The sequence below is a fragment of the Pseudomonas sp. LLC-1 genome (assembly GCF_002992185.1).
Lineage (GTDB): Bacteria > Pseudomonadota > Gammaproteobacteria > Pseudomonadales > Pseudomonadaceae > Aquipseudomonas > Aquipseudomonas monteilii.
Window position 1 is genome coordinate 1 of sequence record NZ_LUVY01000024.1, and the last position, 56456, is coordinate 56456.

Sequence of the window (56456 nt, forward strand, 5' to 3'; positions counted from 1 at the left end):
CCCACAAAAGTCAAAAGCATATCGGGTAAGCCTTCATGCCACCGGTATCCGGGAAACTGCCTTCACTTCCCTTAACGCCAAACTCGACTGGATCGAGGCAATCCCCGGCTGCCTGCGCAACACCTCTTCCACAAACCGCCCATAACTCTCCAGATCAGTCGCCAAAACCGTCAGTACATAGTCAGCCTCGCCGGTCACCTTGTGGCACGACAACACCTGCGGCAGCTTCAGAATCACCTGCTCGAACTCATCCGGCGCTTCGGCCGAGTGGTTACCAAAACGCACCTGGGCAAACGCCATCACGTCGTAGCCCAGCTTCCGGCGGTCAAGGTTGGCCTGGTAGTCCTTGATGATGCCCAGCTCTTCCAGGCGTTTGCGTCGGCGCCAGCAAGGCGTCACGGTCATCGACAGGCGCTCGCCCAGCGCAGCACTCGACAGGGTGCCGTCTTCCTGTAAAAGACGCAGCAGCTCGCGGTCGGTGTCGTCCAGTTGTTCAATGGCAAAAGCTTTGCTCATAACAGGCTGACTCTGTGAATACTTTGCTCAATCATCGGGTGCGAATGAGCATAAAGCAAAGCATTTTCAGCGTGCTCTCGCGAAAATTGGTTATCCGGTAACCCCTTGAAAAAGGACATTCGCGTGCTGACAGTCTTTAGCAACAACCACCGCTTGCACCACGGCTCGGAACTCAAGGACGGCGCCATCACGCCCTCGTTCGAAAACCCCCGGCGCGCCGACACCGTGCTGGCCCGGGTGCACAGCACCGGCCTGGGCGATGTGATTGCCGAGCAATCCTTCGACCGCGCCTGCTATGTGGCGGCGCACAGCGAGCGCTACGTCACCTTCCTGGAAACCGCCTGGTCGGAATGGGCCGCCACCGGCAAGCGCCATGATGCACTGCCGCTGGTATGGCCGGTGCGTGACCTGGCCATCGACCGCGAACCCGGCTTCATCGACGGCAAGCTGGGTTTCTATGCCATGGACGCGGGTGCGCCGATCACGGCCGGCACCTGGGAGGCCGTGCGCAGCAGCGCCAACGTTGCCCTCACCGGCATGCAGCGCATCATCGACGGCGCCAACAGTGCCTTCGCCCTGTGCCGTCCACCGGGGCACCATGCGGCTCGCGAATACATGGGTGGCTATTGCTACCTGAACAACGCCGCCATCGCTGCAGAGCGCTGCCTCAGCCAGGGCGCCAGGCGTGTGGCGGTGCTGGACGTGGACTTCCACCATGGCAACGGCACACAGAACATCTTCTACGACCGCCCTGACGTGTTCTTCGCCTCCCTGCATGGCGACCCGCATGTGTCCTACCCGTACTTCTCCGGCTACGCCCATGAGCAGGGCGCAGGTGCGGGCGAGGGATTCAACGCCAACTACCCGATGGGTAAAGGCACGCGCTGGGCGCAGTACCAGCCAGCCCTGCAGGACGCGCTCAAGCGCATCGTCGCGCACAAGCCCGAATTCCTGGTGGTGTCGCTTGGTGTGGACACGTTCGAGGATGACCCGATCAGCCACTTCAAGCTCACCAGCGAAGACTTCCTGCGCATGGGCGCCGAGATCGCCAGTGCCGGCATCCCGACCCTGTTCGTGATGGAAGGCGGCTACATGGTCGACGAAATCGGCATCAATGCGGTGAACACCCTGCAAGGGTTCGAAAGCGCGCGCTGACCGGCACAACACCCCGTGGCCAGGCCCCGTGCAGGCCTGGCACGGCGTAGCACAACCTGCAGACCAACAATAACAAGAGGTCGCCATGCAAGACATGCCCGCAAGCCTTGAGCAAAGCAAACCGGTAACGCCCGACCGTGACGGGCACCTGCAACGCACACTGGAAAACCGCCACATCCAGCTGATTTCCATCGGCGGCGCCATCGGCACGGGCCTGTTCATGGGCTCGGGCAAGGTGATTGCGCTGTCCGGTACCTCGATCCTGCTGGTGTACGCCATTCTCGGGTTCTTCGTGTTCCTCGTCATGCGCGCCATGGGCGAGCTGCTGTTGTCCGACCTGCGCTTCAAGTCGTTTGCCGATATCGTCGCCCATTACCTGGGCCCGCGCGCCGGCTTCGTGCTGAGCTGGTCGTACTGGCTGAGCTGGAGTGTGGCGGTGGTGGGGGACGTGGTCGTAGTGGCCGGGTTCTTCCAGTACTGGTACCCGGACACGCCAGCCTGGGTGCCGGCGTTCTTCACCCTGTTCGTGCTGCTGGGGCTGAACATGCTGGCGGTCCGTATATTTGGTGAGGTGGAGTTCTGGTTCGGCATCATCAAGATCGTCGCCATCGTGCTACTCATCATCACGGCGGCGGTGATGATCGCCACGTCCTATACCTCGCCCAATGGTGTGGTGGCCTCGCTGTCCAATGTGGTCGCGCCGGGCGCCGTGTTGCCCCATGGCATCAGCGGTTTCTTCGCCGGGTTCCAGATTGCCGTGTTCTCGTTTGCCGGTACCGAGCTGATCGGCACCACGGCGGCAGAAGCGAAAAACCCGCAGCGCTCGCTGCCCAAGGCGATCAACACCATCCCGCTGCGCATCCTGCTGTTCTACATCCTGGCGCTGGTGTGCATCATCAGCGTGGTGTCGTGGGCAGAAGTGCCGGCCAACCGCAGCCCCTTCGTCGAACTGTTCCTGCTGGCGGGCTTCCCGGCGGCGGCAGGCATGATCAACTTCGTGGTGCTGACGTCGGCAGCGTCCTCGGCAAACAGTGGGGTCTATTCGGGGTGCCGGATGCTGTTCGGCCTGGCCGAGCGGCGTAACGCGCCGGCCGTGTTCGCCAGGCTTTCGGCACTCAGTGTGCCGGTATACAGCCTGGTGTTTTCCGGGGTGTGCATGGTGATCGGGCTGAGCCTGCTGTTCATCATTCCCGAGGTGATGACGGTGTTTACACTGATCTCGACGGTGTCGGCGATTCTGGTGATTTTCACCTGGTCGATGATCCTTGCGGCGTACCTTGCCTACCGCAAGCGCAACCCGGCCGCGCACCAGGCTTCGCAGTTCAAGCTGCCGGGCGGGGTGCCGATGGCGGTCACCAGCATGGTTTTTCTCGCCTTTGTGTTGGTGCTGTTGGCGTTGCAACCGGATACCCGGTTGGCGCTGTGCGTGATGCCGTTGTGGTTCGTGTTCCTGTTGGTGGCTTACCACCGTCGCACTCAACCACATATCTGAGCCGATCACATACCCTGTGGGAGCGGGCGAGCCCGCGAACACCGGCGTAGCCGGTGCCATGTACCGAGTCGCCTGCTTCGCGGGCATGCCCGCTCCCACAGGACCTGTGTCAGGCGAACAACTGCATATACCTCCCGGTATATGGACAGCCCATCACCTTGCCGCATAGCTTAACCCCTCGACGGGGCGCACCTTGCACACGCCATAACAACAACGATGCCCCGTGACCTTTCAGTCCTGCCAACCCGACAACTCTAAAAATGAGGCGGCAAATGGAAAGCATCGGCACCTATGTCATCTACGTCATCATGGTGTGCGCGGTATTGGGTGCGGTGGCATCCATTTATAATCCCGAGGGCGAGCTGGGCCAGGAGTTCATCGCCGGCCTGCACAGCATCGGCCCCATCTTCATCCCGGTAGCGGGCATCATGGCGGCGATCCCCTACATTTCGGCGGGCATCAGCCATGTGATCGCGCCGCTGTTCCTGGCCATCGGTGCCGACCCCGGCATTGCCGGCCCCATCTTCATCGCCTCGGACATGGGCGGCTATCAGCTGGCCAAGGCCTTGGCGCAAAGCCCCGAAGGCTGGATCCTGGGCCTGATTACCGGCTTTCAGTGCGGCGCCACGATCATCTTCGTCATCCCGGTGGGGCTGGCCATGTTGCGCAAGGTCGACCACAAGTACATGGCCCTGGGGATCATGGCCGGGCTGCTGACCATCCCGCTGAGCATCATGATCATCGCCATGGCCATGCAGGCCCTGGGCCTGAGCGTGCGCCCCGACATCGCCACCACTGGCGCCGCCACCCAGGCGCTGCACTTCACCTGGGCGATGCTGCTGCGCAACCTGATGCCGCTGATTTTGTTCTGTATCGCCCTGGCGGCGGCGTTGCGCTATTTCCCGACGCTGATGGTGTACCTGTTCCTCAAGCTCGGCCAGTTCATGTACATCGCCGTGGTGCTGGTGCTGGTGGCGTCCATCGTGCAGTACTTCACCGGCCTGTTCAGCCACCTGTTCGGCAGTTGGGGGTTCGCGCCAATCATTGCCGACGCCGACGACCAGTTCCGTGCCCTGGAAATAGCCGGCTACATCGGCCTGATGCTGTGCGGTGCGTTCCCCATGGTGCACCTGCTCAAGCGCTTCCTGGCGCGGCCGATCGAGCGGGTGGCCTCGCGCTTTTGCATGTCCGGTGTCGGTGCGGCCGGGGTGCTGGCGGCCTCGGCCAATATCCTGGCCATGTTCCGGCTGGTCAGCGAAATGCCGCCCAAGGACAAGGTGCTGGTGATCGCCTTTTCGGTGTGCGCCGCCTTTACCTTTGGCGACCACATGGCCTTCTCGGCCAACTTCCAGCCCTCGCTGATACTGCCGCTGATGATCGGCAAGCTCAGTGGTGGCTTGATCGCCATGCTGCTGGCCAGTTGGCTGGCGGTGCCCAAGGCGCAGGAGATGGGGCGCCAGGATGATGCCGCTGGTGCGTTCAAGGTAGCGGCCGAGCCGTCCTGAGCCAAAAACGTCATGCACATGATCCGGAGCGTCCAGGGCGCCCCGGATTTTGTGCTTTTTGCCAATCAAGCCGGTAAGGTCGCACAGGCCTTCCGTGCACGAGAGCGTGGTGAACAATGACAAAAGATGAGGCGAAGGGGCTGGCGGCGGTAATCGAGGCGATCGGCAGCGAGCGACTGGGGCCGGCGCTGGATGCCTGGCTGCGGAGCACGCTGGCGTTCGACATGAGTTGCGCTTACCTGTTCCAGTTCAACCAGCCTGCGCTGCTGGTGCATAACGGCTACAACCATTCGGTAACCGAGCGCACCCTGAATGCCTACGTGCGAGGCGGTTACCTGCTCGATCCTTTCTACGTTGCCTGCGTCAACGAGCATCCGGCCGGGGTGTGGCGCATGAGCGAGCTGGCGCCTGACTGCTTCTTCTCTTCGGGCTTTGCCATCTCCAAGGATATCCACCCTTGTGTGTCGTCCGACTACGGCACGGCGGTAGAAGAGGTGGGCTTCATCATGCCGTTGCGGCCCCAGGTGGCGATGGTCTATTCGCTGATGCGCAACCACGGCAGTGGCGATTTCAGTGCTGTTGAAATGGAGCTGCTGGCGGGCATGGCGCCACTGCTGGCGTCGGTGTTCGGTCAGCATTGCCGGTTGCGTTATGCCGATTGCCTGCGCGCTACGCCGGAGGGGGCGGTGTTGGAGGATGCCTTTGTCGAGATCCTGCAAGGGCAGTTGACCGAGACCCAGCGCCTGATCGCCAAGTTGCTGTTGCAGGGGCACAGCAATGCGTCGATTGCGCGGCAGCTGAGTATTTCCGATGGGACGGTGAAGGTGCACAAGCACAACATCTACCAGCGTCTGGAGATTTCCACCAACGCCGAGTTGTTCCGCCTGTTCATCGACTACCTGGCCAAGGCCTGATAAAGCAAAGGGCCGCTTTGCGGCCCATCGCCGGCAAGCCAGCTCCCACACCGACCGCACTGACCTCAAGCCAAGCGCCGTACCTGTGGGAGCTGGCTTGCCGGCGATGGGCTGCAACGCAGCCCCGGGATGTGAAAGCAGCAGGTTATTTGAACAGCGGGCTCAGGTGCTCGCTCAGGTAGATGCCCTGAGGGTCAAGCTGCCGGCGCAAATTACGGAAGTCCTCAGCCCGCGGGTAGATGGCACTCACATCCTCACCGGTCAGGAAGTGCAGCTTGCCCCAGTGCGGCCTGGCGCCATACGAGCGCAGAATCTGATCCACCGCCCGCAGGTAGTCCCAGTAATCGGTACCCGGTTGGCCAGACACCGAAATGGTCACGCTGTCCTGCTCGAAGAACGGGCTCATCCATGCGCCGTCACCGGCCGTGAAACGGTACTCGATGGGGTAGATGGCCTCGGGGAAGTCCTCCAGCATCAGCTTGCGCACTGCCCGCAGCGCTTCCTTGCTGTGTCGCAGTGGCACGGCGTATTCCAGTTCGTGGAAGTTGGGCAGGTACTCGATCGGGTACACATCCGAGCTGTATGCCACTTTCTCGAACTCGCTCTCCCAGGCCGGGCGGTCGGTAATGTCCATGACCTTCACTTCGCACACGTCGGTAGTGCGCCCGGTGGTGGAGGTGGCGGCAGTATCGGGCAGGCAATAGCAGTGGCGGCTTTGTTCGTAGGGGCACCAGAAGAAGCTGAAGTGGCGGTGCGTGCGCGCCAGCTCATCGTGCTTTTCCATCACGCTTTCGAAGTCTTCGCGCCAGATGCGCTCGTGCAGGTTGAAGCTGTCGGTTACCTGCAAGGTCAGTTCCGAAACGATGCCCAGCACGCCAAGAGAAACCCGGCCAGCCTGCAGCAGGTCGGGGGTGCTTTCGTCCACCACAAGGATTTCGCCATTAGGCTGCACCAGCTTCATGCCAACGATGGACGAAGCCAGGTTGCCCAAGGTAAGGCCGGTGCCGTGGGTGCCGGTGGTCAGGGCGCCGGCAATCGACTGGCTGTCGATGTCGCCCTGGTTGACCATCGACAAGCCCGCTGCACGCAGTGCCTTGCCAAAGGCATTGATGGTGGTGCCGGCGGCAGCGGTGACGCGCTTTTTCTCAGGGTCGATGTGGCGCACGCCACTCATGTTGGCCAGGCTCAGGTGCAGGCCATTGGTCAGCGCCACCGGGGTAAAGGAATGTCCGGAACCGGCCACGCGCACATTCATGCCATTGCTGCTGGCCTGGTTCACCATCGAACACAGTTCGTCTTCACTGGCTGGCGCCCCGCGTGCTGCACGGATGCAGGACTGGTTGCCGGCCCAGTTGCGCCAATGCGCGTGTTCCAGGCCAAATTCGTTGATGTGCATGTTGTTGGAAGAGGTGGTCACGTTGGTCTCTCCTGCTTGTTGTTCTTCTGCTCAGATGGCCGTGTAGCCGTTGTCGGCAAACAGGTGTGCGCCGTTGACGAAACTGGCGTCGTCACTGGCCAGGAACAAGGCTGCGCTGGCCACTTCCGAAGGCTCGCACAAGCGCCCCTGGGCGGCTGCAATGGCTTCTTCGCTCACATCCACGCCATGCCGGCGCAGCATGTCGATCTCGCGCAGGCCGTGGGCGGTGGCGATAAAGCCTGGGCAAATGGCGTTGGCGCGGATGCCCCGGTCACGGAACTCCACGGCGATGGCCCGGGCGAACATGTGCGTGGCGCCCTTGCTGGTGCAATACAGCACCTCCATGGGTGTGCCCACCACAGCCGAGATGGATGAGGTGCAGACGATGCTGCCGCCACCGGCGGCCAGCATGCCCGGCAGGACGGCGCGGGTGACCAGGAACATGCTTTTCACGTTCACTGCCATCACCCGGTCCCACTCTTCTTCGCTGGTGTCCAGAAAGGGCAGGGCGGCGAGGATGCCGGCGTGGTTCATCAGCACGGTAATGTGCCCGAAGGCTTGCTCTACAGCCGCCACTGCCGCCTTCACTTGCTGTGCGTCCGACACATCGGCCGCCGCGAAAATAACGTCGTGGCCTGCATCGCGCAGTGCCCGGGCTACCTCGGCGCCCTTGCTGCCTGGCAGGTCGACAATGCCCACCCGAGCCCCTTCAGCTGCAAACAGCTGCGATGCAGCCAGCCCGCAGCCCCCCGCGCCGCCAGTAATCAGCGCTACCTTGCCGTTGAGACGTCCCGCCATGTTCGACTCCCGTTGTTTGTTATTGATCTGTTCTTGCAGCCCGGGCGTTTCGCGATTCGCGTGGCGGAGCATGAAACAGAACAACGGGAACATCCATATACCGATGGGTATACGGGCGGCGGGCTAGTGGTTTTGCCGTTCGATCAACGTCAGGCACCGCTGCACGACCGGGCTCACATCACCCTTGCGGCGGCTGAGGATGATCGGGCTGACCGCGCCGCTATCCAGCAAACCGACATACTCGATATCGGTACGGTGCTGCTGTTGCACCGACGCCGGCACCAGGGTCACCCCCACGCCCACCGCCACCAGGCCGATGGCGGTTTGCAGTTCGTTGGCCCACTGGCTGACGCGGATGCTCATGCCGTGCTGGGCGAACAGCGCCAGTACGTGGTCGGCATAACTGGGTCGGGGGTTGGCCGGATAGAGGATGAAGGCCTCGCTCGCCAGCTGGGCAAGGCTAAGCGGGCTGCCCGCCAGCGGGTGGCCCTTGGGCAGCACGGCCACCAGCGGGTCCTCGCGCAATACCTGTTGCGCAATGGCCGCGTCATCGATGCGAATACGCCCGAAGGCGATGTCGATGCGCCCGCTCTTCAACGCTTCCACCTGCTGCAGCGTGGTCATCTCGCTCAGGCCCAGTTCCAGCTCGCTGTCCTGGCGCAGCTCGCGGATCAGCTCCGGCAGCACGTTGTACAGGGTCGAGGGGGCAAAGCCGATGCCCAGCCACTGGCGCTGGCCCTGGCCAATGCGCCGGGTGTTGTCGCTGATATTCTGCAATTGCTGCAACACGGTGCAGGTCTGCTCATAGAAGAAGCGACCCGCCTCGGTCAGCCGCAGCGGGCGTTCGCGCACCACCAGCAGGGTACCGAGCTGGTCCTCCAGTTGGCTGATCTGCCGGCTCAGTGGTGGCTGGGCAATGTGCAGCAGCTCGGCGGCGCGGGTGAAGTTGAGGGTTTCGGCCAGGACTTTGAAGTAACGCAGGTGGCGCAGCTCCACAAGACCTCCAGGGTATGGTGGGAGATTCATTTGATATTGGACGGTCATCAGGGTCTCGCGCAATCCTTGAACAAGCAAGTAAATGCACCATTCGGGATTGCCACTGGCAGCCCGACCTGACGGGACCTGGCTACAATGACAAGCGCGCTGATTGAACGCATAGAAGCAATTATCGTCGACCTGCCGACCATTCGCCCGCACAAGCTGGCAATGCACACCATGCAGCAACAGACCCTGGTGGTATTGCGCGTGCGCTGCAGCGATGGTGTGGAAGGTATCGGCGAGGCCACCACCATCGGCGGCCTGGCCTATGGCTACGAAAGCCCCGAGGGCATCAAGGCCAATATCGACGCGCACCTGGCCCCGGCGCTGATCGGCCTGGCGGCAGACAATATCAACGCCGCCATGCTCAAGCTGGACAAGCTGGCCAAGGGCAATACCTTTGCCAAATCGGGTATCGAAAGCGCGTTGCTCGACGCCCAGGGCAAGCGCCTGGGCCTGCCGGTCAGCGAACTGCTGGGCGGCCGTGTGCGTGACAGCCTGGAAGTGGCCTGGACCCTGGCCAGTGGCGACACCGCCCGCGACATCGCCGAAGCCCAGCACATGCTGGAAATTCGCCGTCACCGTGTGTTCAAGCTGAAGATCGGCGCCAACCCGGTGGAGCAGGACCTCAAGCACGTGGTGGCCATCAAGCGTGAGCTGGGCGACAGCGCCAGCGTGCGCGTCGACGTCAACCAGTACTGGGACGAATCCCAGGCCATTCGCGCCTGCCAGGTACTGGGCGACAACGGCATCGACCTGATCGAACAACCGATTTCACGCATCAACCGGGGTGGCCAGGTGCGCCTGAACCAGCGCAGCCCGGCACCGATCATGGCCGATGAATCGATTGAAAGCGTCGAGGACGCCTTCAGCCTGGCCGCCGATGGTGCGGCCAGCATCTTCGCGCTGAAGATCGCCAAGAACGGTGGCCCGCGTGCCGTGCTGCGTACTGCGCAAATCGCCGAGGCCGCCGGTATCGCCCTGTATGGCGGCACCATGCTCGAAGGTTCGATCGGCACGTTGGCGTCGGCCCACGCCTTCCTCACCCTGCGTCAACTCACCTGGGGCACCGAGCTGTTCGGCCCGCTGCTGCTGACCGAAGAAATCGTCAACGAGCCGCCGCAGTACCGCGACTTCCAGCTGCACATTCCCCGTACCCCAGGCCTGGGCCTGACCCTGGACGAACAGCGCCTGGCGCGTTTCGCCCGTCGCTGATCAGCAAACAAGGAGATAATCATGCTGTTCCACGTGAAGATGACCGTGAAACTGCCCGTCGACATGGACCCGGCCAAGGCCGCCCGGCTCAAGGCCGACGAAAAGGAACTGGCCCAGCGCCTGCAGCGCGAAGGTACCTGGCGCCACCTGTGGCGCATTGCCGGGCACTATGCCAACTACAGCGTGTTCGATGTGCCCAGCGTCGAGGCGCTGCACGATACCCTGATGCAACTGCCGCTGTTCCCGTACATGGACATCGAGGTGAACGGCCTGTGCCGGCACCCTTCGTCGATCCACAGCGACGACCGCTGATTCGCACCTGACTACCCGACAAGAACAATACGAGGTAAGCACGATGACCGTGAAAATTTCCCACACTGCCGATGTTCAAGCCTTCTTCAACAAGGTGGCTGGCCTGGACCATGCCGAGGGCAACCCACGCTTCAAGCAGATCATCCTGCGTGTCCTGCAGGACACCGCGCGCCTGGTCGAAGACCTGGAAATCACCGAAGACGAATTCTGGCACGCCATTGACTACCTCAACCGCCTGGGCGGCCGTAACGAGGCGGGCCTGCTGGCCGCAGGCCTGGGTATCGAGCACTTCCTCGACCTGCTGCAAGACGCCAAGGACGCCGAAGCCGGCCTGAGTGGCGGCACACCGCGCACCATCGAAGGCCCGCTGTACGTGGCCGGTGCCCCGCTGGCGCAAGGCGAAGCGCGCATGGACGACGGCACCGACCCGGGTGTTGTGATGTTCCTTCAGGGCCAGGTGTTCGATGCCGATGGCAAGCCGCTGGCCGGTGCCACCGTCGACCTCTGGCACGCCAACACCCAGGGCACTTATTCGTACTTCGATTCGACCCAGTCCGAATACAACCTGCGCCGCCGCATCATCACCGATGCCGAAGGCCGCTACCGTGCGCGCTCCATCGTGCCGTCGGGGTACGGCTGCGACCCGCAGGGCCCGACCCAGGAATGCCTGGACCTGCTCGGCCGCCACGGCCAGCGCCCGGCGCACGTGCACTTCTTCATCTCGGCGCCTGGGTACCGTCACCTGACCACGCAGATCAACTTCGAGGGCGACAAGTACCTGTGGGATGACTTCGCCTACGCCACCCGTGACGGGCTGATTGGCGAGCTGCGCTTTGTCGAAGATGCCGCTGCCGCGCGTGATCGCGGTGTTCAGGGCGAGCGCTTTGCCGAACTGGCGTTCGACTTCCACCTGCAGGCAGCTGCAGCGCCGGAGGCCGAAGCGCGCAGCCATCGGCCGCGTGCATTGCAGGAAGGCTGAGTTCTAGCCTGGATTCACAGTGTTTTGGCCTGGGCCTTTCCGTGCGGGGAGGGCCTGGGCTTTTTGCTGTCGGCCGCTTGTCATCTAGAATCGGCCTTTTACCCCGAGCCCGCACCATGCTCCCGATCGCATTGTTACCGACTACCGCCGACCAGGCCCCGCTGATCCGTAACCTCTACCAGTTCTATTCGTACGAGTCCTCCGACTGGGAGCAGGAAGACGTCGAAGTGGATGGCCGCTTCTACATCCACGACGAGCACCTGCAGCGCTACTGGCAGGACGACGGTTGGGGCGCCTACCTGGTGCTGGCGGACGGCTTCATCGCCGGTTTCGTACTGGTGGAACGCAGCGAGTTGCCGGGCATCGATGCCCTCGAACTGGCCGACCTGTTCATCCTGAAGAAATACCGCCGCCAGGGTATCGGCCAGGCGGTGGCGCTGCAGTTGCTGAGCGGCGAGGGCGACTGGTTGCTGCGCTGCTACGCACAGGATCCGCCAGCGGTGGCGTTCTGCAACGCTGTGCTGGCGAACCTGTCGCGCCCGGCACAGGCGATTGCCTTGGACGATGAGCCTGACTTGCTGAATTTCCTGGTGAGTGGCGCCCGCCATTGAGGCTTTATCCGTCTTCGTTCGTCCTTGAAGGGGAATAGCGAGATTTTTGTGAGCCACTTCACAAAATCGTCATGAGCGGCATAATGCCATCAACGCATTCCAAGACCCGGCCACAGCGTGTTGGGATCCCTTCTCATGCCCCTCGAGGGTTCAGGTAAAGTTCATGTCGCTAGCTGCAAACCCCGACATCATGTACCGGCTGTTGATCCAGAGCGTGGTGGACTACGCCATCTACCTGCTCACCCCCGAGGGTATTGTCGCCAACTGGAACCCCGGTGCCCAACGTGCCAAGGGCTACCATGCCGATGAAATTGTCGGCCAGCATTACTCGTTGTTTTACAGCGATGCCGAGCGTGCAGCCGGGCTGCCGGCGCTGAACCTGGAGCAAGCGCGCAGCACCGGGCGCTTTGAAGAAGTGGGTTCGCGCCTGCGTAAGGACGGCACTGCCTTTCACGCCCATGTGGTCATCGAAGCGGTGCACGACGATGCCGGGCAACTGGTGGGGTTCGCCAAGGTCACCCGTGACATTTCCGAGCGCCATCGCCAGGAGCAGGAGTTGTTGCAGGCCAAGGAACTGGCCGAGCAGTACAGCCAGGAAATGACCAAGCTGTCTCAGTTCCTGGATTCGGTGATTGCCAACATTCCTGCCAGCGTCATCGTCCAGGACCTGGAAAGCCAGCGCATCCTGTTGGCCAACCAGCAGGCCGAGCGCCTGTTCGGCGGGCCGGGGCGCAGCATGATCGGGCAGTTGCCTGGCGAGTGCCTGAGCCCGGCGGCGTCTGATTACCTTGAGCAGCAACTGGCCCGTGGTGCCCGTACTACCAAAGGCCACGCCGCCGAAACCCGGGTTGACACCGCCCGCGGCCCGCGCACCTTGCGCAGCCGTACCTTGCTCAGCCAGAACCGCGAGGGCCAGGCCGACTACGTGCTGTTCGTGGCCGAAGACGCCACTGAAGAGCTGGCCGCCCATGCGCAGATCCACCACATGGCACACCATGACGCGCTCACCGGGCTGCCCAACCGCACCCTGTTCCACGAGCGCCTGCGCCAGGCGCTTGTACGCGGAGACGAAAACGCCAAATTGACCGCCGCCCTGTGCCTGGATCTGGACAACTTCAAGAACATCAACGACTCGCTGGGCCATGCCTTTGGCGACAAGCTGCTGCGCGAGCTGGGCAAACGCCTGCGCCGCGAGTTGCGCGAGCACGACACCCTGGCCCGTCTGGGGGGTGACGAGTTTGCCGTGGTGCTGACCGGCCTGGATGGCCGGGATGCCGCGTGCAACACCGCGCAGCGGTTGATCAACGCCATCTGCCCGCCGTTCCAGATCGAGGGGCACCAGTTCACTGTGGGGGTGAGCATCGGCATTGCCATCGCCCCCGATGACCACGACCAGGCCGAGCAGCTGCTCGGTTATGCCGACATGGCGCTGTACGAGGCCAAGCGCAATGGCCGCAACCGCTACGAGTGTTTCGACGTAGAGCTGGACGTCGCGGCCCGCCAGCGCCGCCTGGTGGAAACCGACCTGCGTACCGCACTGCATCTGGGCCAGTTGCAGCTGCACTATCAGCCGGTGGTCGACCAGCAGACCAGCAGCGTTACCGGTTACGAGGCGTTGCTGCGCTGGGAGCACCCGACCCGTGGCATGGTCATGCCCATGGACTTCATCCCCATTGCCGAAGAAACCGGGCTGATCCACGAACTGGGCACGCGTGCACTGAACCTGGCTTGCCAGGAAGCGGCCAGTTGGGACAGCGAGCAGACCGTGTCGGTCAACCTGTCGGCGGTGCAGTTCAAAAATGGCAACCTTGTCCATATCGTCGCCCTGGCGCTGGCCGACTCCGGCCTGCCGCCGCAGCGGCTGGAGCTGGAAATTACCGAATCGGTACTGCTGGGCAACAGCGAGGAAAACGTGCGCACCTTGCGTGCGTTGAAAGACCTGGGTGTGTCCATTTCGCTGGATGACTTCGGGACCGGCTACTCATCGTTGGGGTACCTGCGGTCGTTCCCGTTCGACCGGATCAAGATCGACAAGTCGTTCGTGCACGACATGTGCGACAGCCGCGAAGCAATGTCGATCATTCGCGCCATCACCGACCTGTCCAACAGCCTGATGATCAAGACCACGGCCGAGGGGGTGGAGTCGGAAGAGCAGATGCGTCGGTTGGCGGCGGAAGGGTGTTCGCACTTTCAGGGTTACCTGTACGGGCGGCCGGCGCCGGCGAGCGAGCGGTTGAAGCAGGTCATTACGCCAGGCTGACGGCTTACGCGGTCGTACTCAAAATCTAAAAGCTTTTGCAGTCCTTGTGGGAGCGGGCGTGCCCGCGAACACCGGCGCAGCCGGTGCCAGCCACCGAGTTGATTTCTTCGCGGGCGCGCCCGCTCCCACAAGGCCCGTGTCGCGCTTATGAACTTCAGCTATTCCAATCCGGCGCAAACGGCGGGCTTACCACCCGCTGATCCTTCGGCAACCCGGCAATCGCCGCACGGTCTTCGTCATCCAGTTGCACGTCCAGCGCTGCCAGGTTGGCCAGTTGGTTTTCGCGGCTGCTGGCCTTGGGAATCGCTGCCACGCCATCCTGGTCCAGCAGCCACTTCAGCGCCACCTGGCTGGGCAGCACGCCGTGCTTGTGGGCAATCGCCTGGATCACCGGCTGCGCCGCCGCCTGGCCACGGGCCAGCGGGGTGTAGGCGGTGAGCAGCAGGTCATGGCGGCGCGCGTAATCAAGCAGCGGTTGCTGGTCGAGCAGCACGTGGTACTCCACCTGAATGGCCGACAACGGTGCGCCCAGGGTTTCCACCACCTGGCGCAGCAGCCCAAGCGGGAAGTTGGCCACGCCGATATGCCGCGCCTTGCCTTCGTCACGCAGTGCTACCAACGTTTCGATGCTGCGGGCCAGGTCCCAGTCCTGGCCGGGCCAGTGAATGTGGAACAGGTCGACGTGCTCGGTGCCCAGCGCGCGCAGGCTGTCTTCCAGTGACTGACGCATGGCCTTGGGTTCCAGGCGGTCCCACCACACCTTGGTGGTCAGGTGGATCTGCTCGCGTGGCACGTCGCTGTCGCGCAGGGCTTGGCCGACAGCCGCTTCGTTGTCGTAAGCGGTGGCGGTATCGATGTGCCGGTAACCCACGTCCAGCGCCTGGCGCACGGCCTGGGTGCACTCGATGCCGGTCATCGGCCAGGTGCCCAGGCCAATTGCGGGCAGGGCCAGGCCGTTACGGGTGGTGAGCCTTTGCATGTAAATTCCTTGTAGGGTGTGCAGGGGGCAGCGTCGATGGTCGACGATCAGCACGGCACGGACCATGCGCGCGGAGCACAAAGTGGTCGATCAGCGAACAGAAAATGCAGTGGGCCTGGACAAGCGGCAATTGAACTTCCTTATGCTGCGTCATCTCTTCTAGAATCCGAACTGTTGCACCCGCCAGGCCATGCCTGTGCGGCCTTCCCTGGGCGCTGCCTGCTGGCGCGCCGTCATCGAGAGAGCCATGAGTTCCAGCACACCGCTGTCCGGCGTCAACCAACCTCTGCGTGGCATCGCCCTCGTTGTGGTGGCGACGTTTCTGTTTGCCAGCCACGATGCCCTGTCCAAATTCCTCGGCGGCCTGTACCCGATCATCATGGTGGTGTGGGCACGCTATTTAGTGCATACGCTGCTGATGGCCGGCATCTTTCTGCCCAAGTCGGGTATGAACGTGCTACGCACCCGTCGGCCGCTGTTGCAGACGCTACGTGCCCTGAGCCTGCTCAGCACCAGCCTGTTGTTCACTACGGGCCTGCAATACCTGCCGCTGGCCGAGGCCACGGCAGTCAACTTCCTTGCCCCGGTGCTGGTCACCGCGTTGTCGGCACCGCTGCTGAAAGAGCGGGTGACGGTGGGGCAGTGGGTGGCGGTGGTGTTGGGCTTTATCGGCGTGCTGGTGGTGGTACACCCGGGGGGAGCAATGTTCACCCCTGCCATTCTGTACCCGTTCGGTTCGGCGCTGGGGTTCTGTTTCTACCAACTGCTGACGCGCATCCTGGCGGCGCACGACAGCCCGACCACCAGCAACTTCTATGCGGGGCTGTGCAACACCTTGGCGTTGAGTGCGCTGGTGCCATTCTTCTGGGAAATGCCGCGTTGGGACCATGCGTTGCTGATGCTGGCGTTGGGGGGCTTTGGCATGACGGCGCACCTGCTGCTGACCCAGGCCTTCCGCCATGCGGCGCCAGCGTTGCTGGCGCCGTTCAGCTACTGCCAGATCGTGTTTGCCGGGTTGCTCGGGTTCGTGATTTACAGCCAGGTGCCGGACACCTTGAGCCTGGTGGGCATTTCGGTGATTTGCCTCAGTGGGCTGGGGGCGGCGTGGATGCAGCGGCGTAAGTAAGAACCTGTACCGGCCCTATCGCCGGCAAGCCAGCTCCCACAGGTACTACACAGGCCTCGAAACCTGCGCAGTACTTGTGGGAGCTGGCTTGCCGGCGATGGGGCCCTTAAACGCGACCCTTCAATAACGCCAGCAACGAATCATCAAAGTCCCGCAGGGCATCTGTTTGCACCGCCCGCTCATCCTCGGCCACCCGCGCCACATCGCCCAGGCGCTTGCTCGCACGCCCTTCGGCACGGCCGATATAGGTCAGCTGATCATCGAAAAAACGCGCTAGCACGCGGCTCTCGATACCTGCACTGGCCAAACGGCTCTCAGTATCCAGCAGCACGATCACATCCGGGTGGTCGCCTAGCAGTGTGTCCAGATCGTCATAGAACGTCACTTCGGAGAACTGCTGTGCCAGTGAACGCGCCAGCCAGTCATAGGCCTGGCTTTCGCTGTTCAGGGTCGCCACCGGGACACGCTGGCCTGCTGCGGGTATGGCGCCCTGGGTACGGTGGCTGCTGAGATAGGCAAGGGTCGCCTCGGCATCCCGTCCCAGCAATACTGCCACTCGCTGGCCGGGGGCCAGGGCAACGTTGGAGATGGCCGTGGCCGAATAGAAGTGCCCGTAGGGCTGTGCGGTGTCCGTAGTGGCCGGGCTGGCACAACCGCCGAGGGCGGCCAGCAAGGCGAGCAGGGCAGCGATCATGCCGGATTTCATGGGGTGGTCCCTCAACGATTCAGTGAATGCCGCCATCTTCCGCCCGGGCTGGTCGCAACGGAACTTGATGGCATTCATGTTGGCTATCGATGAGGTCGATGTGTCACTGTGTGGCCATGAACTGCAGGATGCGCTCGCGCAGCCAGCGCTCGGCGGGGTCGTTGTCCTGGGCGCCGCTCCACACCATCGACAGCTCTGCCTCGGTGATATCGAACGGCGCCGGGTCGGCGCGCAAGCTGCCGTCGTCGGCCAGGGCGCAGGCGGCGTAGTCCGGCACCGTGGCGATCATCTCGGTATTGCGTAGCAGGGCACGCAGGCTGCCGAACTGCGGCACCGCCAGCACCACCTTGCGGCAACGGCCGATGCGCGCCAGGTCCAGGTCGATATTGCCGCTCATGTCGCCGGAGAACGACACCATCACATGCGGGCGGGCGCAGTATTCGTCGAGGGTCAGCGGGCCGGGGCGGTCGTCGGCGCGCAGCACCCGTACGCCGATGTTACGCAGCTTGCGGCGCTTGGCGGTGGCCGGCAGGTCGGTGGTGTAGCTCACACCGACCGAAATTTCACCGCTGGCCAGCAAGCCGGGCATCAGCAGGAAGTTGGCACGCCGTACCACCACGCTGATGTCCGGGGCCTCTTCGCGCAAGGCCTGCAGCAGGGCCGGGAACAGGCCGAATTCGGCATCGTCCGACAGGCCCAGGCGGAACACGTTGCAACTGCTGGCCGGGTCGAACTCGCGGGCGCGGCTGATGGCGGCGGAAATCACGTCCATGGCCGGGCCCAGCTCCCTGAAGATCTGCATGGCCCTTGGCGTGGGCTCCATGGCCCGGCCGCTACGGATCAGCAGCGGGTCGTCGAACAGCTCGCGCAGGCGGGCGAGGGCGGCGCTGACGGTGGACTGGGTGATGAACAGCTTTTCACCCACGCGGGTCAGGTTGCGTTCGATCATCAGGGCTTCGAACAGCACGAGCAGGTTCATGTCGACGCGGCGCAGGTCGTTGCGGTTCATTGGGCTCGGGTTCCGGGGGTAGAGGGCTTGGCGGTGTATTGAAGCATGGGGGCGGCCTGCTTGCCTTGTATGGATGTGCCGGCCAACGCCTGACAGAGCCAGCCTATCACCCCCTAACAGCCACTCTATTAGAAGTCTGCCCAAGCTCGGCTAGTCTTTCCCCTGGCCCCGCGAATTCCGCGAGGGGGCGGTGTGTCAGCACCTGCGTGCAAGACCGCACCGGCCCGCCGTGACAGCTTCGCAAGCCCCGTGTAGACCTGATGAGGGGTAGCACGAGCCCACACGCTCGGCTGAAAGAACACCTGGCATAGACCGGAAATCTGGATAACCGACCCAAAGGTACCCGCAGATGTCGAACGAATCGAAATGCCCGTTCCATCAAACCGCAGGTGGCGGCACCACCAACCGTGACTGGTGGCCTGACCAGCTCAACCTGAGAATTCTTCACCAACATTCGTCCAAGTCCAGCCCTGACCCGGACTTCGATTACGCCAAGGCGTTCAAGAGCCTGGACTTCCAGGCCCTGAAAAAAGACCTGACCGCCTTGATGACCGACTCGCAGGACTGGTGGCCCGCTGACTTCGGCCACTACGGCCCGCTGTTCATCCGCATGGCCTGGCACAGCGCCGGTACCTACCGCATTGGCGATGGCCGGGGTGGCGCCGGCTCGGGCCAGCAGCGTTTCGCCCCGCTCAACAGCTGGCCGGACAACGTCAGCCTGGACAAGGCCCGGCGCCTGCTGTGGCCGATCAAGCAAAAGTATGGCAACAAGATTTCCTGGGCCGACCTGATCGTGCTTACCGGCAACGTCGCTCTCGAATCCATGGGCTTCAAGACGTTCGGCTTCTCGGGCGGGCGCGCCGATGTGTGGGAGCCCGATGAAGACGTGTACTGGGGTTCGGAAAAGGTCTGGTTGGGGGGCGATACCCGCTACGGCAAGGACCAGGTCAAGGCCCAGCCGCCAGGCCAGGGCGACCTGGTGGCCGAGCCGGCCAAACATGGCGAAGAGCAGAACCGCGACCTGTCGGCCGAGCGCAACCTGGAAAACCCGCTGGCCGCCGTGCAGATGGGCCTGATCTACGTGAACCCGGAAGGGCCGGAAGGTAACCCCGACCCGGTGGCTTCGGGCAAGGACATCCGCGAGACCTTCGGCCGCATGGCCATGAACGACGAAGAAACCGTGGCGCTGATTGCAGGTGGCCACGCCTTCGGCAAAACCCACGGTGCCGGCCCCGCCGACAACGTCGGCCCCGAGCCTGAAGCCGCAGGCCTTGAACTGCAGGGCCTGGGCTGGGCGAACACGTTCGGCAGCGGCAAGGGCGGTGATGCCATCACCAGCGGGCTGGAGGTGATCTGGACGTCGACCCCGACGAAGTGGAGCAACGAGTACCTCAACAACCTGTTCAACTTCGAGTGGGAGCTGACCAAAAGCCCCGCGGGCGCTCATCAGTGGCGGCCAAAAGAAGGCAAGGGCGCAGGCACCGTACCGGATGCGCACGACCCGGGGAAAAAGCACGCACCGTCCATGCTGACCTCCGACCTGGCGCTGCGCTTCGACCCGATCTACGAACCGATCGCCCGCCGCTTCAAGGACAACCCCGAGCAGTTGGCGGATGCGTTCGCCCGCGCCTGGTACAAGCTGATCCACCGCGACATGGGCCCGCTGGCGCGTTACCTGGGCCCGGAAATGCCCAATGAAGAGCTGCTGTGGCAGGACCCGTTGCCCAAAGCTGAGGCATCCACTGTCAGTGAACAAGACATTGCGGCCCTCAAGGCCAAGGTTTTAGCGTCGGGCTTGAGTGTGGGCGAGCTGGTTTCCACCGCTTGGGCATCGGCCTCGACCTTCCGTGGCTCCGACAAGCGCGGTGGTGCCAATGGCGCCCGCTTGCGCCTGGCGCCGCAGAAGGGCTGGGCTGCAAACCAGGGTGTAGACAAGGTGCTGGCGGCGCTGGAGAAGATTCAGGCCGACTTCAACAATGGCGGTAAAAAGGTCTCGATGGCCGACCTGATCGTGCTGGCAGGTACCGCCGCCGTTGAAAAGGCCGCCAAGGATGCCGGCTACAGTGGCAGCGTTGGGTTCCGCCCGGGCCGTGTCGATGCGTCCCAGGCGCAGACCGATGTCGAATCGTTTGCCGTGCTGGAACCGTTGGCCGATGGTTTCCGCAACTTCACCAAGGCTCGCTACAGCGTCAAGGCCGAGAAGCTGTTGCTGGACAAGGCCCAGTTGCTGACCCTGACCGCACCGGAGCTGACCGTGCTGATCGGTGGCCTGCGCGTGCTGGGCGCCAACCATGGCGGCAGCAAGCAGGGCGTGTTCACCGACAAGCCCGGCACCTTGAGCAATGACTTCTTCCGCAACCTGCTGGACATGGGCGTGGAATGGAAGGCGACTTCGGCAGACAACGAAAGCTTCGAAGGCCGCGATCGCAAGACGGGGCAGGTGAAGTGGACCGGTAGCCGGGTTGACCTGGTGTTTGGTTCGCATGCCCAGTTACGGGCGTTGAGTGAGGTGTATGGCAGCAGTGATGGGGGGGACAAGTTCGTCCGGGACTTTGTGGCCGCGTGGCAGAAGGTCATGGAGCTGGACCGCTTTGACCTGAAGTAGCAGTGTTTCCGGGGGCGCATCGCGCCCCCTTTGCAGTGGCCATCCCGCCAATTCCAGGTCGGATAGATACAAAAGCGTCCTCGTCGGTTCTGTTGCAATGCTTCTCAGGCGGCAAGCCTGAACAGCGTGCTCACAACGACAAGGAACCCCGACCATGCAAATGCCCAAGACCCTGAAAATCCGCAATGGCGACAAGGTGCAGCCAACCTTCTCGGCCCAGGAATATGCGGCCCGCCATGCCCGGCTGCGGGCCTACATGGACGAGCAGGACATCGAAGCGGCGATCTTCACGTCGTACCACAACGTCAACTACTACAGCGATTTTCTCTACTGCTCGTTCGGCCGCCCCTATGCACTGGTGATCACCCAGGACAAGGTGGTCTCGATCAGTGCCAATATCGACGGCGGGCAACCCTGGCGGCGCACGGTGGGCACTGACAACATCGTCTACACCGACTGGCAGCGCGACAACTTCTTCGTCGCCATCCAGCAGGCCCTGCCGCTGGCCTCGCGCATCGGCGTGGAACATGACCACCTCAACCTGCAGAACCACGGCAAGCTCGCCGCTTGCTACCCCAAGGCCGAGTTGGTAGACATCGGTGCACCCTGCATGCGCATGCGCATGATCAAATCGGCCGAGGAGCAGGCGCTGATTCGCCATGGCGCGCAGGTGGCCGATATCGGCGGTGCGGCGGTGGTAGAGGCGCTGCGCGATCAAGTGCCTGAATATGAAGTGGCATTGCATGCCACCCAGGCGATGGTACGGGAAATTGCCAGGCGCTTCCCCGATGCCGAGCTGATGGACACCTGGACCTGGTTCCAGTCCGGGCTCAACACCGACGGTGCGCACAACCCGGTAACCAGCCGCCGCGTGGGCAAGGGTGAAATCCTCAGCCTCAACTGCTTCCCGATGATCGCTGGCTACTACACCGCGCTGGAGCGCACACTGTTCCTCGACCACTGCCCGGACGAGCACCTGCGCCTGTGGCAGGCCAACGTCGAGGTACACGAGGCCGGCTTGAAGCTGGTACGTCCGGGCATGCGCTGCAGCGATATCGCCCGTGAACTGAACGAGATTTTCCTGCGCCACGACCTGCTGCAATACCGCACCTTCGGTTATGGCCACTCGTTCGGCACCTTGAGCCACTATTACGGCCGCGAAGCCGGGCTGGAGCTGCGCGAAGACATCGACACGGTGCTGGAGCCGGGCATGGTGGTGTCGATCGAACCGATGATCATGCTGCCTGAAGGGCGACCGGGGGCAGGTGGGTATCGCGAGCATGACATCCTGATCGTCAACGACAGCGGCGCCGAGAACATCACCAAGTTCCCGTATGGGCCGGAGCACAACATCATTCGCAAGTAAGCACCGTTGGTGCCTCGTCGCGGCTTCAGCCGCGACGAGGCCAGCCCAGACAACAAAAAAATCACTGTATGACCACCAGACCCTGCCTCCAATTAAAAGAACCAGAGGGTACCCGTCATGTCCAGCACCACACTTGACCCATCCACCGTCGACGGCCCCGCGCTCAGTGCCGAACGCCAGGCCCTGCGCAAGGCCGCCCGGGCCAGCTTCATGGGCAACTTCGTCGAGTGGTTCGACTACGCCGCCTACGGCTACCTGGCCACCATCATCGCCGCCACCTTCTTCCCGCAAACCGACAAGACCACCGGCTTGCTGGCCACCTTTGCAGTGTTTGCCCTGTCGTTCCTGGTGCGGCCACTGGGCGGCATTGTCTGGGGCCATTTCGGCGACCGTCATGGCCGGCGCAACGCACTGTCGTGGTCGATCCTGATCATGTCGGTATCCACCTTTTGCATTGGCCTGTTGCCCGGTTATGCGCAAATCGGCCTGTGGGCACCCTGCCTGCTGTTGCTGATCCGCCTGGTGCAGGGCTTTTCGGCTTCGGGCGAATACGCCGGTGCCGCCGCGTTTCTGGCTGAATACGCCCCGCCTGGCCGGCGTGGCTTGTACACCAGCATCGTGCCGGCCAGCACGGCAGCGGGGTTGCTGTTTGGTGCGGCATTCGTGGCGGTACTGCACGAGCTGCTCAGCAGCGAAGCCCTGCATGAATGGGGCTGGCGGCTGCCGTTCCTGCTGGCGGCGCCGTTTGGCCTGGTGGGGCGGTATATCCGCATGAGCCTGCAGGACACCCCCAAGTTTCTGGAGATGGAGCAGCGCCTGGAAAACAAAGCCTGCATGGCGCGGGCGCCAATACGCGAGCTGATGAGCCAGCACCGTCGCAGCCTGGGCATCGGCATTGGCGTTACCTGCCTGAACGCCGTGGCGTTCTACCTGCTGCTTAGCTACATGCCGACCTACCTGTCCACTGAAATGGGCATGAGCGAGCGGGATTCGTTCATTGCCTCGACGGTGTCGCTGGCCACCTATATCGGCTTGATCTTCCTGATGGGGCGTTTGTCCGACCAGTTTGGCCGCAAGACCATGCTGGTGGTGGCGTCGCTGTTGTTCCTGGGGCTGACCGTGCCGTTGTTCCGCCTGCTCGATGGGCAGCCGCTGGTGGTGATCCTGGCGATCCAGATTTGCTTCGGGGCGATACTGGCGATGAACGACGGGACCTTGCCGTGCCTGCTGGCGGAGATTTTCCCGACCCGAGTACGTTTCAGTGGCTTTGCCCTGAGCTTCAATCTGGCCAACGCGCTGTTTGGCGGGACTGCGCCGTTCATTGCCACCTGGCTGATACAGGTGACGGGCAGCAAGCTGGCACCGGCGGGGTATTTGCTGGCGGCGGCACTGGTGGCGCTGGTGGCTATGCTGATGTGTCGGGAGACGGCCCACTCGGCTCTGGAGGATTGATCAGCCTGTACTGGCCCTATCGCCGGCAAGCCAGCTCCCACAGGTACAACACAGGTCCTGAAACCGGTGGAGACCTTGTGGGAGCTGGCTTGCCGGCGATAGGGCCGGTGCGAAAAACACAGCTTTGAATCAATGCAAAGAGGCCTGCCGCCGCTCCCCCAGCGGCGACAACCCGAAGAATCGGCTATAGCTCTTGGAAAAATGCGCCGGCGAACTGAACCCGCAAGCCAGTGCCACTTCACGCACCTGTACATCGCTGCGCAGCAGCAACTCCCGCGCCCTCGACAGCCGTAACTCCAGGTAATACTGGCTGGGCGTACGCTGCAGGTACTTGTGAAACAGCCGCTCCAACTGGCGCACGGTCACTTCATTGAGGCTGGCCAGCTCTTCCAGCCCCAGCGGTTCTTCCAGGTTGGCTTCCATGATCGCCACCACCTGGCTCAGCTTGGGTTGGGCGCTGCCCAACAGGGTGCGCAGCGGCACCCGCTGGCGCTCGCGCTCGCCACGCATGCGGTCGCACAGCAACAGCTCGGCAGCCTTGGCCGCGATGTCCTGGCCGCCAACCTCGCGGGCCACCAGTTGCAGCATCATGTCCATGGCTGCCACACCGCCCGAGCAGGTATAGCGGTCGCGGTCCAGTTCGAACAGCTGGCTGGAGATCACGATGCCGGGGAAGTGTGCCTGCAATGTCGGCAAGTCTTCCCAGTGGATGGTGCAGCGGTAGCCCTTTAGCAGCTCGGCCTTGGCCAGCAGGTAGCTGCCGGTACAGATACCGCCCAAAGGCATGTGTTGGCGGGCCAGCTGGCGCAACCAGTCGATCAACGGGCGGTTACCACGACTACGGTCGATGGGGTTGGCACCCACCACCAGCAGGGCATCCAGTGCGGGCGCGTTGGCGATGCTGTAGTCGGGCAAGACGCGCATGCCGTTGCTGGCCGTCACTGGCGCATCGTCTGCTGCGATGAGCACACTGCGAAACAGTGGCTTGCGCGCGGCCAGGTTGGCCATGCGCAAGGTTTCTACCGCCGAGGCCAGGCCGATGGTGGTGAAATTGGGCAAAATCAGAAAGCCGAAGGTCTTCGCGGAACAACTCTTTACAATAGACGGCGATGGGGTTGCAGAAGCGGGGTGGACCATTGCGCTGTTCCTGTGCAAGCTGAGGCATAGTTCGTCAGGGGCAGTGAGAAAATACAGCCTCGCGTGGTTCTTGTTGTTATAGGTCGTTGCCGGGTCGATCTTACACCCCCGGCGCAGCGACCAGGAATGGCCCCGCCGGCTGGCAGGGCCGACAGTGATTGCACAGAGAAGGTGATCGTTCGTGAACCCCGAATCCATGCTGGCGGCATTGCCAGGCTACGCCATGTCGCCCGAGTCGATCCAGGTGCTGCCCGATGCCAAGGCCTACCGCGCCTGCCTGTTCGAGCGCATCCGCGCTGCAACCCGGCGCATCGTCATCGTTGCGTTGTACTTGCAGGAAGACGAGGCCGGCCAGGAAGTGCTGGATGCCTTGTACCAGGCCAAGGCCGAGCGGCCGGGCCTGGAAATTACCATCGTGGTCGACTGGTTCCGTGCCCGCCGTGGCCTGCTCGGGGCCGGTCGCCAGCCGGGTAACGCCGCCTGGTACCAGGCTCAGCGCCAGTTGCGCGGGCTGGATATCGTCATTCACGGGGTGCCGGTGCAGACCCGCGAGTTGTTTGGTGTGTTGCACCTGAAGGGCAGCATCATCGACGACTGTGTGATCTACACCGGCGCCAGCCTGAACAACGTGTACCTGCACCGCTTCGACCGTTATCGCCTGGACCGCTATCACCTGTTCCAGTCGCCGGCGCTGGCCGACGCCATGGTCGGCCTGGTCGGGCGCCTGCTGCACCACACCGCCACACCGCGCCTCGACTTGCCCGCACCACCCGCCACCCGTAGCCTGCGCGGCGACATCCGGCGCTTGCGTGCGCGGTTGCGCCGCATGGCGTACGAGGCACCGGCCGCCGTGCCTGGGGAGGGGTTGCGGGTGGTGCCACTGTTGGGCGTGGGCCGTGGCAACCCGTTGAACCGGGCGCTGTGTGCCCTGCTGGCGGCGGCGCGCACGCACATCATCATCAGCACGCCGTATTTCAACCCGCCACGGGTGGTGATGCGCGAGCTCGATCATGCGCTGGAGCGGGGCGTGCATGTTGAGCTGATCGTGGGTGACCGCACGGCCAACGACTTCTACATCGCCCCCGGTGAGCCGTTCAGTGCCAGTGGCGCTTTGCCTTATCTGTATGAAGACAACCTGCGAGCCTTCGCCCGGCGCCGCCACGCGGCCATTACCCGTGGCCAGCTGGAAGTGCGGATCTGGAACGATCCCGGGCATACCTTCCACGCCAAGGGCGTGTGGGTCGACCAGCGCTATTCGCTGCTGACCGGCAACAACCTGAACCCGCGCGGGTTCAACCTGGACCTTGAGAACGGCCTGCTCATCGATGACCCACAGGGGCAGTGGCTGGCGCCACGGGCAGCGGAGTTGAACGAACTGCGCCGGTACGCGCCAAAAATCGGCTCTGCAGCGGCGCTGGGGGTGAAGGCCGAACATCCCAAGGAAGTACGCAAGTTTCTGCGCCGGCTGCGCTTTAGCCGGCTGGAGCCGTTGATCAAGCGTGTGCTCTGAGGTTTGCCGGGGCGTCAGGCCGCAGCTTTGGCCTTCTCGGCCGAGGCTGCCTCGGCCTGCTTCTTGCTCCGAGGGTTGAGCTGCGACACCGCGAACAGCACCACCGCCAGCCCGACGACCTGATACAGCGAAATGTCTTCACTCAGAATCGCCCACGACGCCAGTACTGTCAGCACAGGCCCGAGGTTGCCCACCGCTGCCGTATGGGTAGGCCCCAGCCGCTGGATCGCCAGCGCCACCCAGTAGATTGGCAACACCGTGGAAAACACGGCCATCAATCCGGCATTGGCCCACACCGCGCCCGGCAGCTGCCACAACTGCCCCACCGGTGCCACCAGCAGGTAATGCGTCAGCACCATGAGTGAAGACGCAGTGCCGCACAGCCCGGCCAGGCGCATCGAGCCCATACGCTTGAGCATCATCCCGGTGCCCGAGTAATAGAGCGCGTAAGTTACCGCACTGGCGAACACCCACAGCGAGCCGAGCACCACCTGGCTGCCAGCCCCGGCGACGCTGACGTCGTGGACAAAGGCGATGCCAAGCCCCAGGTAGCAGAGGCCCATGGCAGACAAGGTGCGCAGGCTTGGTCGCTCACGCAGGGCGATGGCCTGGAACACCAGCACCAGGGTCGGGTAAGTGAACAGTATCAGCCGTTCCAGCCCGGCACTGATGTACTGCAAACCATAGAAATCGAAAAGGCTGGCCAGGTAGTAGCCGAGCAGCCCAAGCAAGGCGACCCGTAACCCGTCACCCAGGTTGAGTGGCGAGCTGCCCTGAGTGCGGCTGGCCCATACCAGCCAGGCAAACAGCGGCAGTGACAGCCCCATGCGCATTGCCAGCAAGCTGATGGCGTCCACGTGGCCCGCCGCATAGGCGAGTTTGACGAAGATGGCCTTGAAGCTGAAACCCAGTGCCGCCAGCACGGCGTAGAGGGCACCACTTTGCAACTGGCGCTGGATCAGGCTGCGTAATGCGTTCATGGGGGGCTCGCGGCAGAAAATGACAGGGTTATTCTGAACAGAAGGCGCACGCGCTAGAATCGCTTTTTTTCGAACAGGGTGTTCGTTTCTGGAGAAGGCTATGCCGTTCGACCTGACGGATCTGCGTCTGCTGCTTGCCATCGCTGCCACGGGCAGCCTGAGCAAGGCGGCTGCGACTTTCCCGGTGGCTGTGTCGGCCGCCAGCAATCGTTTACGGCTGCTGGAAGAGCGCTGCGGGCTGGCGCTGTTCGTCCGCAATGCCGGTGGCATGCAACTGACGCCTTCCGGGCGGTTGGTGCTTGAGGGGGCACGCGGTGTGCTTGCCGAAGCGCAGAAATTGCAAGGCACCTTGAAAGAACTTTCGGGTGAGCGCCGAATCACGTTGCGCCTGGCGGCGTCCACCGTTACCAACAGCACGTTGTTGCCCGCCGTGTTGGGGCCGTTTCTGGCGGACTACCCGGAAGTCGACCTGCAACTGGTGGAGCACAAGAGCGTGGACGTGCTGCGGGTGGTGATTGCCAACGAGTGCGAGATCGGTGTGTATGACGGCATCCTGAACAGTGAGGGGGTGGTGTCGTTGCCGTTTCGCACCGAGCGGCTGGTGACGCTGGTGCCCACCGGCCACCCACTGGCCGGGCGCGAGCAGTTACGCCTGGTCGATGCCTTGGGCTTTGCGTTCATCTGCCTGCCGGGTGAGCGGCCGATGCAGCGTTTTGTCGAGGAAATGGCGATGAAGCTGGCCATGCCCCTCAAGGTGCGGGTGCGTGCGCCGAGTTTCGAAGCAATTGCCCAGTTGGTCGCGCAGCGTGCAGGCGTCGCCATGCTGCCTGAAACCGCCGCCGTGCGCGCCGAGCAAGAGCTGCCTGTGCGCCGGGTAGCCTTGGCCGAAAGCTGGGCCACCCTTGAGCTTCGCTTGTGTTTCCGTGACTGGGAGCGCCTGAGTTCCCACGGGCGGCAACTGGTAAGTTTTCTCTCCGGGCTTGAAGCGGGCGAGCGTGCTGCGATTTGAGTGGTGCGCACGGTGGCTTGATGCCAATATGATATTACTTGGGCGCGGCCATCGACAGGGGCTGGGCTATCATTTGCAGGCAACCGTGCAAGGCCCCCTCTGAAAAGTCATCACGAGCGCATACAATCGGGCCTTTTCTTCGTTAACCAGATAGGCCAATGCGTATATGGCGCTAGATCCACCCACGATGCTGACCATCTCGGTCGCCCTGGCAGCAGCTGCTGCGTTGTACCTGGCGATTGAGTGGCGCAGCGTCCGCGAAACCTCTTTGCTGTTCTGGAGTGCAGGTTTTGCCACCATTACTGTCGGCTGTGTTCTGGCCTTGCTACGCGGGATCGGCTTGCTGTTCATCGGCATCTGGTTCGCCAATGGCTTGTTGGTGGTTGCGCACTGGTTTTTCCTGATGGGCGTGTTGCGTTTTACCCAGGACCGTTTGTCGCGGGCCTGGTTATTGGTCGTGGTCGTGTGGTTCGCCTTGCTTTTGCTGCCCGTGGGGCCGCAGTGGTCGAAGGTGATGTTGATGGTCAACTCGCTGTTGGTGGCTGCGCTGACGCTGAAGGCCAGCTTCCTGTTGCGGCCGCACGGCAAGTCGCTGAGCGTGGGGGCGGTGCAGCTGCGTTATGTGTTGCTGCTCCACGGGCTGTTCTACGTGGCCAAGGCGGTCATTGCGATCACGCCGGGCACCTTGATTGACCTGGCCACCTTTGGCGGGCTGATCATTCAGATTTCCCTGGTCGAGGGGGCGATGGCGATCATGCTGATTGCCTTGTCGATGACCGGCACCGTGCGTTATCGACGCGAGGAGCGGATTGCCCGGCTGGCCGCGCGCGACCCGTTGACTGCGCTCTACAACCGCCGCGCGCTGGAAGTGCGGGCCGGGCATTTCTTCAAGGAAGTGAGCCCGGCTCAACCCGGGGCCTTGCTGCTGATCGACATCGACAACTTCAAGCTGGTCAACGACCTTCACGGGCATATCGCGGGTGATCGCTTACTGATTGCCCTGAGCGAACTCATTCGCACGGTACTGCCCGAGCGCTCGCTGGCAGCGCGTTTGGGCGGTGATGAATTCGTCATCTTGCTGTGCGGGGCGAGCAGTGAGCGGGTCATGGAGTTGGGTGGGCTGTTGCGTGAACAGTTCCAGCAGTACGCCAGCAAGACCGTGCCTACACCGCAGGCGGTCACCTTGAGCATCGGTGCCAACCTGTTCGACCAGCCACCGGCCAGCCTGGCGGCATTGATCGAACAGGGGGATGTGGCGTTGTACCAGTCCAAACGCAGTGGGCGGGACAGTATCCGGTTTGTCGAACGGCCTATGGCCGACCTCAGTCAGTAGACTGCGCGTGGAAGCAGGAGCAGCAACAGCTATTTGTTGTTGATGCACTGTGACTGCGCGCTGTAGCGAATGGTCTGCAAGCGCCCCTGGCTGTCTTCAAAGGTCATCAGCTTTGGCGTAATGGCGCAATTTCTGGGGTCGCCGGACTGCCGCACGAAACTGGCAATGTCCAGTTTCATACCATAGCGATAGTCCTCGACAGTGGGCATCGGCTTGCCGGCCTTGGCCGCATAAACCGAAACCGCCTGTTGGTGTTCAGCCAGCAGTTGCTCGGTACGGTTATCGGAAAAGGCCTGCGCTTGGCCAGCCAGCAACAGCAGCAATACGCCGCCAGACAAGAAGCTTTTCATCGTCGAACCTCTGTAGGTCAGTCATCTCGCACTCAGGCTATCGATGGCCAACCCACAGGGGCATGACGGCAAACTTACATTTCAGAAAGGGTCGGTCAGGTCGCCACCTGGTAGCACGGCACATACGCTGCGCCGCCAGGCAGCTTCATCCGGTGCTGGTCGACGAAGGCCTGCAACAGCCGGCCCAGTGGGTCCAGTACGGCGCTATCGCCGTGGATCTGATACGGCCCGTGTTCCTCGATCAGGCGGATGCCCTTGTCCTTGACGTTGCCAGCGACAATGCCGGAAAACGCCCGGCGTAGGTTGGCTGCCAGTTCATGGGGCGGCAGCTCGCGGCGCAGGTCCAGCTCGGCCATGGCCTGGTGGGTCGGGTCGAACGGGCGCTGGAAGCTCTCCTCGATCTTCAGCAGCCAGTTGAAGTGGAAGGCGTCGTTGCGCTCGCGGCGGAACTGCTTGACCTCTTTGAGCCCTTCGACCATGTGCCGGGCAACTTCCGCCGGGTCGTCGATAATGATTTCGTACAAGCAGTGCGCTGCCTCGCCCAGAGTGGCGCCGACGAAGGCATGCAACTGCTGCAGGTAAGGCTCGGCACTGCGCGGGCCGGTGAGTACCACCGGGAACGGCAGGTCGTGGTTGTCCGGGTGCATGAGGATGCCCAGCAGGTACAGGAACTCCTCAGCCGTGCCGGCACCGCCTGGGAAGATGATGATGCCGTGGCCGACACGTACGAAGGCTTCCAGGCGCTTCTCGATGTCCGGCAGGATCACCAGTTCATTGACGATAGGGTTGGGCGCTTCGGCGGCGATGATGCCCGGTTCGGTCAGGCCCAGGTAACGGCTGCCGTGCATGCGCTGCTTGGCGTGGGCGATGGTGGCGCCCTTCATCGGCCCCTTCATCACGCCAGGGCCGCAGCCGGTGCACACGTCCAGTTTACGCAGGCCAAGCTCGTGGCCGACCTTCTTGGTGTACTGGTATTCCTCGGTGCTGATCGAGTGGCCGCCCCAGCACACCACCATTTTCGGCTCCACGCCCGGGCGCAGGGTGCGCGCGTTGCGCAGCAGGTGGAAAACGTAGTCGGTGATGCCCTGGGAGCTTTCCAGGTCGATGCGCTGGCTGGCCAGTTCGCTTTCGGTGTAGACGATATCGCGCAGGGCGCTGAACAGCATTTCACGGGTGCTGGCGATCATTTCGCCATCGACGAAGGCGTCGGCCGGGGCATTCAGGAGCTCCAGGCGGACACCGCGGTCCTGTTGGTGGATTTTTACCTCGAAGTCCTTGTAGGCCTCAAGGATGGTCTTGGCATTGTCGACATGGGCGCCGGTGTTGAGGATGGCCAGGGCGCACTGGCGGAACAGGGTGTAAAGGCTACCGGTACCGACTTCACTCAGTTGCTGCACTTCACGTTGTGACAGCGTTTCCAGGCTGCCTTTGGGGCTGACGGATGCATTGATGACATTGCGTTGAGGCATCTAAGTCTTTCCTGTGCGGGTAAAACATCCTTCTTTGACAACACCATACCGAGAAATGTGGGCGGCAACGAGAGGGCTGGTGAAAAAGCTTGAGACCGGGTTGGCTTCTTCGCGTGTTTACCCGCGAAGAAGCCAACCCGGTCTCAAGTCAGCCCAACAGCTTCTGCACGCCGAGTGTAATCGCCAAACCACCCCCGACCAGCCACAGGTTGAGAATTGCCCCGGTAGCCAGCGCCTTTGGCCCAGCCTGGCGGATCTGGCTGAAGCGGGTTTCCATCCCCAGCGCGGTCATGGCCATGGTCAGGGCAAAGGTGTCCAGGCTGTTCACCGCCTGGGTCACGCTACCAGGCAGCACCTGCAACGAGTTCACCAACACCAGGGCCAGGAAGCCGAAGGCGAACCAAGGCATGGCGATACGCCCATTGCCCTGCGCCTGGCCGGTTTTGCGCGAACGGCTGATCCATAGGCCTACCACCAGCAGTACCGGCACCAGCAACATTACCCGGGTCATCTTGACGATGGTTGCGATATGGGTGGCTTCAGGGCTTACGTTACTGGCGGCGCCAACTACCTGGGCCACTTCATGAATAGTGCCACCCAGAAACAACCCTGCACCCATCGTGTCGAGGTGCAGCCAGCCGGCGTTGATGGCCAGCGGGTACAGGAACATCGACAAGGTGCCGAACAGCACCACGCTACCGACTGCCATGGCGCTCTTGTGCGGGGCACTGCGCAGTGCCGATTCGAAGGCCAGCACTGCAGCGGCGCCGCAGATGGCGCTACCGGCGGCCGTCAGCAAGGCGGTATCGCGGTCCAGCTTGAACAGTTTCATGCCGCACCACAGGCCGATCAGCAGCGTGCTCGCTACCACCAGCAGCGACACGATCAGCCCCGACCAGCCGACTTCGGCGATCTCCTGCAGGCTGACGCGCAGGCCAAAGAAGGCCACGGCGATGCGCAACAGGCCGCGCGCAGAAAAGTTGATACCCGCCGCCCAGCTAGCCGGTACGCCGTCACGCAGTGCGTTGCCATACAGCGCACCGGCGACAATACCGACGATCAGCGGGCTGATGCCCAGATTGGCGATGGCGGGCATGGCGGCCAGCTGAGTGACCGCGAGCGCGAACAACGCGACGAACAGGATGCCATTGAGCCGCCCTCGGGTAGAGAGGGTAGGTGCAAAAGCAGGGTTGGACGGAACCGTGGCCATGTGAGTCCTCCGGAAAGGTGTTTCGACAAGGCCTACGTTAATCTGGTTATAAGCTTATAAAAAATCGTAATTTAGGATGGCAAATATCCGAATAGCTGATATTTTTCATTCATGACCCCAGAACAGCTGATAACGTTCGCCACCGTTGCCGAGCATGGCAACATCAGCCATGCGGCCCAGGCCCTGCATCTGTCGCAGCCGGCTGTGTCCGGCCAACTCAAGCTGTTGCAGGAGGCGTTTGGCGAGCCGCTCTATCAACGTGCCGGCCGTGGTGTGCGGCTGACGGCGGCTGGCGAGCAACTGCTGGCCCATGCCGAGCGCCTGCGTGAAACCTTTCGTCAGGCGCAGGCGCTGCGCGAAGCCATGCGCGGGCTGGAGCGCGGGACCTTGCGCATCGGTGCCAGCACCACGCCGGCCAGCTACCTGCTGCCTTACCTGATTGCCGATTTCCACGGGCGCTATCCAGACGTGCTGGTCACCACTTCACATGGCAACACGGCGGAAATTGTTGCCGCCCTGGACAGTGTCGATATTGCCCTGATCGAAGGCCCGCCAGGACAGGAGCTGCCGCTGGGCACGGAAGTGACGGCGTGGCGTGAGGACGAGATCGTGGCCATCGTGCCGCGTGGCCACCCCTTGGCTGACAGTGATCAGCAGACCCTGGCGTCACTGGGCGCCTGCCCATTGGTGCTGCGCGAAAGCGGCTCGGGTGTGCGGCAAATCGTCGAGCGGGCGTTTGCCCGTGAGGGGGTGGCGATGCGCGTGGCGCTGGAGATTGCCGGGGTGGAAGGGGTGAAGGAGGCGGTGCGGGCCGGGATGGGGGTTGGCTTTGTGTCGGCGATGTCCATTCGCCATGAAGATGGGGCGCTGCACCGGCTGCAGGTTACGCCGCAGGCGCTGGTGCGTCGGTTTTCCATTCTGGTGCCGCATGCGGCTACCCCGTCACGGGCGGCCGCGCGGTTTCTTGAGTTGTGTGTTGGCAGGCAACATCAACTCAACTGAAATACAGGCTTCATAGCGGCAACAACATTCTCATCCCGGCGTTAGAGGGCTGCCGACATTCGATCAAGCCACACTGGTGGGTACGTTGGTACCCATGCCTTGAGGTAGATAGGGGGCTATTTCTTGTATTTCAGCCTCGCTGAGATAAACCCTGGTGGCGTCTAACAAACCATCCACTTGGCTGGGGCGGCGTGCGCCTACGATAGCTCCGGATACCGCGGGGTTACGCAGAACCCAGGCGATCGCTACAGCCGCCGCACCGACCCCGTGCCTGGCACCGATATCTGCCATGACGTCTACCAAAGCGAGGTTCTTGCTCAGGCGAGGTTCCTGGAAGTCCGCGCTGCGCGTTTTTCGCCAGTCGTCATCGGGCAGTTGTGCAATTCGCTCGCGGCTCATGCTTCCCGTCAATAGGCCAGATTGCAACGTTGAGTAAGCAATGACACCTACCTGCGACGCTGCACAATAAGGCAGGATTTTCGTCTCTACATCGCGCATGAGTGCGGAGTAGGGCGGTTGAAGGGAGGCGATGTCAGTGACTGATCGCGCTCGCTCAAGCTGTATGACATCGAAGTTCGATACTCCAATTGCCCTGATTTTGCCCTGTGCCTTCGCCTTGGCCAACGCTGCGACAGCATCCTCGATGCCCCCGCTATCCCCATCTGCAGGAAAAGCTGGCCAGTGAATCTGATAGAGGTCGATTACCTCTACCTGTAAGCGACGCAGGCTGTCCTCGATTTCTGTCATCAATGACTGGGGGGAGAGTGAATGGGAGATCTCACGGGTCGTCGAATCCCACACCAGGCTGCCCTTGGTAAAGACAAGCGGGCGACGCGATGGGGGTATCTGGCGCAGCAATTTCCCAGTCAGCGTCTCGGCATGGCCAAGTCCGTATACTGCTGCTGTGTCGATCCAGTTCACGCCTCGCTCTACCGCGAACTCCAGGGCAGCGAGGCTATCGCCGTCATCCTGAGCCCCCCAGCTGTACTCCCACCCTTGCCCTGCAATGGCCCAAGTGCCCATTCCGATTGGTGAAATCAGCAAGTCGGATGTACCTAACCGATTCTTTTGCATGGAAACCTCACGTCGATGAATCAGCAAAGTATCCTTCCAGTGATTGGCAACGATAAGATGGGTAATTGTGTTTGAGCTGCTGAATTTTTTTCATGAAAAATCCTTGCGACTTATCCGATCTGGACGCGTTTGCCGCTGTGGCTCGCCACCAAAGTTTTCGAAAAGCAGCGGACGAGCGAGGGGTATCCGCTTCGGCGCTGAGCCATGCAATGCGTACATTGGAGGGCAAGCTGGGTGTAAGGCTCCTCAACCGCACCACGCGTAGCGTGACCCCTACCGAAGCAGGCCACCAACTGCTGGCCACGTTGATCCCCGCTTTGGCCGATGTCGCTGAAGCCTTGCATCAGCTGACCTCCAGGCAGGAAATCCCCACGGGCACATTGCGATTGAATGTATCGCGACCTGCTGCTCGCCTCGTTATCGCGCCATTACTTGCGCCATTTACGGCTGCCTACCCACGTGTCAACGTGGAGTTGGTGACTGACGATGGGTTGAGCGACATCGTGGATAAGGGCTTCGATGCGGGTGTGCGTTTCGGCGAAAGCCTCGCTGGGGACATGATTGCTGTCCCGGTCGGATCCCCCCAGGCATTCGTCACCGTCGCTTCTCCTCGCTATCTCTTGAGTCGCGGAACACCGGAAACACCCCAGATGCTGCTTGAGCACGCTTGCATTGGCAGGCGCTTTCCCAGCGGGAAACTATACAAGTGGGAGTACCTGGCTGAGGGGCAGCCGATTCGCCTGGCAGTCTCGGGGCCGTTGATACTTGAGGATGACACGTTGATGATCCAGGCCGCGAAGGACGGTGCTGGAATTGCCTACGTGTATGAGGAGATGGCAAGGGAATATATCGCTCAAGGGCATTTGGTAGAGCTTCTGAGTGGCTGGAAGGCCCTCCCTGAAAAGTTTTTCATCTACTACCCCAGTCGGCGTCACGTACCGCCACCGCTGCAGGCATTGATCGAGTTTGCACGCCTGCCGCAGTCCTGACGGCGAAGAGAAAGACACAGGCTTCATGCACCCGAACGCTCAAAGAGCCAATCGAGGCAGCAGATCGAGCCATCACAGTCGGGGATTTCGACAACCTGATGACGGTGTGAACGCTGAGATTTCTCGCAGGGTGACCAGGCGTTCATGCTTGACCGCAGCGTGTTGCCTGAGGGTGCTTAGCCGCCTGTGCCGACCCATCCCGGTCATGCCATGCGCTGGAGGTAACCGGGTACTTGTGGCTCGGGCAGCACGGAGAGCACCTTGAGGCGTTGAAGGGTTCGCTCGCGAGCTTTCAGAATGTGGTCGCGCAGGCAAGAACAGGCTGACTCTACCGTTCCGTAAAGCAAGGCTTCAAAGATCAAGCGGTGTTCAATCAGCATCGCTTCGTCATTGCTGGTGTGCAGTGCTTCGTGCAGTACTCGCCCGACGTTCATGGGGATCTGGCACTGGCGAATCACGGCTGCCATTCGGGTATTGCTCACCCCGGCAATGCAGGTTACATGCAGGTCCTGTTCAAGCTGCTCAATGTCGGCCCGCTGGACGTGTCGACCTGCCTCCTGGGCCGTGATGATGCGCTTCAACATGCTTTCAAGTTCGCTGCGAGGCACATGCTCGATGCCCTGTCGCAAGGCGTCGGGCTCCAGCAGTATGCGCAACTCGTAGTCCTGCTTTACCGCCTGGGCCGTCAATGGCCCGGCCAGCCATTGGGCGTACGGCTCTTTTTCCACCAGGCCCTTGTCACGCAGCCGCATCAATGCTTCCCGGACAACGTTTCTGCTGACGTTCAGTTCTTGCGCTGCAGTCTGCTCATCGATGCGGTAATGGCCGAACACCATGAAGCGGATAACCGTCTCGGCAAGGTGGTCGTAGATGCGCTCGCCCAGCGGGCGATAATCGATAAGGTCTTCCTGAGGTTCGAGGCCAAGCAGCTTGCGCGTCAGGGGCACCCGAAGCGGGGCCTCGCAGGTGCCCTCGGGGTCGATCAGAAAGCCCCGTCCATCAAAGCGGCGGATAAGGCCTTCGTCGTGAAGAAGGTTGAGTGCCTGGCGCACAGGTACACGGCTTGTGCCGAACAGCTCCGCCAAAGGCCCTTCTACCAGAACCAGCCCGGGAATCGCCTGCCCGCCGAGGATCGCTTCGCGCAGTGTATTGCGGATTGTCTCGTAGCGTGAGGCCGTACGCTCTTCCATTGGCTGTGTCGCTGACATCAAGGCTGTTCTCATCAAGCGTGACGGGTAAGTTTCTCATAAGTGAGGCGAGATGTGATCGCGCGCCGGTAACAGCTGCGTGGTCGTTTTTGGGGCAGGCTGTTACCAAAAATCCCAAAATGGATCATTTTAATAAACATACATTTTACGAGCCAGCCGAGCGTCTGATTGGTTGCTTGCGCCTGTCGCCCTAGTGCCAGAGCGCTCCGATGATTTTCCGCAATCTGCGTTTGAAGACTTGGCACGGTCGATGCTTTTACAAATGTATGTATTTATAAAATGTACATTTTAGAGGCCGATCATGTTTACCGATGCCCACGCCATGGCCCGGAAATTTGCCGATGGAACGTCCGACCCGCTCAGGGCCCTTGAGGACACACTGCAGGCGTCACAGGGGGTACCTGCTGCGTTCATTCGCATGAGTGAAGAGCGAGCGCGGCGTGAAGCGGCTGCTGCCCAGAAACGTTGGCAAGCAGGGCAACCCTTGTCCCTGTTCGATGGCGTTCCGCTAGCCTGGAAAGACCTCTACGACCTGGCTGGCTGCGTAACGACTGCCGGCGCGAAAGTACGCCTGTCCAACCCGCCTGCCATGTGCGATTGCGCGCTGGCAACGGCACTGAGCCGTGGCGGCCTGGTAAGCATCGGCAAAACCAACCTGAGCGAACTGGCCTACTCGGGCCTGGGGCTCAATCCTCATTTCGGCACCCCTGGGAACCTTGATTCGAACGGTCAGATGCGCGCTCCCGGGGGATCGTCATCGGGCTCCGCTATCGCTGTTGCGCAGGGTGTTGTGCCTATCGCGATGTCTACTGACACCGCAGGCTCGATACGTGTGCCGGCGGCTTTCAATGGCCTGGTGGGTTATCGAAGCAGTGGCAAGCGATATTCGTTCGTGGGTGTCACGCCACTTGCACGCTCACTGGACGCCCTAGGCCCAATTACCAACAGCGTTCGTGATGTCATCGCTGTCGACAACCTGTTGCTTGGCGATCCGTGTGGCCTGCCATTGGACGCGCCAGGACTGCCTGTCGCCGGGTTGAGACTGTGTGTCGATAGTGAGCTGCTCGACGATCCGCGCATTCAACCAGAGGTGAAGGCCAACCTGCTTGCGGCAGTTGCTCGCCTGGCATCGGCAGGTGCGGTGGTCGAGTACAAACAAGTGATGGCATTCACGCAAGCGCTGGATGCCATCGAGCACATCGGTTGGCTTGGCAGCGCAGAGGCCTTTGCCCTGCACCAGGGGCTTCTGGATAGCCCCGATGCCGAGCAGCTTGATCCTCGTGTGCGCCAGCGGCTGGAGGCTGCCCGAGCGTTCCCGGCGAGCCAGCAGGTTCGCCTGTATCAAGCCGCTGATGCATTGAAACAACAGATTGCACGTGAGTTGGACGGCGCATTCCTCATCACCCCAACCGTGGCGCACGTAGCGCCACTGCTCGCGCCCCTGGAACAGGACGCGAAGCTGTTTGCGCTCACCAACCTGGCAACGCTTCGGTTGACCATGCCGGGCAGCATGCTGGACATGCCAAGCGTTGCGATGCCAAGCGGGACGGGGGAGGCGGGGATGCCTACCAGCCTGCTTGTTTCCAGCTTCAGTGGCGATGACGTGCGGTTACTGCGTGCTGCCTTGGCCATCGAGCCTCATGTTCGAGGCGTTGAACGATAACTGCTCGAAGCGCGGGCGGTGCATGCCTGCAATTGATTGAACAACTACATGAATAGCAACGAGGTTTAGAGAATGGCGAAAGAAATTCTTGTATCCATTGGCGTTGATGTCGATGCGGTAGCGGGTTGGCTCGGTTCCTATGGCGGGGAGGATTCGCCAGACGATATTTCCCGTGGTCTTTTTGCCGGTGAAGTGGGCGCGCCACGCCTGCTCAAGCTTTTTGAAAAGTACGACCTGCGGACAACCTGGTTCATCCCGGGACACTCGGTAGAAACCTTCCCCGAACAAATGAAAGCGGTGGCGCAGGCCGGCCATGAAATTGGCATTCATGGTTATAGCCATGAAAACCCGATTGCAATGACCCCGGAGCAGGAAGAAGCCGTTCTGGACAAGTCGATCGAAATCATCACCCGGCTGGCTGGCAAGCGACCCACCGGTTATGTGGCGCCATGGTGGGAGTTCAGCAATGTCACCAACGAATTGCTGTTGAAGAAGGGCATCAAGTACGACCACAGTTTGATGCACAACGACTTCCATCCTTATTACGTTCGGGTCAAGGACAGCTGGACAAAGATTGACTACAGCCAGCACCCGGACACGTGGATGAAACCATTGGTGCGTGGTGAGGAGACCGACCTGGTTGAAATCCCGGCCAACTGGTACCTCGATGACCTGCCGCCGATGATGTTCATCAAGAAATCACCTAACAGCCACGGCTTCGTAAACCCTCGGCACCTGGAAGAGATGTGGCGCGATCAGTTTGACTGGGTGTACCGCGAAAATGACTACGCGGTTTTCCCGATCACCATCCACCCCGATGTTTCCGGCCGCCCTCAAGTGTTGCTGATGTTGGAGCGTTTGATTGAGCACATGCAAAGCCATGCCGGCGTGAAGTTCGTCACCATGGATGAAATCGCTGACGACTTCATCCGGCGTCACCCGCGCAAGCGTTAAGCCCTCAGTACGGTCCGCACGTTACATAAGTGCAACATAAAAAGAGACATGCCGATATGACCACTACGCAAGCCACAGCAGTGACGCCCGTCACTGAGTCCGGGGCATGGAAACCGGTGCAACTGGAATCCAGAGATGTCAGATATGCGACTTGGATTGCCTTCTTTGCTTGGGTTTTTGCTGTTTACGACTTCATCTTGTTTGGTACTTTGTTGCCGGTCATGGGGGGGCATTTCACCTGGAGTGAGGCCGAGCAGGCGGAGATCGCCACCTGGGTTGCGGTCGGCGGCGCGGTAATCGCGTTCGTGGTAGGCCCACTGGTTGATCGCATCGGCCGACGTGGCGGCATCATCCTCACCATTGGCGGTACGGCGTTGTGCTCGGCCCTGACCGCAGTGTGCGCCGGCATGGGCAAGGTACCCTTGATTGCGGTGCGCTCTGTCGCCGGCCTTGGCTATGCCGAGGAGGGCGTCAACGCGACCTACCTGACAGAGGTGTACGCGGCCTCGACCGACCCCAAGCTGATCAAGCGCCGGGGCTTCGTATACAGCCTGGTACAAAGTGGCTGGCCGGTGGGCGCGCTGATTGCGGCTGGCCTGACTGCGCTGCTGCTGCCACACATTGGCTGGCAGGGTTGCTTCATCTTTGCCGCCATACCTGCTCTGGTTGTCGCGGTGCTGGCTCGCAAGCTCAAGGAAAGCCCGCAGTTCCAGGTTCACCAGCGTATCAGCCAGTTGCGCAAGGCAGGTGATGACGATGCTGCGCGCAGCCTGGCGCGCGAATACCACGTGGATTACGACGAACATGCCAAGGCGGGTGTTGCTGCGGCGTTTCGCGGAGTTGCATTGCGCCCGACCGTAGTATTGAGCCTGGCAATCCTGCTCAACTGGTCGGCCATTCAGGTGTTCAGTGTTCTGGGTACGTCGGTCATCGTCAGTGTTCACCAACTGTCGTTCCAGAACTCTCTGTGGATCCTGGTGTTGTCGAACCTGGTTGGTTTTATCGGCTACCTGTTCCACGGCTGGCTCGGTGACCGGCTTGGGCGTCGTAACACCGTAGCCCTTGGCTGGATGTGCGGTGGCGTGGCGTTCTTCGCCATGCTGCAGGCGCCCAGCCAGCTCACTACCGTGGTCGCGCTGTACAGCCTGGGTTTGTTCTTCCTTACCGGCCCTTACTCGGCCATGTTGTTCTTCATGGGCGAAAGTTTCCCCACCAGTATTCGCGCCACGGGCGGCGCGATTGTGCATGCCATGGGGCCTATCGGCGCCATCGTTGCCGGGTTGGGGATTACCAGCGTGCTGACGACCGGTGGCGAATGGCACAGCGCTGCACTGTGGTTTGGTGCATTGCCTTGCTTCCTGTCGGGTGTGGTGATGTTTGCCGCCCGCCACGTAGAACCCCATTCCGTAAAGTAAACAGGAGCGTCAACCATGTCTCAACCTGTTGCGTTGATCACCGGGGCCGCCAGCGGCATTGGTGCAGCGGTTGCAGTTGCCTTTGCCAGGAAAGGTGTTCGTGTGGTGGGGGGCTATCTGGCAGGCGGCCCGCATGATCCTGCGTACACACAACGCAGGGTCGAGGAAGCCGGTGTCGAGTGTTTGATGATGCCGATGGATGTCACCGACAGTACTTCTGTCGATGCAATTGCTGGCGCCGCATTCGATCGCTTCGGCCGACTTGACTATGCCATTGCCAACGCCGGGCTTTTACGCAAGGCGCCGCTCATGGAGATGTCCGATGAGCAGTGGAATGAAATGCTCGATGTCGACCTGACCGGTGTTATGCGCACCTTCAGGAGTGCAAGCCGCTACATGGGCGAAGGTGGCGCGATGGTCGCGATCTCGTCGATTGCCGGTGGCGTGTATGGCTGGCAAGACCATAGCCATTATGCGGCTGCCAAGGCGGGTGTGCCGGGCCTTTGCCGCTCGCTTGCGGTGGAACTTGCGGCAAGGGGAATCCGCTGCAACGCCGTTATCCCAGGCCTCATTGAAACCCCGCAATCGCTCGACAGCAAGAACTCGCTGGGCGCGGATGGCTTGGCCAAGGCGGGTAAAGGTATCCCGCTGGGGCGCGTCGGCCGGGCCAGCGAAGTGGCTGATCTGGTTTGCTACCTGAGCGGCAGCGAGTCGAGCTACATCACCGGGCAGAGCATCATCATCGATGGCGGCCTGACGGTCCGCTGGCCTGAATAACGTTTCAAGCAGCCGCAAGCTTGCCTTGCGGCTTACAAGGACAACAAGAATGAAAGCATTACACGATCGTCGTGCAGTTATCACGGGTGCCGCAAGCGGTATTGGCGCAGCTATCGCCTATGCATACGCAGACGCTGGCGCCATGCTGGTGTTGTGTGATCGAAACGCCGAGCGCTTGGCCAACGTTGCTGCCCACTGCCGGGACCGCGGGGTTCTGGTCATCGAGTGCATCGCTGATGTCGGCGTCAGGGAAGGCGCGCAAGCCGGAGTGGATGCCTGTGTGGATGCCTTTGGCGGCATCGACATTCTGGTGAACAACGCAGGCATGCTGACCCAGGCTTCGTGCGTGGACCTCACCCAGGAAATGTGGGACGACATGCTGCGCGTCGACCTGACCAGCGTATTCGTGGCCAGTCAGCGTGCCTTGCCGCATATGCTGCAACAGCAATGGGGCCGCATCATCAATGTCTCCTCGCAGCTTGGCATCAAGGGCGGCGCCCAGCTTACCCATTACGCGGCGGCTAAAGCCGGGGTCATCGGCTTCACCAAGTCGCTGGCGCTTGAGGTCAGCAAACATAACGTTCTGGTCAACGCAATTGCACCAGGGCCCATCGAAACCCCGCTGGTTGATGGCATCAGCCAGGAATGGAAAGCAGCCAAGGCCAAGGAACTGCCACTGGGCCGCTTCGGCAGGGCAGAGGAGGTGGCGCCCGTTGCGGTCTTGCTGGCCAGCGAGCCTGGCGGCAATTTGTTTGTCGGCCAAACCCTCAACCCGAATTCGGGCGATGTGATGCCGTGAGGTGAGTCATGTGTGGACTGTGTGGCCTGATGGGTGAAGACGCTCACTGGAGCGACCCTCTTGATTCAAGCCTTCCAGCGCGGCGCGAGCGCTTGCGCCGCATCGCCTCGATCAACCAGGTTGTTGCTCCGTTCAGGCTCAAGGTCAGTGACGTTCAAGGCGCTACCTATCTGGTACAGGGGCCTACCGGGAAACAGGGCATTGCCTCAGGCCTGGAGCAACTCTGGCAGGTGGCCGAGGGCATCTTGAATCGTAAGCTCGACCCCCTCGACCCGAGAATTCTCGATCATCTGGAGGCGCTGTCATGAGCGTTCAGATCAATGTCCTGACCGGGTTTCTGGGCAGTGGCAAAACCACACTGCTGCAGCGGGTTCTGGCCAATGAAGAGATGGGCGAGACGGCGCTTCTGATCAACGAATTCGGCGAGGTAGGGATTGATGATCTGCTCGTACAGGAGATCGCTCCAGACACCGTTCTGTTGCCGAGCGGGTGCGTTTGCTGCTCGGTGCGAGGTGATCTGAAACAGGCGCTTATCGACCTGCATGACAAGCGCAGTCGAGGTGAAATTCCCGCTTTTCGTCGTGTGCTTCTTGAAACAACAGGCCTTGCAGACCCAGCCCCCATTCTCTCGACGTTGCAGCGTGACCCGCAATTGCGCGGTCGCTATCACCTGGGCCTGCTTGTAACGGTGGTGGACGCTCAGCATGCCTCGCTGCAGGAGCGCCTTCACCCCGAGTGGTTGGGGCAGGTCACAGCAGCTGATCGCCTGCTGGTAAGCAAGGCAGACCTGGTAAGTGCCGGGGTGCTCGAACACGTGTTTGCCAACCTTAGGGCACTCAATCCGTCTGCCTCGGTGGCCCTCGCCAGTTCCGTTGTTGCAGGTGACGAGCAGCTTTTGGGCGAGGGCTTGAGAAGCCTTGCGCCCGATGAAGAAGTTGCGAAGTGGCAGCTGTTCGCGCCCACCACACAACCTCGGCACGCCGGTGCGCGCGTCTGTGCGCTGGAGTATGAAAGGCCGCTGGACTGGCTGGCTTTCGGGGTTTGGCTGTCGATGCTGTTAAGATGCCACGGAGACCAAATTCTGCGGGTCAAAGGGATCCTGAATGTGAGCGACTCCGAACAACCCATCGTGATTCATGGTGTCCAGCACTGCCTTCATGCTCCCGTGCACCTTACCCGTTGGCCAGGCGGTGAGCGGCGCTCACGCCTGGTGATCATTGTGCGAGACCTGGACACCGAGCTGTTGCGCAGATCCTTCGGTGCATTCCTGCAGCACCTGGGGCGTGCGGCATGAGTGGTCCGGTTACATTGCGGGTGCTCGGCACCTCGGTGACGTTGCTCGAATCCATTCGCCTGCGCGCTGAGCAAGAGCTGGGCATTCGCATTGAATATCAGGTCCATGATGTGCAAACCGTGCAGCGCATTGCGCTGATGCATCCTGAACGCTATGACCTTTACGATCAGTGGTTTCATAGCATGGACTTTGTCTGGCCTGCGGGCGCGATCCAGCCCATCGATATTCGACGCATCGCTTTGTGGGACGAGATCAACGACCTGGCGAAGCGAGGCAGGTTGCACGCCGACGATCAGCTATCGGGGGGCAGCTTGCCTTGCGATCGCCTGTTCGTTCAGCACGATGGGAGTTTGGCGAATCGGCCAAGCCACTTGATCAGCATGTTGCCGTTGACCCATAACGTCGACAGCTTCGCCTACCGGCCTGATCTGCTGCCGCCAGGGTTTTCTGTCGACAATGAAAGCTGGTCCTGGCTTGTCGACCCGGCTTGGTGCGGCCACGTTGCACTGCAAAGCGATGCGGCGATAGGCGCGCTCGACGCGGCATTGGCCGTGCAGGCCAAGGGCCTTGCCACGTTCGATGTCATTGCGAACCTTCGTCTGGAGGAAATTGACGAGCTTGCCAGGATCCTGATCAAGCTCCAGCGACAAGGGCATTTTGCGGCATTCTGGTCGGACGATCGTGAGGCCGGCAAACTGATGCTTGGCCCGAACGTACACATCGAGAGTGTCTGGTCTCCGGCACTCATGCAACTGCACCGCGAAGGTGTTCAATACCGACAAGCTGTGCCCAAGGAAGGCTACCGGGGCTGGTTTGGCGGCTTATCGCTGTCGCGAGCCGTAGACGGTGAGGTCAAGGACGCCGCTTACGCGTATCTCAACTGGTGGTTGGCGGGTTGGCCTGGAGCAATGATGGCTCGGCAAGGGTTCTACATTTCCAATCCCCTCAGGGCCCGAGACCATCTGTCAGCCGCAGAATGGGACTACTGGTACGAAGGCAAGCCAGCTTCCGAGCAACTGCTGGGAAGCGATGGCGAGCCGCTCATCGAGAAGGGCGAGGTGCGAGAAGGCGGTTCCTATACCGAACGCGTCAGCCGCATCAGTGTCTGGAACTCGGTCATGGACGAGCACAACTACCTGGTGCGCAAATGGGCGGATTTTCTCCGCTCAGGGCGGCATTAACAGGCTTGCTCGGTCGCCGTCTTGCGCGCCGCAGCCAGGATGGTCGCCAGCACGATCAGAGCAGCCCCCGCTGCCATGCGCAGGCTTGGTTGGTCACCAAACAACCACCACGCCCCGATGATCGCGTACACCGGTTCCAGCGCGATGATCATGCCGGCTGTGCGGGCCTCCAGGCCTTCCAGGCTCTTGACGAACAAGAACTGCGAAAGCCCGGTGCAGAACACCCCCAACAGCACCAGGTTGACCCAGTCGCTGCCCCCAAGGCTGGTGTTGCCCAGTTGGGTAAATGCAAACGGCGCCACCAATGCGGCTACCACCACGTTCTGCCAGAAGGCCACCTGCATGGCGTTCATGCTCGAACCGTTGCGACGGTTGGCCACGGTCAGCAGGGCGAACGCCAGGCCCGAGCCCAAGCCCCAGAGCAGGCCGATGGTGCCTTTGTCCAGCAGGTCGAAAGTTGGCACCACCAACACCAGGCCGGCGGTAACCATCAGCAGAAGCAAACCTTGCACGGCGCCGATGCGCTGGCCGAACACACCGCGCTCGATCATGGCGATGAACGCCGGGAAGCTGGCAAAGCCCAAGGTGGCCACGGCCACGCCACCCACTTTTACAGCAATGAAGAAGGTCACCCAGTGCGTGGCCAGCAGGGCGCCGGTCAGCCCCAGCACTGGCAGGTTACGTAAGGTCAGCGCATCGAGCAGGCGCGTACCCTTTAGCCCGGCGACAAAGCCCAGGGCAATGAAGGCGAACGTGGCGCGGCCGAAGGTGATGATGCTGGCGTCGGCCTCGATCAGGTGACCGAGGATACCGGTCAGGCCGAACAGCACAGCGGCGATGTGGGCAACGAGCAGGGCATTACGGTGGCCGGTGGCAGCACCGGCTACGGGGATTGAAGTCGCGATCATGGCAGTCAAGTCTTCACAATGTGGCGCGCGCAAACACTCCCGGCTGGCGCGGCACGGGTCTCTAATACTGGGAGTTTTATCGTTATGAGCCCGGACGAACTGCCCGGTGCAAAAAGGCGCCACAGCGTTGGAATTGTGAAGCGAGGCTGCTTACTCGCGGATACCACGTCGGCCAGCCCACGGCGCGGGGCTGGTCGATGCGTGTATTATCTTTGTATACAGGCATGTCAGCCGATCGCGGGCGACGTGTGCTTGTCTGATCGCGACATCGGCAGTTGCCTTGCTGCGCCGCGTCACTCTTCGCCGTAGTTCATGATCGACAACAGGCGGATGGGCACCTGCACCAGCTGCTCGGGGCCATGCGGGGTTTCACCGTCGAAGGTCAGGCTGTCGCCGGCATGCATGTGATAGAGCTGGTTGCCATGGCGGTACACCAGCTCGCCCTCCAGCAAGTGGAGGAATTCGGTACCGGGGTGGGCGAAGGTCGGGAACTCTTCGCTGGCGTCATCCATGCTCACCATGTACGCCTCGAAGTTCTTTTTCGGCCCCCTGGCGTGATTGAGCAAGTGGTAGGTGTGGCCCTTCTCGGTGCCGCGGCGCACCACCTCCAGCCCTTCGCCGGCCTTCACCAGCAAGGCATTGCCGTCGGGTTGGTCATATTGGCTGAACAGCTTGGCCATCGGCATGCCCAGCACGTCGCACAGGCGGCTGAGGGTGTCGAGGCTGGTGGACACCTGGGCGTTCTCGATCTTGCTCAACATGCCCTGGCTGATGCCGGCGATGCGCGCCACGTCGGCGAGCTTGAGGGACTGGGCCTGGCGCTGGCGCTTGATCTGCAGGCCCAGGTATTGCTCCAGGCGAAGGCGCGGTTCGGTTTCGGTCGACATCGAATGTCCTGCACGGTTTCAGTTCAAGAATAAAGATTTCGCACTGGGAAAGTGCGAAAAGCAGCTGCGTTGGCTGCTTCTTTCCTCGGGTGAAAACAAGTTTCCCATAAATAGAACAGAAAAACCTGCTTGGGTTTTGTGTTGTGTGTACGGGCCTCTTCGTGGGCAAACCCGCTCCCACAAGGCTTTGCGTCGAATTCTGTGGGAGCGGGCTTGCCCGCGAAGAGGCCCGCACAGATCCGCAAAGGACACGCCCTGAACAAACTTGGCAAGCGCATTGCATTCCTGTGAGGAAAGTAAGTTTCTCATGCGGAATCATTGCCCCTTACCCAGGAGTGTTCAACCCATGTTGCCAGCAGAAACCCAGCGCACCCTCGACCAGCACGGCATCAAGTACGTGCTGGCGCAGTTCGTCGATATCCATGGCTCGGCGAAGACCAAATCGGTGCCGGTCTCGGGCCTGAAGATGGTGGCCGAGGAGGGCGCCGGCTTTGCCGGGTTCGCCATCTGCGGCATGGGCATGGAGCCGCACGGCCCGGACTTCATGGCCCGTGGCGACCTTTCCACCTTGATCCCGGTACCGTGGCAGCCGGGTTATGGCCGGGTGGTGTGCGTGGGGCATGTCAACGGCCAGCCCTGGCCTTACGACAGCCGCTATGTGTTGCAACAACAGGTGCAACGCCTGGCCGACAAGGGCTGGACCTTGAACACCGGCCTGGAGCCGGAGTTCAGCCTGTTCCGCCGTGACGAAGGCGGCAAGCTGCAACTGGTGGATGCCTCCGACAACCTCGACAAGCCGTGCTACGACTACAAGGGCCTGTCGCGCTCGCGGCTGTTTCTCGAGCGCCTGACCGAGGCACTGCAACCGGTAGGCTTCGACATCTACCAGATCGACCACGAAGACGCCAACGGCCAGTTCGAGATCAACTACACCTACAGCGACGCCATGGAGTCGGCCGACCGCTTTACCTTCTTCCGCATGGCCGCCGGTGAAATCGCCAACGACCTGGGGATGATCTGCTCGTTCATGCCCAAGCCCGACCCCAAGCGTGCCGGCAATGGCATGCACTTCCACCTGTCGCTGGCCAGCAGCACCAACAAGAACCTCTTCCACGACGCGTCCGACAGCAGCGGCATGGGCCTGTCGAAGCTGGCCTACCACTTTGCCGCAGGGCTCCTGGCCCACGGCCCGGCGTTGTGTGCCTTCGCGGCACCGACGGTCAACTCCTACAAGCGCCTGGTGGTCGGGCGTTCCTTGTCGGGTTCGACGTGGGCCCCGGCCTTTGTCGCATGGGGAGCCAACAACCGCTCGGCGATGGTGCGCATCCCCTATGGCCGCCTGGAGTTCCGCCTGCCGGATGCCGGTTGCAACCCGTACCTGGTTACCGCCGCGATCATCGCCGCCGGGCTCGATGGCATCGACCGCCAGTTGGAGCCGGGCGAGATGTGCAACGAGAACCTTTACAACCTCAGCCTTGAAGAAATTGCCGCACGCGGCATCAAGACCCTGCCGCAATCGCTGAAGGAAGCCGCCGACGCGCTCGAAGCCGACCCGTTGTTCCGCGAGGTGTTGGGCGCCGAGATCGTCGACGAGTTCATCAAGCTCAAGCGCATGGAGTGGGTGGAGTACTGCCGCCATGTCTCCGACTGGGAAATCCAGCGTTACACCGAGTTCTTCTGACCGCCCCAATCCCCTGGGCGGCCAATACGACAGCGACCGCCCACTGCCTAGTAAGGAGCATCACCATGTGTGGAATCGTAGGTCTGTACCTGAAAAAGCCCGAGCTGGAGGCCCAGCTTGGCAAACTCTTCGAACCCATGCTCGAAGCCATGACCGACCGTGGCCCGGACAGCGCAGGCTTTGCCATCTACGGCGACGAAGTGGCGGATGGCTGGGTCAAGCTGACCCTGCAAGCCACGGACATCAACTACCCCTGGACCACCCTGATGGGCCAGCTGGAGGGGCGCCTGGGCTGCTCGCTGGACTGGTTCCAGAACGCCAGCGCGGCGGTACTCAAAGTGCATACCAGCGAAGCGGCTGCCCGCCAGGCGCTGAGCGAACTGGCCCCGGACGTGCGCATCATGAGCGCCGGGCAGAGCATCGAAATCCTCAAGGGTATGGGCCTGCCGGCGGAAATCTCCAGCCGCTTCGGCCTGGCCGGCATGAAGGGCAGCCACATCATTGGCCATACCCGCATGGCCACCGAAAGCGCCGTGACCATGGAAGGCAGCCACCCGTTTTCCACCGGTGCCGACCTGTGCCTGGTGCACAACGGCTCGCTGTCCAACCACTTCCGCCTGCGCCAGGAACTGAAGCGCGAAGGTATCAGCTTCGAGACCGACAACGACACCGAAGTAGCCGCCGGCTACCTGACCTGGCGCCTGCAGCAGGGCGACACCCTGGCCCAGGCTTTGGATGGCGCGCTGGAAGACCTGGACGGCTTCTTCACCTTCGCCATCGGCACCCGCAACGGCTTTGCCGTGATCCGCGACCCGATTGCCTGCAAGCCGGCGGTGCTGGCCGAAACCGATGACTACGTGGCCATGGCTTCGGAGTACCAGGCCCTGGCCAGCCTGCCGGGCATCGAGCACGCCAAGGTCTGGGAACCGGCCCCCGCCACCCTGTACGTCTGGGAGCGCGAAAGCGCCTGACCTGCCACCGAGCCCCTGGAGAACCTTATGAAAACGATCGACCTTTCCAGCACTTCGGTGCGCGTGCTCAACCAGTCCCTGCACGGCGAGGTGCAGGACCATGAATGGCGGGTGACCCACCCCGATGGCAAGCACAACCTGGCCGTGGGCATCAACGCCGCCGTGGCGGTGGATATCGAAGGCCACGCCGGCTACTACTGCGCCGGCATGAACCAGCACGCCAGCGTAACTGTGCATGGCAACGTGGGTGTGGGCGTGGCCGAAAACATGATGTCTGGCTCGGTGCGGGTCAAGGGCAGTGCCTCCCAGGCCGCTGGCGCCACCGCCCATGGCGGGCTGCTGGTGATCGAGGGTGATGCCGGTGCCCGTTGCGGCATTTCCATGAAAGGCGTGGACATCGTGGTGGGCGGCAGCATCGGCCACATGAGCTGCTTCATGGGCCAGGCCGGGCGCCTGGTGGTGTGTGGTGATGCCGGCGATGCGTTGGGCGACTCGCTGTACGAGGTGCAGATTTACGTCAAAGGCTCGGTGCAGTCGCTGGGCTCGGACTGCATCGAAAAAGAAATGCGCGCCGAGCACCTTACAGAATTGCAGGAGCTGCTGAACAAGGCAGGACTGGACCACAAGGCCGCCGATTTCAAACGTTACGGCTCGGCCCGCCAGCTTTACAACTTCAAAGTCGACAACGCCAGCGCGTACTGATCCAGGAGCATTCCCATGAGCGAACAATTCCCCCCGGTACTGCGTGAGTCGGCCACCTTCGATCGCCTGACCATCCAGGAAATCCAGCGTGCCGCCGAAACCGGCATCTACGACATTCGCGGTGGTGGCACCAAACGCCGTGTGCCGCACTTCGACGACCTGCTGCTGCTGGGTGCCAGCGTGTCGCGCTACCCGCTGGAAGGCTACCGCGAGAAGTGCGGCACCGATGTGGTGCTGGGCAACCGGTTTGCGAAAAAGCCGATCCACCTGAAAATCCCGGTGACCATCGCCGGCATGAGCTTCGGCGCGCTGTCGGCCAATGCCAAGGAAGCGCTGGGCCGTGGTGCGACCATCGCCGGCACCAGCACCACCACCGGCGACGGCGGCATGACCCCGGAAGAACGCGGTCAGTCGCAGCATCTTGTGTACCAGTACCTGCCGTCGCGCTATGGCATGAACCCGGATGACCTGCGCAAGGCCGATGCTATCGAGATCGTCCTCGGCCAGGGCGCCAAGCCGGGCGGTGGCGGCATGCTGTTGGGCATGAAGGTAACCGAGCGCGTTGCCGGCATGCGTACCCTGCCGATCGGCGTGGACCAGCGCAGTGCCTGCCGCCACCCCGACTGGACCGGCCCGGACGACCTGGCGATCAAGATTGCCGAAATCCGCGAGATCACCGACTGGGAAAAGCCCATCTACGTGAAGATCGGCGCCAGCCGCCCGTACTACGACGTCAAGCTGGCAGTGAAGGCCGGTGCCGATGTGATCGTGCTCGACGGCATGCAGGGCGGTACTGCGGCGACCCAGGAAGTGTTCATTGAGCACGTCGGCATCCCGATTCTGCCGGCCATCCCGCAGGCCGTGCAGGCACTTCAGGAAATGGGCATGCACCGCAAGGTGCAGCTGATTGTATCGGGTGGCATTCGCAACGGTGCCGACGTGGCTAAAGCCATGGCACTGGGCGCCGATGCGGTGGCCATTGGTACGGCGGCGCTGATCGCCCTGGGTGACAACCACCCGCGACTGGACAGCGAACTGAAGAAGATTGGCTCGGCGGCCGGCTTCTACGACGACTGGCAGAACGGTCGTGACCCGGCCGGCATCACCACCCAGGACCCGGAACTGGCCAAGCGCCTGAACCCGGAAGAGGCCGGGCGCCGCCTGGCCAACTACCTGCGCGTACTGGTGCTGGAGGCGCAGACCATGGCACGGGCGTGTGGCAAGTCGCACCTGCACAACCTGGACCCGGAGGACCTGGTGGCGTTGACCGTGGAAGCGGCGGCGATGGCACGGGTGCCGCTGGCGGGGACTGCGTGGGTGCCGGGCCAGGCGCAGTACTGATCTACCCCGACACCGCCGGCTGCCAGCCGGCGGTTTTCATTGCACAGGAGTGACTCCATGAAGCTTGCCCTTGCTGTTGTGCTGTTCGCGCTGACACCGCTGGCCTACGCCGCTGAACCCACCCTGGACACCGGCAACACCGCCTGGATGATCTGCGCCGCGATGTTCGTGCTGATGATGTGCATACCCGGCCTGGCGCTGTTCTACGGCGGCATGGTACGGGCGAAGAACTTCCTTTCGGTGTTCACCCAACTGTTTGCCGTAGCGGGTGTGATTGGCATCCTTTGGGTGCTGTTTGGCTACAGCCTGGTGGTCGACACCACGGGTATGGTCGAGGGGCAGTTGACCTTCAACAGCTTCATCGGCGGCCTGGACAAGGCGCTGATGCTGAACATCGGCCACGACAGCCTGGTGGGCACAATCCCGGAAGGTGTGTTCGCGGTGTTTCAGCTGACGTTCGCCATCATCACTCCAGCGCTGATTGCCGGTGGTTTTGCCGAGCGCATGAAGTTCAGTGCGTCGTTGCTGTTCATGGGGGCCTGGTTCGTGCTGGTGTATGCGCCGATCGCCCATATGGTGTGGGGCGGGCCGGGGGCGCTGATGGTCAACTGGGGCGTGCTGGACTTTGCCGGCGGCACGGCGGTGCATATCAACTCCGGCGTCGCTGCCTTGGCGGCGGCGTTGATGCTGGGCAAGCGCAAGGGCTATCCGCAGGTGGCCATGCCGCCACACAACCTCGGTTTTACCCTGGTGGGTGCCGGGTTATTGTGGGTGGGCTGGTTTGGCTTCAACGTGGGGTCGGGGCTGGCGGCCAACGAAGGGGCAGGGGTGGTGATGCTGGCTACCATGGTGGCGGCCTGCGCCGGGATTGTCGGCTGGTTGCTGACCGAGAAGGTGATGCATGGTCGACCGACTGCCCTCGGTGCGGCTTCCGGCGCGCTGGCTGGTTTGGTGGGGATTACCCCGGCCTGTGCGTTTGTCGGGCCTTTGGGGGCTGTAGTGATTGGCCTGTTGACCGGGGCCATCTGTTTCTTTGCCGTGACCCGGTTGAAACAGGCATTGGGGTATGACGACAGCCTGGACGTGTTCGGGCTGCATGGCGTGGGCGGGATGGTCGGTGCGATTCTGACCGGGGTGTTTGCTGCACCGGCGTTGGGAGGTTATGTGGAGGGCGTATCGCCTATAGGGCAGGCGCTGGTGCAGTTGAAGGGGGTGGCGTTCACCTTCGTCTACTGCTTCGTGGTGAGCTGGGCGATTCTTGGGGCAATCAAGCTGACCGTAGGGCTGCGGGCCAGTCGGGAAGAGGAAGAGCAGGGGCTGGACCTGGCCGAACACAATGAGCGAGCGTACAACCTCTGATTGATGTGTTGCCTTCACCGGCCCTATCGCCGACAAGCCAGCTCCCAAAGAAACACCACAGGCCAGAGGGTAAGTGGGGAATCTGTGGGAGCTGGCTTGCCGGCGATAGGGCCGTAACAGGTTGAATCAGTGCCCCATGGCCAGCTTGGCACTTATCTGCCGACGACGGTAGGCGCTGTCACGCGAAGCCAGCCACCAGTACAGCGGCGAGGTAACCGCCAAGCCCACTAGCCACGACAGGTCCGCCCCGTTGATGTGCTCGGAAATCGGCCCGACGTACAGCGGCGTGTTCATGAACGGGATCTGCACCACGATGCCCACGGCATAGGCGATCAGCGCCTGCGGGTTGTAACGGCCGTAGATACCGCCATCGACCTGGAAGATCGACTGGATGTCATAGTCACCCTTGTGAATGACGTAGAAGTCGATCAGGTTGATCGCCGTCCATGGCACCAGTACCACCAGCAGCACCAGCACCATGTCGACGAAGTGGCCGATAAAGTCTGCCGAAGCGAACACCGCCACCACGCAGCAGGCCGACAGCACGATCAGCGACAGCACCGCACGGCTCTTGGCGGTAGGGATCCAGCGATAGGCGAAGGTTTGCACCAGGGTGATGATCGACAGCACGGCACCATACAGGTTGAGGGCGTTGTGGCTGATGACACTGAGCAGGAACAGCACCAGCATGATCGGGCCCAGGGTACCGGTGGCCAGCTTGACCGCGTCCATGGTGTCCATGCCGGCCGGGATCGCCAGCACCGCCACGGCGCCGAAGATGAACGACAGGCTCGAACCCAGGGCCGAGCCCAGGTAGGTGGTCCAGAAGGTCGAGCTGACTTTCACATCCGCCGGCAGGTAGCGCGAGTAGTCCGACACATAGGGCGCAAAGGCGATCTGCCACAGCGCCGCGAGTGACACGGTGGCCAGCCAGCCGGCCAGGTTGAAGCCGCCGCGGGTGAGGAAGTCGTCGCTTTGCACATGGGTGAAGATGTAGCCGAAACCGACCACGATGCCGATGCCCAGCACCCAGGTGCCGATACGGTTGAGCACATGGATGAAGCGGTAGCCGATGATGCCGATGATGCCCGAGCCCAGCGCACCGATGACGATGCCTACCGGTACCGGTACGGCGCCGACCACGCCATGCAGCGACTTGCCGGCAAGCACGATGTTGGAGGCGAAGAAACCGATGTACATGACGCCGGCGATCACCACCACCAGCAGCGCGCCAAGGGTACCGAACTGGGCGCGGCTCTGGATCATCTGCGGGATGCCCATTTGCGGGCCCTGGGCCGAGTGCAGTGCCATCAACACACCGCCAACCAGGTGGCCGACCAGGATGGCGATGATGCCCCACACCAGGTTCAGGTGGAACAACTGCACGCCCAGCGCGCCGGTAACGATGGGCAGCGGCGCGATGTTGCCGCCGAACCACAGTGTGAACAGATCCCTTACCTTTCCATGGCGGTCTTCCGGCGGTACGTAGCCGATCGTGTGTTTTTCTATGAGGGGTGCCGAATTGGCTGCACTGGTCATGACTGACTCCAAGGCAAGGTAGGGCATCGGGAACTGCCCGGGGGCGTGCCGGCGAAGGGCGACGCGTTCTTGTTGGAGCGATGATGCGGGGCGCGGGGATAACGAGAAATTAGTAAATATGTACCCATAAACCTTAAAAAACCTAAGGCTGACAAAAGCTTAAGCGGTGGGCGGTAGCAAGGAGGGTGCCAGTTGGCGGGAGGGCTTGTAGTAGAGGGGGTTGTGGTCTGGCGGGTTGGTTGCAGTGGGCTGTGCTGGTGCGCTGCGCCCGTTTTCAGGGCGCAGGCAAAACAGCTACATCGGCAACAACCGATCCTGAATCACCTCTTTCATCACCAGGGTCGAGCTCAAGCGCTTGACGTTGGGGATGCTGGTCAGCTTCTCGTCATACAGCTTCTGAAATGCCGGCAAATCCTTGGCAACCACATGCAGCAGGTAGTCCGGGTCACCGAACAGCCGCTGTGCTTCGACAATCTGCGGGATCTCGGCCAGTGCCGCTTCAAAGTCCGCCACCGGCTGGCGGGTGACCTCCCGCAGGGTCACGAACACCAGCGCGGCGAAGTTGAGCCCCAGTGCGCTCGGCGCCAAGCGGGCGTGATACCCCAGGATCGCCCCGGATTCCTCCAGTGCCTTCAGGCGCCGATGGCAGGGCGACAGGCTGAGCCCCACGCGATCGGCCAGTTCGGTCACCGAGAGGCGACCGTCTTTTTGTAGCTCGGCAAGAATCTTTCGATCAGTCCTGTCCATTGAGAAGGATCTTCCAGTAATTGAACCATGAAGGGGAATATACGAAAGAAAATCCCCGGACGGAATCCGTAATCTTTCGGCATCCCAAGGCAGTGGAAAAAGGAAGATTCAAGTGGCTATCAGTGTTCTGACGGCATTCTGGGCCGTGTCGATGCTGTTCGTAATTACCCCCGGGGCAGACTGGGCCTACGCTATTTCGGCGGGCATGCGCGGGCGCTGGGTGATACCGGCGGTGGCGGGCATGCTGTCGGGGCATTTCCTGGCCACTCTGGTGGTGGCGGCAGGTGTTGGAGGCCTGCTGGCCGGCCACCCGTTGGCGCTGACCTTGCTGACCCTGGCAGGGTGCAGCTACCTGCTGTGGCTGGGCGGCAACCTGTTGCTGAGCCCGGCATTACCCGAGGCCGGGCAGGGCGGTGTGGGGGAGTCGGGCTCGCGCTGGGCGTTGAAGGGTTTTTGCGTCAGCGGGTTGAACCCGAAAGTATTCCTGCTGTTCCTGGCCCTGTTGCCGCAGTTCACCGACCCACAGTCAAGCTGGCCGGTGCCGTTGCAGATCCTGTTGCTGGGCCTGGTGCACCTGTGCAGCTCGCTGGTGATCTATTCGTTGGTCGGCTATGGCGCCAAGGCGGTGCTGAGCACCCGGCCGGGGGCGGCCAGGCTGGTCGGGCGGGTGTCGGGGGTGGCGATGATCACGGTGGCCTTGGGCTTGATAGCGGGGCAGATCAACTGAGTTCACCGGTTTCAAAAGGCTTCAGATAAACTCGCAGCAACCCACAGCACAACCAGGATGTGCCCAATGCCCGAAACAACCCAACTGTTAACGTTTGCCCTGATCTGCCTCGGCATGGTGCTGACCCCGGGGCCGAACATGATCTACCTGATTTCCCGCTCGATCTGCCAGGGGCGCAAGGCCGGCTTGATTTCCCTTGGCGGCGTAGCGCTGGGTTTCGTCATCTACATGTTCTGCGCTGCACTGGGCATCACCGCCCTGGTGATGGCTGTGCCTTTTGCCTACGATGCACTGCGCATTGGTGGCGCGCTGTATCTGCTGTACCTGGCCTGGCAAGCGCTGCGCCCGGGTGGTCGCTCCCCGTTCCAGGTCAAGGACCTGCCGGCGGACAGCCCGCGCCGGCTGTTTACCATGGGTTTTGCCACCAGCCTGCTGAACCCCAAGATCGCCGTCATGTACCTGTCGCTGATGCCACAGTTCATCGAACCCGGCCACGGCAGTGTGCTGGTGCAGTCACTGGTGCTGGGCTCGACGCAGATCGCCATCAGCGTCTCGGTCAATGCATTGATCGCGATCATGGCCGGTTCCATTGCGGTGTTCCTGGCCGGTCGACCGTTGTGGCAGCAGGTTCAGCGCTGGTTGATGGGCACTGTGCTGGCGGGCCTGGCCGTGCGCATGCTGGCTGAAGGGCGTCGCTGAGCCGTCAGGCGAGCTGTCGGGTTCAGCTGCCCAGCACCTTCCCGAGTATCTGACACACCTGTTCTGCCGAATAGGGCTTTGCCAGA

Annotated in this window: 52 protein-coding genes (1 of these 52 running past the window's edge); 33 read left to right on the forward strand and 19 right to left on the reverse strand. The window is 62.1% G+C overall.

Features of this window, described 5'->3' with window-relative positions; all coding sequences use genetic code 11:
• Positions 1–33: 33 nt before the first annotated feature.
• Positions 34–516, reverse strand: a complete 483-nt coding sequence (locus tag A0O30_RS25535) for an Lrp/AsnC family transcriptional regulator (RefSeq protein ID WP_105948541.1) — start codon at positions 514–516, stop codon at positions 34–36.
• A 123-nt stretch (positions 517–639) separates the two neighbouring features.
• Between A0O30_RS25535 and A0O30_RS25540 the strand changes: the two genes are divergently transcribed.
• From A0O30_RS25540 to A0O30_RS25555, 4 genes are all read left to right on the forward strand, one after another.
• Positions 640–1671, forward strand: coding sequence for a histone deacetylase family protein (locus A0O30_RS25540; RefSeq protein WP_105948542.1), 1032 nt, complete (start codon positions 640–642; stop codon positions 1669–1671).
• Positions 1672–1756: 85 nt separating this feature from the next.
• Positions 1757–3163 (forward strand): amino acid permease, encoded by a 1407-nt coding sequence (locus A0O30_RS25545; protein WP_105948543.1) that lies wholly within the window; start codon positions 1757–1759, stop codon positions 3161–3163.
• 272 nt (positions 3164–3435) lie between these two features.
• Complete coding sequence (gene eutH, locus A0O30_RS25550; protein ID WP_105948544.1) at positions 3436–4668, forward strand: ethanolamine utilization protein EutH; 1233 nt, start codon at positions 3436–3438, stop codon at positions 4666–4668.
• 116 nt (positions 4669–4784) lie between these two features.
• Positions 4785–5582, forward strand: coding sequence for a helix-turn-helix transcriptional regulator (locus A0O30_RS25555; RefSeq protein WP_105948545.1), 798 nt, complete (start codon positions 4785–4787; stop codon positions 5580–5582).
• A gap of 145 nt (positions 5583–5727) precedes the next feature.
• On the opposite strand, the gene A0O30_RS25560 is transcribed toward A0O30_RS25555, so the two are convergent.
• From A0O30_RS25560 to catR, 3 genes are all read right to left on the reverse strand, one after another.
• The gene (locus tag A0O30_RS25560; RefSeq protein WP_104834566.1) at positions 5728–6999 is read right to left on the reverse strand and encodes a D-arabinono-1,4-lactone oxidase; all 1272 of its coding nucleotides are present in this window, start codon (positions 6997–6999) and stop codon (positions 5728–5730) included.
• Positions 7000–7029: 30 nt separating this feature from the next.
• Positions 7030–7797 (reverse strand): SDR family NAD(P)-dependent oxidoreductase, encoded by a 768-nt coding sequence (locus A0O30_RS25565; RefSeq protein ID WP_105948586.1) that lies wholly within the window; start codon positions 7795–7797, stop codon positions 7030–7032.
• Between the two features lie 123 nt (positions 7798–7920).
• Positions 7921–8793: an HTH-type transcriptional regulator CatR gene (gene catR / locus A0O30_RS25570; RefSeq protein ID WP_060497111.1), complete on the reverse strand. Its 873-nt coding sequence runs from the start codon at positions 8791–8793 to the stop codon at positions 7921–7923.
• Positions 8794–8928: 135 nt separating this feature from the next.
• On the opposite strand from catR, the gene A0O30_RS25575 reads away from it, so the two are divergent.
• From A0O30_RS25575 to A0O30_RS25595, 5 genes are all read left to right on the forward strand, one after another.
• The gene (locus A0O30_RS25575; protein ID WP_060497110.1) at positions 8929–10050 is read left to right on the forward strand and encodes a muconate cycloisomerase family protein; all 1122 of its coding nucleotides are present in this window, start codon (positions 8929–8931) and stop codon (positions 10048–10050) included.
• 21 nt (positions 10051–10071) lie between these two features.
• The gene (catC, locus tag A0O30_RS25580; RefSeq protein ID WP_060497109.1) at positions 10072–10362 is read left to right on the forward strand and encodes a muconolactone Delta-isomerase; all 291 of its coding nucleotides are present in this window, start codon (positions 10072–10074) and stop codon (positions 10360–10362) included.
• A gap of 43 nt (positions 10363–10405) precedes the next feature.
• Complete coding sequence (gene catA / locus A0O30_RS25585; RefSeq protein WP_105948546.1) at positions 10406–11341, forward strand: catechol 1,2-dioxygenase; 936 nt, start codon at positions 10406–10408, stop codon at positions 11339–11341.
• 116 nt (positions 11342–11457) lie between these two features.
• Positions 11458–11952 carry a GNAT family N-acetyltransferase gene (locus tag A0O30_RS25590; protein WP_105948547.1) on the forward strand — a complete coding sequence of 165 codons (495 nt, stop codon included), beginning with the start codon at positions 11458–11460 and terminating at the stop codon, positions 11950–11952.
• 163 nt (positions 11953–12115) lie between these two features.
• Positions 12116–14212: a bifunctional diguanylate cyclase/phosphodiesterase gene (locus A0O30_RS25595; protein WP_105948548.1), complete on the forward strand. Its 2097-nt coding sequence runs from the start codon at positions 12116–12118 to the stop codon at positions 14210–14212.
• Between the two features lie 154 nt (positions 14213–14366).
• Here the strand turns inward: A0O30_RS25595 and A0O30_RS25605 are convergent, their stop codons facing one another.
• Positions 14367–15191: an aldo/keto reductase gene (locus A0O30_RS25605; RefSeq protein WP_105948550.1), complete on the reverse strand. Its 825-nt coding sequence runs from the start codon at positions 15189–15191 to the stop codon at positions 14367–14369.
• Between the two features lie 247 nt (positions 15192–15438).
• Here A0O30_RS25605 and A0O30_RS25610 point away from each other — a divergent pair, with 247 nt between their 5' ends.
• Positions 15439–16317, forward strand: coding sequence for a DMT family transporter (locus A0O30_RS25610; protein WP_060497105.1), 879 nt, complete (start codon positions 15439–15441; stop codon positions 16315–16317).
• A gap of 106 nt (positions 16318–16423) precedes the next feature.
• On the opposite strand, the gene A0O30_RS25615 is transcribed toward A0O30_RS25610, so the two are convergent.
• Both A0O30_RS25615 and A0O30_RS25620 read right to left on the reverse strand, forming a co-directional pair.
• Positions 16424–17101 (reverse strand): hypothetical protein, encoded by a 678-nt coding sequence (locus tag A0O30_RS25615; RefSeq protein ID WP_218274927.1) that lies wholly within the window; start codon positions 17099–17101, stop codon positions 16424–16426.
• A 25-nt stretch (positions 17102–17126) separates the two neighbouring features.
• Positions 17127–18032 (reverse strand): LysR family transcriptional regulator, encoded by a 906-nt coding sequence (locus A0O30_RS25620; protein ID WP_105948551.1) that lies wholly within the window; start codon positions 18030–18032, stop codon positions 17127–17129.
• 349 nt (positions 18033–18381) lie between these two features.
• Here A0O30_RS25620 and katG point away from each other — a divergent pair, with 349 nt between their 5' ends.
• From katG to A0O30_RS25635, 3 genes are all read left to right on the forward strand, one after another.
• Complete coding sequence (gene katG / locus A0O30_RS25625; RefSeq protein WP_060497104.1) at positions 18382–20637, forward strand: catalase/peroxidase HPI; 2256 nt, start codon at positions 18382–18384, stop codon at positions 20635–20637.
• Between the two features lie 154 nt (positions 20638–20791).
• The gene (locus A0O30_RS25630; protein ID WP_105948552.1) at positions 20792–22003 is read left to right on the forward strand and encodes a M24 family metallopeptidase; all 1212 of its coding nucleotides are present in this window, start codon (positions 20792–20794) and stop codon (positions 22001–22003) included.
• 117 nt (positions 22004–22120) lie between these two features.
• The gene (locus tag A0O30_RS25635) at positions 22121–23455 is read left to right on the forward strand and encodes an MFS transporter (protein ID WP_016715688.1); all 1335 of its coding nucleotides are present in this window, start codon (positions 22121–22123) and stop codon (positions 23453–23455) included.
• Positions 23456–23584: 129 nt separating this feature from the next.
• Here A0O30_RS25635 and A0O30_RS25640 read toward each other — a convergent pair whose 3' ends face one another.
• Positions 23585–24592, reverse strand: coding sequence for a GlxA family transcriptional regulator (locus tag A0O30_RS25640; RefSeq protein WP_105948553.1), 1008 nt, complete (start codon positions 24590–24592; stop codon positions 23585–23587).
• A gap of 181 nt (positions 24593–24773) precedes the next feature.
• Here A0O30_RS25640 and pssA point away from each other — a divergent pair, with 181 nt between their 5' ends.
• Complete coding sequence (gene pssA / locus A0O30_RS25645) at positions 24774–26102, forward strand: CDP-diacylglycerol--serine O-phosphatidyltransferase (RefSeq protein ID WP_105948554.1); 1329 nt, start codon at positions 24774–24776, stop codon at positions 26100–26102.
• A gap of 14 nt (positions 26103–26116) precedes the next feature.
• Here pssA and A0O30_RS25650 read toward each other — a convergent pair whose 3' ends face one another.
• Positions 26117–27082 carry a DMT family transporter gene (locus A0O30_RS25650; RefSeq protein ID WP_105948555.1) on the reverse strand — a complete coding sequence of 322 codons (966 nt, stop codon included), beginning with the start codon at positions 27080–27082 and terminating at the stop codon, positions 26117–26119.
• A 100-nt stretch (positions 27083–27182) separates the two neighbouring features.
• Between A0O30_RS25650 and A0O30_RS25655 the strand changes: the two genes are divergently transcribed.
• Complete coding sequence (locus A0O30_RS25655; RefSeq protein WP_105948556.1) at positions 27183–28091, forward strand: LysR substrate-binding domain-containing protein; 909 nt, start codon at positions 27183–27185, stop codon at positions 28089–28091.
• A gap of 187 nt (positions 28092–28278) precedes the next feature.
• On the forward strand, positions 28279–29424 hold the full coding sequence (locus tag A0O30_RS25660; protein ID WP_177410314.1) for a GGDEF domain-containing protein: 1146 nt from the start codon (positions 28279–28281) through the stop codon (positions 29422–29424).
• 29 nt (positions 29425–29453) lie between these two features.
• Here A0O30_RS25660 and A0O30_RS25665 read toward each other — a convergent pair whose 3' ends face one another.
• The 3 genes from A0O30_RS25665 to A0O30_RS25675 all read right to left on the reverse strand — a co-directional run bounded on the left by A0O30_RS25665 (position 29454) and on the right by A0O30_RS25675 (position 32453).
• The gene (locus A0O30_RS25665) at positions 29454–29774 is read right to left on the reverse strand and encodes a DUF2790 domain-containing protein (RefSeq protein WP_105948558.1); all 321 of its coding nucleotides are present in this window, start codon (positions 29772–29774) and stop codon (positions 29454–29456) included.
• Between the two features lie 95 nt (positions 29775–29869).
• On the reverse strand, positions 29870–31243 hold the full coding sequence (gene ppnN / locus A0O30_RS25670; RefSeq protein WP_105948559.1) for a nucleotide 5'-monophosphate nucleosidase PpnN: 1374 nt from the start codon (positions 31241–31243) through the stop codon (positions 29870–29872).
• A 148-nt stretch (positions 31244–31391) separates the two neighbouring features.
• Positions 31392–32453, reverse strand: coding sequence for a YeiH family protein (locus A0O30_RS25675; RefSeq protein WP_105948560.1), 1062 nt, complete (start codon positions 32451–32453; stop codon positions 31392–31394).
• Positions 32454–32564: 111 nt separating this feature from the next.
• Between A0O30_RS25675 and A0O30_RS25680 the strand changes: the two genes are divergently transcribed.
• Positions 32565–33455 carry a LysR family transcriptional regulator gene (locus tag A0O30_RS25680; RefSeq protein ID WP_105948561.1) on the forward strand — a complete coding sequence of 297 codons (891 nt, stop codon included), beginning with the start codon at positions 32565–32567 and terminating at the stop codon, positions 33453–33455.
• A 63-nt stretch (positions 33456–33518) separates the two neighbouring features.
• Here the strand turns inward: A0O30_RS25680 and A0O30_RS25685 are convergent, their stop codons facing one another.
• Positions 33519–34529, reverse strand: coding sequence for an aldo/keto reductase (locus A0O30_RS25685; RefSeq protein WP_105948562.1), 1011 nt, complete (start codon positions 34527–34529; stop codon positions 33519–33521).
• A gap of 92 nt (positions 34530–34621) precedes the next feature.
• Between A0O30_RS25685 and A0O30_RS25690 the strand changes: the two genes are divergently transcribed.
• Positions 34622–35518: a LysR family transcriptional regulator gene (locus A0O30_RS25690; RefSeq protein ID WP_105948563.1), complete on the forward strand. Its 897-nt coding sequence runs from the start codon at positions 34622–34624 to the stop codon at positions 35516–35518.
• A 203-nt stretch (positions 35519–35721) separates the two neighbouring features.
• On the opposite strand, the gene A0O30_RS25695 is transcribed toward A0O30_RS25690, so the two are convergent.
• On the reverse strand, positions 35722–36726 hold the full coding sequence (locus A0O30_RS25695) for a GntR family transcriptional regulator (RefSeq protein ID WP_105948564.1): 1005 nt from the start codon (positions 36724–36726) through the stop codon (positions 35722–35724).
• A 301-nt stretch (positions 36727–37027) separates the two neighbouring features.
• On the opposite strand from A0O30_RS25695, the gene A0O30_RS25700 reads away from it, so the two are divergent.
• From A0O30_RS25700 to A0O30_RS25735, 8 genes are all read left to right on the forward strand, one after another.
• A complete protein-coding gene (locus tag A0O30_RS25700) occupies positions 37028–38389 on the forward strand; it encodes an amidase (protein WP_105948565.1) in 1362 nt (453 codons plus the stop codon).
• Between the two features lie 72 nt (positions 38390–38461).
• Complete coding sequence (locus A0O30_RS25705) at positions 38462–39343, forward strand: polysaccharide deacetylase (protein WP_105948566.1); 882 nt, start codon at positions 38462–38464, stop codon at positions 39341–39343.
• Between the two features lie 56 nt (positions 39344–39399).
• Positions 39400–40758 (forward strand): MFS transporter, encoded by a 1359-nt coding sequence (locus tag A0O30_RS25710; protein ID WP_105948567.1) that lies wholly within the window; start codon positions 39400–39402, stop codon positions 40756–40758.
• 15 nt (positions 40759–40773) lie between these two features.
• Entirely contained in the window at positions 40774–41535 is a 762-nt protein-coding gene (locus tag A0O30_RS25715) for an SDR family NAD(P)-dependent oxidoreductase (protein ID WP_105948568.1), read from the forward strand.
• A gap of 49 nt (positions 41536–41584) precedes the next feature.
• Positions 41585–42334, forward strand: a complete 750-nt coding sequence (locus A0O30_RS25720; RefSeq protein WP_105948569.1) for an SDR family NAD(P)-dependent oxidoreductase — start codon at positions 41585–41587, stop codon at positions 42332–42334.
• Between the two features lie 8 nt (positions 42335–42342).
• Entirely contained in the window at positions 42343–42642 is a 300-nt protein-coding gene (locus A0O30_RS25725) for a hypothetical protein (protein ID WP_105948570.1), read from the forward strand.
• Entirely contained in the window at positions 42639–43628 is a 990-nt protein-coding gene (locus A0O30_RS25730; protein ID WP_105948571.1) for a GTP-binding protein, read from the forward strand. The genes A0O30_RS25725 and A0O30_RS25730 overlap by 4 nt, the downstream gene beginning before the upstream one ends.
• The gene (locus tag A0O30_RS25735) at positions 43625–44809 is read left to right on the forward strand and encodes a PotD/PotF family extracellular solute-binding protein (RefSeq protein WP_105948572.1); all 1185 of its coding nucleotides are present in this window, start codon (positions 43625–43627) and stop codon (positions 44807–44809) included. The genes A0O30_RS25730 and A0O30_RS25735 overlap by 4 nt, the downstream gene beginning before the upstream one ends.
• Here the strand turns inward: A0O30_RS25735 and A0O30_RS25740 are convergent.
• Both A0O30_RS25740 and A0O30_RS25745 read right to left on the reverse strand, forming a co-directional pair.
• On the reverse strand, positions 44806–45717 hold the full coding sequence (locus tag A0O30_RS25740; RefSeq protein WP_105948573.1) for a DMT family transporter: 912 nt from the start codon (positions 45715–45717) through the stop codon (positions 44806–44808). The genes A0O30_RS25735 and A0O30_RS25740 overlap by 4 nt on opposite strands.
• 293 nt (positions 45718–46010) lie before the next feature.
• Positions 46011–46604, reverse strand: coding sequence for a cupin domain-containing protein (locus A0O30_RS25745; protein WP_016715694.1), 594 nt, complete (start codon positions 46602–46604; stop codon positions 46011–46013).
• Positions 46605–46950: 346 nt separating this feature from the next.
• Between A0O30_RS25745 and glnT the strand changes: the two genes are divergently transcribed.
• From glnT to A0O30_RS25770, 5 genes are all read left to right on the forward strand, one after another.
• Positions 46951–48285: a type III glutamate--ammonia ligase gene (glnT, locus tag A0O30_RS25750; RefSeq protein WP_019097857.1), complete on the forward strand. Its 1335-nt coding sequence runs from the start codon at positions 46951–46953 to the stop codon at positions 48283–48285.
• Positions 48286–48350: 65 nt separating this feature from the next.
• Positions 48351–49256, forward strand: a complete 906-nt coding sequence (locus A0O30_RS25755; protein ID WP_105948574.1) for a glutamine amidotransferase family protein — start codon at positions 48351–48353, stop codon at positions 49254–49256.
• Positions 49257–49283: 27 nt separating this feature from the next.
• Positions 49284–49958 carry a protein glxC gene (locus A0O30_RS25760; RefSeq protein ID WP_105948575.1) on the forward strand — a complete coding sequence of 225 codons (675 nt, stop codon included), beginning with the start codon at positions 49284–49286 and terminating at the stop codon, positions 49956–49958.
• A 15-nt stretch (positions 49959–49973) separates the two neighbouring features.
• Positions 49974–51299, forward strand: a complete 1326-nt coding sequence (locus tag A0O30_RS25765; protein ID WP_016715698.1) for an FMN-binding glutamate synthase family protein — start codon at positions 49974–49976, stop codon at positions 51297–51299.
• Between the two features lie 57 nt (positions 51300–51356).
• The gene (locus A0O30_RS25770; RefSeq protein WP_019097855.1) at positions 51357–52658 is read left to right on the forward strand and encodes an ammonium transporter; all 1302 of its coding nucleotides are present in this window, start codon (positions 51357–51359) and stop codon (positions 52656–52658) included.
• Between the two features lie 126 nt (positions 52659–52784).
• On the opposite strand, the gene A0O30_RS25775 is transcribed toward A0O30_RS25770, so the two are convergent.
• Both A0O30_RS25775 and A0O30_RS25780 read right to left on the reverse strand, forming a co-directional pair.
• Positions 52785–54197, reverse strand: coding sequence for a cytosine permease (locus A0O30_RS25775; protein WP_105948576.1), 1413 nt, complete (start codon positions 54195–54197; stop codon positions 52785–52787).
• Positions 54198–54491: 294 nt separating this feature from the next.
• Entirely contained in the window at positions 54492–54944 is a 453-nt protein-coding gene (locus tag A0O30_RS25780; RefSeq protein WP_012271902.1) for an Lrp/AsnC family transcriptional regulator, read from the reverse strand.
• A 112-nt stretch (positions 54945–55056) separates the two neighbouring features.
• On the opposite strand from A0O30_RS25780, the gene A0O30_RS25785 reads away from it, so the two are divergent.
• Both A0O30_RS25785 and A0O30_RS25790 read left to right on the forward strand, forming a co-directional pair.
• Positions 55057–55671, forward strand: a complete 615-nt coding sequence (locus A0O30_RS25785) for a LysE family translocator (protein ID WP_105948577.1) — start codon at positions 55057–55059, stop codon at positions 55669–55671.
• Positions 55672–55737: 66 nt separating this feature from the next.
• Entirely contained in the window at positions 55738–56370 is a 633-nt protein-coding gene (locus tag A0O30_RS25790) for a LysE family translocator (RefSeq protein ID WP_105948578.1), read from the forward strand.
• Positions 56371–56392: 22 nt separating this feature from the next.
• Here A0O30_RS25790 and A0O30_RS25795 read toward each other — a convergent pair whose 3' ends face one another.
• Positions 56393–56456: the 3' portion of an ATP-binding protein gene (locus tag A0O30_RS25795; protein WP_105948579.1), read on the reverse strand. The gene runs 2120 nt beyond the window's last position; 64 of the gene's 2184 nt are visible here — the last part of the coding sequence; its start codon lies off the right edge, out of view; it ends in the stop codon at positions 56393–56395.

What these genes read in the sequence shown, in the direction of transcription:
- A0O30_RS25690 (WP_105948563.1), top strand. Translation starts at nt 34,622, where the DNA reads ATGAAAAATCCTTGCGACTTATCCGATCTGGACGCGTTTGCCGCTGTG.
- A0O30_RS25715 (WP_105948568.1), top strand. Translation starts at nt 40,774, where the DNA reads ATGTCTCAACCTGTTGCGTTGATCACCGGGGCCGCCAGCGGCATTGGT.
- glnT (WP_019097857.1), top strand. Translation starts at nt 46,951, where the DNA reads ATGTTGCCAGCAGAAACCCAGCGCACCCTCGACCAGCACGGCATCAAG.
- A0O30_RS25725 (WP_105948570.1), top strand. Translation starts at nt 42,343, where the DNA reads ATGTGTGGACTGTGTGGCCTGATGGGTGAAGACGCTCACTGGAGCGAC.
- A0O30_RS25535 (WP_105948541.1), bottom strand. Translation starts at nt 516, where the DNA reads ATGAGCAAAGCTTTTGCCATTGAACAACTGGACGACACCGACCGCGAG.
- A0O30_RS25595 (WP_105948548.1), top strand. Translation starts at nt 12,116, where the DNA reads ATGTCGCTAGCTGCAAACCCCGACATCATGTACCGGCTGTTGATCCAG.
- A0O30_RS25610 (WP_060497105.1), top strand. Translation starts at nt 15,439, where the DNA reads ATGAGTTCCAGCACACCGCTGTCCGGCGTCAACCAACCTCTGCGTGGC.
- A0O30_RS25635 (WP_016715688.1), top strand. Translation starts at nt 22,121, where the DNA reads ATGTCCAGCACCACACTTGACCCATCCACCGTCGACGGCCCCGCGCTC.
- ppnN (WP_105948559.1), bottom strand. Translation starts at nt 31,243, where the DNA reads ATGCCTCAACGCAATGTCATCAATGCATCCGTCAGCCCCAAAGGCAGC.
- A0O30_RS25590 (WP_105948547.1), top strand. Translation starts at nt 11,458, where the DNA reads ATGCTCCCGATCGCATTGTTACCGACTACCGCCGACCAGGCCCCGCTG.
- A0O30_RS25740 (WP_105948573.1), bottom strand. Translation starts at nt 45,717, where the DNA reads ATGATCGCGACTTCAATCCCCGTAGCCGGTGCTGCCACCGGCCACCGT.
- A0O30_RS25735 (WP_105948572.1), top strand. Translation starts at nt 43,625, where the DNA reads ATGAGTGGTCCGGTTACATTGCGGGTGCTCGGCACCTCGGTGACGTTG.
- A0O30_RS25660 (WP_177410314.1), top strand. Translation starts at nt 28,279, where the DNA reads ATGCTGACCATCTCGGTCGCCCTGGCAGCAGCTGCTGCGTTGTACCTG.
- A0O30_RS25765 (WP_016715698.1), top strand. Translation starts at nt 49,974, where the DNA reads ATGAGCGAACAATTCCCCCCGGTACTGCGTGAGTCGGCCACCTTCGAT.
- A0O30_RS25775 (WP_105948576.1), bottom strand. Translation starts at nt 54,197, where the DNA reads ATGACCAGTGCAGCCAATTCGGCACCCCTCATAGAAAAACACACGATC.
- A0O30_RS25675 (WP_105948560.1), bottom strand. Translation starts at nt 32,453, where the DNA reads ATGGCCACGGTTCCGTCCAACCCTGCTTTTGCACCTACCCTCTCTACC.
- A0O30_RS25770 (WP_019097855.1), top strand. Translation starts at nt 51,357, where the DNA reads ATGAAGCTTGCCCTTGCTGTTGTGCTGTTCGCGCTGACACCGCTGGCC.
- A0O30_RS25630 (WP_105948552.1), top strand. Translation starts at nt 20,792, where the DNA reads ATGCAAATGCCCAAGACCCTGAAAATCCGCAATGGCGACAAGGTGCAG.
- A0O30_RS25780 (WP_012271902.1), bottom strand. Translation starts at nt 54,944, where the DNA reads ATGGACAGGACTGATCGAAAGATTCTTGCCGAGCTACAAAAAGACGGT.
- A0O30_RS25545 (WP_105948543.1), top strand. Translation starts at nt 1,757, where the DNA reads ATGCAAGACATGCCCGCAAGCCTTGAGCAAAGCAAACCGGTAACGCCC.
- A0O30_RS25705 (WP_105948566.1), top strand. Translation starts at nt 38,462, where the DNA reads ATGGCGAAAGAAATTCTTGTATCCATTGGCGTTGATGTCGATGCGGTA.
- A0O30_RS25710 (WP_105948567.1), top strand. Translation starts at nt 39,400, where the DNA reads ATGACCACTACGCAAGCCACAGCAGTGACGCCCGTCACTGAGTCCGGG.
- A0O30_RS25575 (WP_060497110.1), top strand. Translation starts at nt 8,929, where the DNA reads ATGACAAGCGCGCTGATTGAACGCATAGAAGCAATTATCGTCGACCTG.
- A0O30_RS25620 (WP_105948551.1), bottom strand. Translation starts at nt 18,032, where the DNA reads ATGAACCGCAACGACCTGCGCCGCGTCGACATGAACCTGCTCGTGCTG.
- A0O30_RS25680 (WP_105948561.1), top strand. Translation starts at nt 32,565, where the DNA reads ATGACCCCAGAACAGCTGATAACGTTCGCCACCGTTGCCGAGCATGGC.
- A0O30_RS25700 (WP_105948565.1), top strand. Translation starts at nt 37,028, where the DNA reads ATGTTTACCGATGCCCACGCCATGGCCCGGAAATTTGCCGATGGAACG.
- A0O30_RS25650 (WP_105948555.1), bottom strand. Translation starts at nt 27,082, where the DNA reads ATGAACGCATTACGCAGCCTGATCCAGCGCCAGTTGCAAAGTGGTGCC.
- A0O30_RS25665 (WP_105948558.1), bottom strand. Translation starts at nt 29,774, where the DNA reads ATGAAAAGCTTCTTGTCTGGCGGCGTATTGCTGCTGTTGCTGGCTGGC.
- A0O30_RS25565 (WP_105948586.1), bottom strand. Translation starts at nt 7,797, where the DNA reads ATGGCGGGACGTCTCAACGGCAAGGTAGCGCTGATTACTGGCGGCGCG.
- catA (WP_105948546.1), top strand. Translation starts at nt 10,406, where the DNA reads ATGACCGTGAAAATTTCCCACACTGCCGATGTTCAAGCCTTCTTCAAC.
- A0O30_RS25730 (WP_105948571.1), top strand. Translation starts at nt 42,639, where the DNA reads ATGAGCGTTCAGATCAATGTCCTGACCGGGTTTCTGGGCAGTGGCAAA.
- A0O30_RS25655 (WP_105948556.1), top strand. Translation starts at nt 27,183, where the DNA reads ATGCCGTTCGACCTGACGGATCTGCGTCTGCTGCTTGCCATCGCTGCC.
- A0O30_RS25605 (WP_105948550.1), bottom strand. Translation starts at nt 15,191, where the DNA reads ATGCAAAGGCTCACCACCCGTAACGGCCTGGCCCTGCCCGCAATTGGC.
- A0O30_RS25685 (WP_105948562.1), bottom strand. Translation starts at nt 34,529, where the DNA reads ATGCAAAAGAATCGGTTAGGTACATCCGACTTGCTGATTTCACCAATC.
- A0O30_RS25695 (WP_105948564.1), bottom strand. Translation starts at nt 36,726, where the DNA reads ATGTCAGCGACACAGCCAATGGAAGAGCGTACGGCCTCACGCTACGAG.
- catC (WP_060497109.1), top strand. Translation starts at nt 10,072, where the DNA reads ATGCTGTTCCACGTGAAGATGACCGTGAAACTGCCCGTCGACATGGAC.
- A0O30_RS25790 (WP_105948578.1), top strand. Translation starts at nt 55,738, where the DNA reads ATGCCCGAAACAACCCAACTGTTAACGTTTGCCCTGATCTGCCTCGGC.
- A0O30_RS25640 (WP_105948553.1), bottom strand. Translation starts at nt 24,592, where the DNA reads ATGGTCCACCCCGCTTCTGCAACCCCATCGCCGTCTATTGTAAAGAGT.
- A0O30_RS25555 (WP_105948545.1), top strand. Translation starts at nt 4,785, where the DNA reads ATGACAAAAGATGAGGCGAAGGGGCTGGCGGCGGTAATCGAGGCGATC.
- A0O30_RS25615 (WP_218274927.1), bottom strand. Translation starts at nt 17,101, where the DNA reads ATGAATGCCATCAAGTTCCGTTGCGACCAGCCCGGGCGGAAGATGGCG.
- eutH (WP_105948544.1), top strand. Translation starts at nt 3,436, where the DNA reads ATGGAAAGCATCGGCACCTATGTCATCTACGTCATCATGGTGTGCGCG.
- A0O30_RS25755 (WP_105948574.1), top strand. Translation starts at nt 48,351, where the DNA reads ATGTGTGGAATCGTAGGTCTGTACCTGAAAAAGCCCGAGCTGGAGGCC.
- A0O30_RS25760 (WP_105948575.1), top strand. Translation starts at nt 49,284, where the DNA reads ATGAAAACGATCGACCTTTCCAGCACTTCGGTGCGCGTGCTCAACCAG.
- katG (WP_060497104.1), top strand. Translation starts at nt 18,382, where the DNA reads ATGTCGAACGAATCGAAATGCCCGTTCCATCAAACCGCAGGTGGCGGC.
- A0O30_RS25745 (WP_016715694.1), bottom strand. Translation starts at nt 46,604, where the DNA reads ATGTCGACCGAAACCGAACCGCGCCTTCGCCTGGAGCAATACCTGGGC.
- A0O30_RS25720 (WP_105948569.1), top strand. Translation starts at nt 41,585, where the DNA reads ATGAAAGCATTACACGATCGTCGTGCAGTTATCACGGGTGCCGCAAGC.